Source organism: Robbsia betulipollinis, from assembly GCF_026624755.1.
Lineage (GTDB): Bacteria > Pseudomonadota > Gammaproteobacteria > Burkholderiales > Burkholderiaceae > Robbsia > Robbsia betulipollinis.
In genome coordinates this window covers 55,880-113,550 of sequence record NZ_JAPMXC010000001.1, presented here as the reverse complement: position 1 = coordinate 113,550, position 57,671 = coordinate 55,880, and the positions used below count along the sequence as shown (strand labels likewise).

Below are 57,671 nucleotides of genomic sequence, written 5' to 3'. Positions count from 1 at the left end.
CCTTGCTTGCCCGTTTCCGCGCCGGCGTCTCCCGACGCGACGCCGGCAGCGCTCGCGCACGAGGCCGCGCGGCTCGCCACACTGCGGGACCTGCGCTTGCTCGACACCCCGCAGAGCGAGGCCTTCGATAGAATCACCCGCATGGCGAGCCGTCTGTTCGGCGCGCCGATCGCCGCCATATCGCTGACCGATGGCGACCGGCAGTGGTTCAAGTCGCACCTGGGCACCGCAGGCCGGGAACTGCCCCGGCACCAGGCGCCCTGCGCGACCGTGACCGATACGTCCGATCTGCTGGTCGTCGAGGATTTGCTGACGCACCCCGGCTTCTTCGATAGCCCACTCGCGCTGGCCGGCATCCGTTTTTATGCCGGCGCGCCATTGCGCACGCGCGACGGCTACACGCTGGGCGCGATGTGCGTGCTGGATCACACGCCGCGCACCGCCACCGCCGACGAGATGGCCGCGCTGCACGATTTCGCCGCGCTGGTCATGTCACAGATCGAGTTGCAGCACGACTTCGGGCGCATCGACGTGATGAGCGGACTGCCCAACCGGCATGAGCTGCTCGATATCGTCGCCGACATGCAACGCGCGCCCGACAACGCAGTGCGGGTCATCCTTCTGATCGATGCACTCGACCCGCAGCGCATGCAGGAGATCGTCAACGCACTGGGCAGCGCCTATCTCGACGCCTTCGTGCGGGCGACGAGCCGCATCGTCAAGGACCTGCTTACCGCACGCACCGGCCTGTACCATGTCGGACCCACCTCCTATGCGATCCTGCTGGACGAGGAAGCCGATGGGCCCTGGCGCGATCTCGCCGACCGCTTGTCCCCGGCGCTGACGGGTTCGCTGATGTGCAGTGGCATACCGATCGCGACGAACACCGTGATGGGCGTCTCCTTCTTCAAGTCCTACGATCCGATTTCGCCCGCGGAGGTGTTGCGCATCGCCGTCAGCGCCGCCGACAGCGCCCGGGCAGCCGGTGTCGCGCAGGCGATCTACAACCCGGCCAACGATGCCGCGAACCGGCGCCGCTTCGCGCTGCTTACCGATTTCAGCCTGGCGCTGGCGGACCCGGCGCAATTGCGCCTCGTCTACCAACCCCGGGTGGCGCTGGATACCGGACAGTGCGTCAGCGTGGAGGCACTGCTGCGCTGGGAGCACCCGCTGCTGGGCAATGTCCCGCCTGGGGAATTCATCCCGCTGCTGGAACAGACCAGCCTCGCGCGACCGCTTACCGAGTGGGTCGCGACGAGCGCATTGCGGCAATGGGCCATCTGGCGGAATCGCGGTCTGGTGCTGCGCGTATCGATCAACGTCTCGGCACGGAATCTGGAGGAGCCCGACTTCGCGCAGCGCCTGCTGCGGCAGTGCCAGGAGATGCACATCTCGCCAAACGCGATCGAACTCGAATTCACCGAAGGCGCATTGATCAGCAACGTCGACAACGTGCGCGAGCAATTGTCCGATCTGAAGGCGATAGGATGCGAAATTGCGATCGACGACTTCGGTTCCGGGTATAGCAATTTCGCCTATCTGCAGACGCTGCCGGCCACAACCGTCAAGCTCGACCAGTCGTTCATCCAGGACATGGACGGCGACCCGCGCAAGCAGCAGCTGGCCCGCTCGATGATAGCCATCGCGCACGACCTTGACCTGCGCGTGGTGGCCGAGGGCGTGGAAACCGAACACAGTCTGCACTATCTGCGTGCCTGCGGCTGCGACGAAGTCCAGGGCTATTTCATTTGCCGGCCGATCGAGGCGGCCGCTTTCCCGGGCTGGCTGGCGCGGCACGAGGCGGGCAACCGTCTTGCCCAAAATGGTGTCGCCGGCGCGTTCTGATGCCGCTCCACGGGCCCCGGCGAGACGGCCGGCGAGAATGCGTCACACCTTCTAGCTGTTACCATCTTGATTTGGATCGGGCGCCGGCATGAACATCCGCTTTCTCGAAACGTTCGTGTGGCTCGCGCGGCTGCGCAATTTCCGGCTCACGGCCGAACAGTTGCACACCACCCAGGCCGCCGTATCGAGCCGCATCGCCGCGCTCGAACGCAGTTTCGGCACCCGGCTCTTCGATCGCACGGCCCGCGCGGCGACGCTCACGGCGGCCGGACAGCGCCTGCTCGAATACGCCGAGCGCATCGTGCGGCTCGACGTGCAGATGCGTCACGCGATCCACGACGACGACGGCGGCGGCACGTTGCTACGTCTGGGCGTCATCGAATCGATCGTCCATAGCTGGTTCCCGCGTCTGATGGCCCGGATCCGCGAACGTTATCCGCGGCTCGAACTCGAGGTGACCAGCGATACCACGATCGATCTCGGTCGCCTGCTGCGCGGGGGCGCCGTCGACCTGATCCTGCACACGGAAACGCTCGCGGGCGAAAATCTCGAAAATATCCCGTTGGCGGAATTTCCGATGCGCTGGGTCGCCAGTCCGGCACTCGGCCTGGGCGCGCGGCCGGTCGACCTCCTGCAACTCGCGGAGTGGCCGATCGTCAGCTTCTCACGCCATTCGGCGCCTCACGCCCACCTGCGCGAATTGCTGACGACGAGCGGCGAACACCCCGCGCGCGTCAGCTGCGTGTCATCGGTCGCGGCGATGATCCGTCTGGTCGTCGACGGGTTCGGCGTCGCCGTTCTGCCCCCGGCGATCATCCAGCGCGAACTCGACGAGCAGGCCCTCGAAGTGCTCGACGTCGTCCCCCATTTTCCCTCCCTGCCGCTGGTGGCGTCGGTGCGCGCCGACAGTCATCCGTTCACGGGCAACATCGTCGAACTGGCCGTGCAGGCATCGCACGACTTTGCCACCACGCTCATGCCAGCGGCGGCACCGCGCCGCCCGTCGCGCTGAATAGGGCTGAATCGGGCTGAATCGGGCTGAATCGCACCGACATATGGCACCGATAAGAAAAAGTTGTCACGGTCCTTTTTGTTTCCTGTTGGACGATTCGCCGCGTATTGCCGACACTGACGGCAACACGGAGGAAACATCTTGACCACCACGCGCGCCCACGGGCAACCCTGCATCCGGACCGATCGATCCGCCGCCGCAGCGGAGTTCGACCTATGACGACGCTCGCCCAACCCACCGGGACCGGTGAAACGCCGCGCGTGGGCCGCAGCCGGCTCATGTTCGCCAGCATGATCGGCACCTCGCTCGAATGGTATGACTTCACGGTCTACAACACGCTCGCGGCGCTCGTGTTCAACCGGCTCTTCTTTCCCTCGGTCGATCCGCTCGCCGGTACCCTGCTGGCGTTCTCCACCTATGCGGTGGGCTATGTGTCACGCCCGCTCGGCGGCTTCCTCTTCGGCAATCTCGGCGACCGCATCGGGCGCCGCGCGGTGCTCATGCTCACCCTGCTGCTGATGGGGGCGACCACTACCCTGATGGGACTGCTCCCCACCTACGCCGCGGTCGGCATCCTCAGCCCCGCGCTGCTCGTGCTGCTGCGCTTCATCCAGGGCATCGCGCTGGGCGGCGAATGGGCTGGCGCGGTGCTGCTCTCGGTCGAGCACGGCGACCAGCGCAAGCGCGGTCTGCTGGCGTCCTGGGCCCAGGTCGGCCCCTCCCTGGGCACGCTTATCGGCACCGGGCTGATCGCCGTGATCACCTTCGTCCTGTCGCCCGCCGATTTCCTCGGATGGGGCTGGCGGCTGCCGTTCCTCGCCAGCGTGCTGCTGGTGGCGTTCGGTTTGTGGGTACGGCGCGGCGTGCGGGAAACGCCGAAATTCGAGGAGCTGAGCCGTCAGCACGCCACCGCGAAGGTGCCCGTGGCCGAAGTGTTCTCGCTGCATGGCCGGCGCCTGCTGATCGCGGGCGCCTCGCGCGTCGGCTCCGACGTGCTGTACGCGCTGATGGTGGTCTTCACGCTGACCTACGTCACGACGGTGCTGCACCTGTCGCGGCCGGTCGCGCTGACGGCCGTGCTGATCGGCACCGCCTGCAATGCGCTGAGCGTGCCGTTCTTCGGCGCCCTGTCGGACCGCTTCGGCCGCCGTCCGGTCTACCTCGCCGGCGCCGTGCTCGCCATCGTCTGGTCCTTCGTGTTCTTTCGCCTGCTCGACAGCGCGCAGCCGGCGCTGATCGTGCTGGCGGTCGCCGGCGGCCTGGTGCTGCACGCGGTGATGTACGGGCCGCAGGCCGCCTTCGTCACCGAGCAGTTTCCCACGCGCGTGCGCTACGCCGGTTCGTCGCTCGCCTACACGCTGGCCGGCATCGTCGGCGGCGGCTTCGCGCCGCTCATCATCGTCACCCTTTTCAAACAGACGGGCACGACCCTCTGGGTGTCGCTGTACGTCAGCGGCGCCCTGCTCGTCACGGTTGCCGCCCTGCTGTGCGCGCGCGAGACCGCCCACCGCCCGCTGGAAGAATGACCACCGGAACGCGGGCGGCCCCGCCCGCGACGGCCCGCCCTTTTCACGTCGAACGTCTCCATCATGCCGAAATACGAATTCCTGCTGCATCCGCACCTTCATGACCCGCAGGCTGCGTCCGATCAACCCATGCCCGTGAGTGTGGACATCGCCGAACTGGTGATTGCGGGCTGGGCCGGCCGCGACCCCGTCGCGATCCAGCATCACATCGCGGAACTGGCCGAGCTGGGCGTCGCTCCGCCATCCACCACGCCCTGCTTCTACCGCGTCGGCACCGCGCTGCTGACGCAGGCCGCCAGCGTGCAGATGCTCGGCGACGACTCCGGCGGCGAGGTCGAATGCCTGTTGGTCGCGGTGGCGGAAGGGTTACTGGTGACGCTCGCGTCCGACCACACGGACCGCCGCGTGGAAGCCTATGGCGTCGCCGTCTCCAAACAGGTGTGCGCCAAACCCATGGGCACGGACGCCTGGCACTACGAGGACGTCCGCGCGCACTGGGACCAGCTCGTGCTGCGGGCGTGGTTCGTCACCGCCGCGCCCGCGGATCCGGCAGCGCCTGCACGGCGTCTCTATCAGGAAGGGCCGGTCAGTGCATTGCTGCCGCCGTCCGAGCTGTTCGCACGGTTTGCGGCCGATGGTAAACTGCCCACGGGTACGGCGATGTTCTGCGGCACGCTCGCGGCCATCGGTCCGATCGCCACCATGCGTTCCGGGGACGCGCTGGAACTGGAACTCCACGACCCGGTTCTGCAACGCTCGCTGCGGCACCGGTATGCCGTGGCGACGCTGCCCGTCGTGGCGTGATGCATGGCCTGATCATGACCTTCAGCCCCTGAAGCCGCCGCCCCTTTGCCGTCTCGCCGCGCGCGACCGGACGCACGCCTGCGCGCTGCCCGGCCGCGCCTTCCCGCCATAACGTTCCCATGCCGCGACTTCTCCTCGCGTACCCGCCGATGACGCCCTTCGCTCCGCTGACACCGCTCGCCACGCTGGCCGCCCAACTCGACAGTGGCGCCTGTACGAGCCGCGCCCTGCTCGAAACCTGCCTCGAACGCATCGATGCCGATGCCGCGGCGGGCGGCGCGGCCTTCATCGCGGTGGATCCCGAGGGCGCGCGCGCGAGCGCCGACGCGCAGGACGCGCTGCGTCGCACGGGCGTCGCGCTGTCCCCGCTGGCGGGTCTCCCGATATCGATCAAGGACCTGTTCGACATCCGCGGTCAGGTTACGCGCGCCGGTTCGGTGGCCCTGGCCGATGCCAGGCCCGCCACGCAGGACGCCGCCGCCGTCGCGCGTTTGCGTCAGGCCGGGGCCGTATTGGTCGGGCGCACGAACATGAGCGAATTCGCTTTTTCAGGACTGGGCGTGAATCCGCACTACGGTACCCCGCTATCGCCGTGGCATCCCGACGAGGCACGTCTGGCAGGCGGCTCGTCCTCCGGCGCGGGCGTGTCCGTCGCACGCGGCATGGCCGCCGCCGCGCTGGGCACCGACACCGGCGGCTCGATCCGCATTCCCGCCGCCTTTTGCGGGCTGACCGGCTTCAAGCCCACCGCGCGCCGCGTCCCCGGCGACGGTGCTTTCCCCCTGTCGCCGACGCTCGATTCGTTCGGTCCGCTTGCGCCCCGGGTCGCCTGCTGCGCGTTGCTCGATGCGCTTCTCGCCGGTGCGCCGGGCACCGCCGACGACCTGGTGCCGCCGGAGCGGACCGCTGCCGGACTGCGGCTCGCCGTGTTGCGCAATGTGGTTCAGGACGACCTCGACCCGGATGTCGCGGCGGGTTTCGCGGCGGCGCTGACCCGGCTGTCCGCGCAGGGGGCCACGCTCATCGACATCGACGTTCCGGCGTTCGGCGGCATCGCGACGATGAGCCGGTTCGCGTTGCCGGGTATCGAGGCGTTCGCTGCCCACCGGCACCGTCTGGCAGGCCGGTCGGCCGTGTACGATCCGCGCGTGCTGTCACGCATCCTCAAGGGAGAAAGCGCCAGTGCCGCAGACTATCTCGATCTGCTTGCCGCACGGGCGGCATTGATCGATGCCGCCCGCGTCGCTTTCGCGGGCTTCGATGCGGTGCTGATGCCAAGCGTGGCGGTCGTGCCGCCGCGGCTCGCGGCCGTGGAACGGGACGATGCGGCATTCACGCGGGTCAATGCGCTGGTACTGCGCAATCCCACGCTGGTCAACCTGCTGGATGGCTGCGCGCTGACGATTCCGTGCGGGGGTAAGGAGGGCGAAACATCGGCGGCGCCGGTCGGGCTGGGTGTGTTCGCGCTGGCGAACCGGGACCGGCATCTTCTCGCCATGGGGCGCGGCATCGAGCGGGCCGTGCGCCGCTGAACGGGCGGGCAGCGCGGCACACTGTCGGCCCGTGACGAAGATCGCCGCGGGCTCGCCCCTTGATTATCGCGTGGCTTCGAACAGGAACCAGACGCGCTCTTCGGTCTGGTCGATCCAGTCCTCGATCAGGCTGGCGGTCGCGACGTCTTCCTTGTCGTCGCAAAGGTCATGCAGTTCCCGCATGTATTTCACCAGTGCTTCGTTGTCTTCGCGCAATTCGTGCAGCATCGCTTCCGGTGCGACGAATTCCGCGTCGTTGTCCGGCAGGCGCTTGAGCGACGCGATCTGCCCGACCGAACGCAGCGTCGTGCCGCCGAGCTTGCGGGCGCGCTCCGCGATCGGATCGACCATGGCGAACACGAAGCCGGCCTGATCGTCGAGCAACAGATGGTAGTCGCGGAAATGCGGACCGCTGACGTGCCAGTGGAAATTCTTGGTCTTCACGAACAGCGCGAACACATCGGCCAGCAACTTCGTCAGCCCTTCGGCCACTTCCTTGCGTGCATCGTTGCCGAGATCGGTGGGTGTCGTCAGCTTGCCGGCGCCGGACGCCTTCGTATTTTTAACGGACTTGACTGCGTTCATCAGGCTCTCCAGTGAATGGTTTGTCCGTCAAATTAGCAGAACTCGTGCCAGCGGGCACATGGCGGGAGAAAAACCGCGTTTCCCGAATCAATTGTACGCATCGGGGCGCGTTCGTAATAAACTAGCCCGCTTCTTCCGCAAAGCCGGGGCGCAGCGCCGTGCCCCCGAATCCGTCGATGCGTGTCGCCATTCCCAAGGAACTGATCGCCCCATTGATCGTCGCGTTCGCGATGTTCATGGAATCGATGGATGCCAATGTCATCGCCACGTCGCTGCCCGCCATGGCGCGCGACTTCGGACGCGATCCGGTCGTGATCCAGATCGGCGTCATCAGTTATGTCGTCGGCCTGGGAATCTTCATTCCGATCTGCGGCTGGGTAGCCGACCGCTTCGGCGCACGTCCCGTTTTTCAGAGCGCGATCGGCGTGTTCGTCGCGGGTTCCCTGCTGTGCGCGGCGTCGCTGTCTCTCGAAATGTTCACCGTCGCGCGCTTCGTCCAGGGGATCGGCGGCGCGATGATGGTGCCGGTGGGACGCATCATCATCTTTCGCGCGGTGCCGCGCGCGGACTTCGTGCGGGCGATGAACTATCTGAGCATCCCCGCGTTGCTGGGCCCGGCCGCGGGGCCGGTGCTCGGCGGTTTCATCACCACCTATCTGCACTGGCGCCTGATCTTCGTCATCAACGTACCGTTCGGCGTCCTGGGAATCTGGCTCGCGCGGCGCTTCATCGTCAACTCGCGCGAACCGCATCCGGGGCGCCTGGACTGGCTGGGTTTCGTCCTGTCCGCCGGCGGTGGCGCTTCGTTCCTGCTCGGCCTGTCGCTGCTGGGCGGCGAAATCATCAGCCAGCGCAGCGCATTGGTCACCAGCCTCTGCGGCGCCGCGCTGATCGGCTTCTACATACTGTACGCGAAGCGCGCGACGCGACCGCTGCTCGAATTGCGTTTTCTGCGCATCCCGACGTTTCGCACGAGCGTGGGCGGCGGGTCCCTGTTTCGCATCGGCCTGGGCGCGCTACCCTTCCTCCTGCCGCTGACCCTGCAGGAAGGGCTCGGCATGTCGGCGTTCCGTTCCGGCCTGATCACCTGCGGCTCCGCATTCGGCTCGCTCTTCGTCAAATGGCTCGCGTCCGGCGTCTTGCGGCGTTTCGGCTTTCGCTCGGTACTCACCTACAACGCTGCATTCTCCGCGCTCGCCATCGCCGTATGCGGCTTCTTCGTGCCGGGCACGCCAACCTGGCTGATCTGGGCCGTGGTGCTTTTCAGCGGCTTCTTTCCGTCGCTGCAATTCACCGCGCTGAACGCGCTCGCCTACTCGGATATCGGTTTGCCGGACATCGGCCGCGCCACCAGCCTCGCAAGCGTGGTCCAGCAATTGTCGCTGGGCCTGGGTGTCGCGGTCGGCGGACTGGTCGTGCAGTTGACCCATCACCTTTCGGGGCGCGCCGCGTTTCAATGGACCGACTTCGCACCGGCGTTCGTGATCATCGGCCTGTTCTCGCTGGGCTCGATTCCGGTGACGCGTCGCATGGCGGCCGACGCCGGCGCGGAGATCGCGCGCGGCCGGCGCTGAAAGGTCCGCGCGCTCCCTGCCGTAACGGGCCTTCCCCGCCGGCCGTCGCGCGGCATCCTCACCATGGGCGCAGAATTTCCGGCGCGATGCCATCCAGCGACACGCTCGCATCCGCGGCCTCCCGGCGCAGCGCCGCCTTCGGCATGCCGTACACCACGCAGCTCGCTTCGTCCTGCGCGAGCGTGCGCGCGCCGGCGCGTCGCATCTCCAGCAGACCCGCGGCGCCGTCGTCGCCCATGCCGGTCATGATGACGCCCAGCGCATTGCGCCCGGCACTCTTCGCGACCGACCGGAACAGGACATCGACGGACGGCCGGTGGCGGTTCACCAGCGGCCCCTCGACCACGTCGACATAATATTGCGCGCCGCTGCGCCGCAGCAGCATATGCCGGCCGCCCGGCGCGATCAACGCCCGGCCCGGCGTCACGCGCTCGCCGCCGCGCGCTTCGACCACGTCGATCTGACACAGACCGCTGAGGCGCGTGGCGAAGGCGGCGGTGAATTTCTCCGGCATGTGCTGCACGATGACGATGCCGGGGCATACCCGCGGCAGACGCGTCAGCACCCGCTCGAGCGCCTGGGTGCCGCCGGTGGAGGTGCCGAGCGCGACGACCCGGTCCGTCGTCACGGTCATCGGCCGTCCATCCGCTGGCGCGAGAATCACATCGGCATTGTGCTTGCCGTGCTCTCCCGCGCCGCCACGCGCGGACGTCGCAGACGACGCAAAGCCCGTCAACGTTTCCGCCGCGCCCGATGCCGTGCCCGCTCCCCATGCCGCCCGCGACTCGCCACGCGGCATGAGCGAGGCAGGGCGCGCGGCGGCCAGGACGGTAGCACGCAATTCCGCCGCGGTCTCGGTCAGGAACTGCTTGAGGCCCAGATGCGGCTTCTCGATCACCGCCACCGCGCCCGCGGCCAGCGCCTCCAGGGTGGTGGCGGCGTTGCGTTCGGTGAGGGTCGAGCAGATGATCACCGGCGTCGGTCGCTCCTCCATGATCTTGCGCAGGAACGTCAGCCCGTCCATGCGCGGCATCTCGATATCCAGCACCATGACATCGGGCCAGCTTTTCTTCATGCGCTCCATCGCCACCAGCGGATCGGACGCCGTGACGACCGCCCCCATGTCCGGGTCGGCGCGCAGCAATTCCGACATCACGGTGCGCATCAGCGCCGAATCGTCGATGACCAGCACCGCGGGTTTGTGCGTGCTGTCTCTGCGAGTCAGGGGCGCCATCTCACGCCTTCACGTAAATCGAGGGCGCGACGACCGACAGCGCGGTGGTCACCCCGTTGAGCGTTTCGGACAGACCCACGTACAGATATCCTCCCGGGCGCAGCACATCGACGATCCGCTCCACCACCTGCCGGCGCGTTTCCATCGAAAAATAGATCATCACATTGCGCAGGAAGATCACGTCGAACCTGCCCAGAGACGGCAATGCGGCATTGAGATTGAGCTGATGGAACGCGACCCTCTCGCGCAAACCCGGTTCGATCAGGAAACTGCCCGCGTAGTCTTCGATGCCGCGCAGGCAGAATCTTTTCAGATAGTCCGGCGCGATCTGCCGCGCGCGCTCGTCGGGGTAATGTCCCCGGCGTGCCTTGAGCACCATGCGCGAGCTGATGTCGGTGCCCACCACTTCCCATGCGTTTTTCGGCAGGGTGTCCGCCAGCAGCATCGCGATGCTGTAGGCTTCCTCGCCGCTCGAACTCGCCGCGCTCCACACGCGAAACGGCTGGAGCCGGCGCGGCCCCTCGCGGCCCGCCTCCCGAGCGGACGCGGCAGCGAAATCGCGTGCGACCATGCGCAGCGCATCGAAGTGTTTTTGTTCGCGAAAGAAATAGGTTTCGTTGGTGGTCAGCACGTCGATGGCCTGCTGCACCTCGTCGGCCTCGTCGGGCGATTGCAGGAGCGCCAGATACGCACCGTAACTCTGCACGCCGCAGACCGACAGACGCTTGGACAGACGCCCGCTCACCAACGCTTTCTTAGCATCGTTCATGGTGATGCCGGCCGTTTCCTGGATGAAACGCTGGATCTGGCGGAACTCGTGGTCCGCGAGCACCGGGCCGCCGGACGGCGGAACCGGCGACGTCACGAATGCAATCCCAGGCGCGGCACGGCATCGCCGGCCGCGTCTTCGGTGTTTTCGCTCGCCAGGATGCAATGCGGCTCGAGCAGCATGATCAGTCGCTCGTCCACGCGCCCCATGCCGTGCAGATAGGTGGCGTTGATCTTCGCGCCGAACGCGGGCGGCGGCTCGATATCGGCCCGCGCGATGTTCAGCACGGCGTTGACGGCATCGACGATCAACCCGAAGATCTGCGCGTCGCCCTGTCCGTTGCCCGCCCCCTCGGCGGGCGCCAGTTCGACGATCACCACGCAGGTCCGCTTCGTGACCGGACGCGCGCCCAGCCCGAATCGGCAGCCCAGATCGATGACCGGAATCACCGAGCCGCGCAGATTGATGACGCCGCGCACGCATTCCGACATCATCGGCACCCGGGTCACGCCGCCATAGCCGATGATTTCCTTCACGACCAGAATGCCCAGTCCGAAGACCTCGGTACCCAGCACGAACGTCAGATATTGCGCATGCTCGGCACCCTGCGGCACGTGTGCATCAACCGCTTGCGTGGTCTGCATCATGACGGTATCGGCTCAATATTTCACGAACATGGCTTCGTTCGGCGCGTTGCTGAAATCCAGCCCCGTCTCGGCACGGCGGCGCGGCGTCTTGGCGATGCCATGCGGCATGCCGGTGACCGTTCCGGTACGACGCGCGCCACCCGGCAGCGCGCGGCCCGGCCCGTTGTCGCCGACGTTGAAGAAGCCGATGGTACGCCGCAACTGATCCGCCTGGCTGCTCATCTCCTCCGAGGTGGAGGCCAGTTCCTCGGAGCTCGATGCGTTCTGCTGCGTCGTCTGGCTCAGTTGCCCGATCGCGATATTGATCTGACTGACGCCGGAAGACTGCTCCTCGGACGCGGCCGTGATCTCCTGCACCAGTTCTGACGTCTTGCGGATGTTGGGCACCATCTCGTTGAGCAACTGACCCGCCTTCTCCGCCAGCTCGACGCTGCTGCCGGCGATGCTGCCGATCTCCTGCGCGGCAACCTGACTGCGCTCGGCGAGCTTGCGCACTTCCGCCGCCACCACCGCGAACCCCTTGCCGTGCTCGCCGGCGCGCGCGGCCTCGATCGCCGCGTTCAACGCCAGCAGATTGGTCTGGTACGCGATATCGTCGATGATGCCGATCTTCGCGGCGATCTGCTTCATCGCGGCAACCGTTTCCTTCACCGCCGCGCCCCCTTCGACGGCTTCCTGCGCCGCCTTGCTGGCCATGCCGTCGGTGACGCGGGCGTTCTCGGCGTTCTGCGAGATCGATGCCGTCATTTGCTCGACCGATGCGCCGGTCTCCTCGACGCCCGCGGCCTGTTCGGTCGCCGCCTGCGACAGCGATTGCGCGGTGGCGCTCACCTCTTCCGACGCCGACGCCAACGCCTCGGCGCCGCTGCTCACCTCCGCCACCACCGTCGCCAGCTTCGCCACGGTGTCGTTCGTGTAGGTCTTCAACTCGGCGAACGCGCCTTCATAGTGCTTGTCGATCTTCTGGGTGAGATCGCCCTCGGAGACCGCGGCCATCAGGCGCACGACGTCGGCGACGCTCTCGCCGGTGGTGTGCAGCAAGCGATGCAGACCCTCGGCGAGTTCCGCCTGATAACCCTGCAGCCCGCGCGTATCGATGCGGGCGCTGAAGTCGCCCCGGTTTGCCGCCTCGGTGAGACGCTGCTGACCCTCGGTCACCCGTTTCATCGTCTCCGTCATGTTCTGCACCGCGCTCAGTACCTGTCCCGCTTCGTCCCGCGAACTCTGCCGGCTGTCGATCACCAGTTCGCCCGCCGCCAGACGGTTGACGCGCAGGACCGCCTCGCGCAGCGGTGCCGACACGCTGCGCGTGATCAGCACGCCGACGATCACGCTCAGTACGGCGATCACCAACGCGTCGATGAGAATCCAGTTGCGGGCGGTGACGAAGGTCCCCGCGGCCTGGTTCGCCTCGTGCATGCCGCCGTTCGTGTTGATCTTCACCAGCTCTTCGAGCGACTGCGTCATGTCGGTGCGCGCCTTGGACTCGTCGCCACGCGCGAGGGCCAGCGCGGTGACATCGTCGCCGCGTTTGGCGAAACCCATCACCTGCTCGTGCAGATCCATGTAGCGCGCCATCTTGTGGCCGAACTCCTGATAGGCGTTGCGTTCCGCGCCCTCGGAGATCATCGGTTCGTAGGCATGCTGCGCCGCGGCATAGCTCACCCGCGCACTTTCCATCAGACCGTCGAAGCGGCTCTTGTCGGCGTCCGTCGCAGACAGCAGACGCTGCAGTTCGTTGATGCGGAAGTCATACAGACGCGCGCGCATTTCGCCGATGACGCCGACGGACGGCAACCAGTTGGTCGCGAGCGCGTTCGTGTTGCTGTTCAGGGCGTTCAGCTGGAACAGCGCCACGGCGCCCAGCACCAGGCTCAAAAACACCGTGATGGTGAACGCGAGGGCGAGCTTGCCGCCAATCTTCAAATTCGTGAACCAGTTCATTGCGTCCCTCGTGAGGTAGTCGAATCCGCGATCCGAGCCAGGGTGGTTCGACGGATCGACCGATACGGATTTCTGATGGACCGAACCCGGGGTTCGGCCTGCATAGCATGGGGTTTGGCGGAGCAATTCATTGGTCAGGCATAACTCGACGCCTCCTGTTCGAGCCGCTGCGCGAGCGCGCCGACATCCAGGATCAGGGCCACGCGGCCGCTGCCGAGAATCGCCGAACCACTGATCAGGCGGTTTTTCTCGAACAGCCGGCTCAACGGCTTGATCACGGTCTGGAACTCGCCGAGCAGTCTGTCCACCACCAGCCCGAACCTGCGTCCCGCGTGGCGGATCACGACCACGTTCTCGCGCCGCTGCTGCGCGCCGGTCAGCTCGAACACGTCGCGCAGGCGGGCGAACGGCAGGATGCTGCCGCGCAGATCGAGGTAGTCGCGTTGCTGATCGGGGGCCGGCGCGAATTCGATGCACTCCTCGACCACGCTCAGCGGCAGGACGAAGATCGAATCCGCCACCTCCACCAGGAAACCATCGATGATCGCCAGCGTGAGCGGCAGCGTCACCCGCACGACGGTGCCCAGCCCCTCCTTGCTGTCGAGCGTCACGCTGCCGCGCAACGCCAGCACGTTGCTCTTCACCACATCCATGCCGACGCCGCGGCCGGAGAGATTGGTGACCGCGTCGGCGGTCGAAAAGCCCGGTTCGAATATCAGTTCGAACACCTCGCGATCGCTCAGCGTCTTGCCGGCGTCCACGAGTCCGCGCTCGACTGCCTTCGCGAAGATCTTGTCGCGGTTCAAGCCCGCGCCGTCGTCGACGATCTCGATCACGATATGGCTGGCCTCGTGATACGCGTTGAGTCGGACCGTGCCCTGGTCCGGCTTGCCCTGCGCGCGGCGCCGCGCGACGGACTCGATGCCGTGGTCCATCGCGTTGCGGATGAGATGCATCAACGGATCACCGATCTTCTCGATCACCGCCTTGTCGAGTTCGGTGTCCTCGCCCGCGGTCTCGAGCACGATGTCCTTGCCGAGCGCCGCAGATACGTCATGGACGACGCGCTGGAACTTGCTGAAGGTCGATCCGATCTTCACCATTCGCAATTGCAGCGCGCTGTCGCGTACGTCCTGCACGAGGGTGGCGAGCGTGGACACCGATTCCAGCAATTCGATATTGTCACCGCGCTGGGCAAGCACGCCGATGCTCGCGCCGGCGATCGTCAGTTCGCCGACCAGGTCGATCAACCGGTCGAGCTTGTCGGAATCGACGCGTACCGAGCGGTTTTCCTGCGCCTTGACGTGGCTCACGCGCCGCTGCTTGTCGAGCGCCGCCGCCACCACCTTCGGCTGCACCGCGCCCTGGTCGACCAGCAGGTCGCCGAGCAGCGGCACCTCGTCGCTGGCCGCCGCCGCCGCGGCCTGATGGGCCAGCGCGTTCTCCAGTTCCCGGGCGGTCAGCGTGCCGCAACGCACCAGGATCTCGCCCAGCCGCACGTTTTCGCTTTCGGGACAGTCGCGGATCAGGGCCAGATAGTCGTCCATCCGGCTGTGCGGCGGCAGGATCCGGATATCGCAATCGTCGCGCACGAACTCGAAGACGTTCTCGATGGTCGCCTTGTCGGCGGCACTGCGAAAAACGATCTCGAAGCTCAGATAGCAGGTCTCGGGATCCATCTCCGCCGCCACGGGCAACCGGCCCACCAGCGTCTCGACGGTGACGATCTCGGCGACCGTCTGCAAATAATGGATGAAGGACAGCGGGTCCATGCCGTGACGCAGGACGTCCTCGCCGAAGCGCAGCGAAATGTGCCAGTTCTCGCTGTCGCTGGTGTCGTGCGCCGCAGCGGACGCCCCCGCATCGACACCGTCGCGCGCGGGAAGATCGGCGGCGTCACCGGCACCGGCGCCGGCATGCACGCGGGCATCGACGCGCGCGCCCTCCCGCTCCCCGCCGGGCGTCCCGGCGCCCTCTGCGGCGGACGCGCGATTCGATGGCGCCAGATAGCCGCGCAGCGCCACGGACAACGGGATGCCTTCGGCGACGAGTTCGGCGTCCGGCGCGGCACGCTCGCCCGCCGGGTGCGGATGCGCCGCGGCATGATCGACCAGCCGGCCGACGTGATCGCGGCAACTGAGCAGCAACTCGACCAGGCGCGCGTTCACGGGCACGCGGCCTTCGCGCATTTCGTCCAGCACGCTTTCCAGATCGTGGGTGAAGGCCACGATGCCGTCGAGACCGAACAGGCCGGCCGAGCCCTTGATGGTATGCGCCGCGCGGAAAATCACGCGGATCAGTTCCGCGCACTGATCGCCATGGCCGATCGAGAGCAAGGCGCTTTCCATCTCCTCCAGGAGTTCGGCGCACTCGGCGAAAAAGGTCTGCCACGCTTGATCGAGGTTCATCTCATGACTCGCGGGAGACGGTCAGCAGATTGCGCTCCGACGGCACGCACTCGAAGGCCGAGGAGAGATGCACGAGCGCCAGCGCGTCCTGCACCGCCGCGCTGGGCGCCACGAGGCGCAGGCGTCGGTTGTCCATGCAGGCCGGGCGGTTGAACAGCAGCAGCAGTTGCAGCCCCGCCGCGTCCAGCGCGCTCACGGCGGACAGATCCAGGTCCACGTCGCGATTCGACCCGAGCACCGCCGGCAAATCGCCCGCGGCGTCGCCGTGGAACGTGCGCGCGATCAGTTCCTTCAACTCGCTCGCCCGGTAGATCGTCATTTCGCCATCGATCGACAGGTATACCGGCCATGCTCCGGCCGGCGTCCGCGCCACGGTGCCGGGCCCGGTCCCCGACATCATGGCGCCACCAGCTTCTGCACGGCGCCCAGCAGCCGCTCGGGGACGAAGGGCTTGACCACCCAGGCCTTGGCGCCCGCGGCCTGTCCTTCGAGCTTGCGCGCTTCCTGGGATTCCGTCGTCAACATGATGATCGGTACGAATTTGAAAAGCGGCAATTGCTTGACGGCCTTGACGAAACTGATGCCATCCATGTTCGGCATGTTCACGTCGCTGATGATCAGGTGAACGCGCTTGCCCGCCAGCCGGTTGAGCTTCGCGAGCGCATCCGCGCCGTCGCTGCCTTCCAGCACTTCGTAACCCGCGCCCTTGAGGGCGATGCCGACGACCTGGCGAACCGAGGCCGAGTCGTCGACGATCATGATGGTCTTTCCCATATCCAATCTCAGAAAAAAGTGATTTCACTGTCCTGCGCGGGGGCGCGCTTGACGCTCCCGCCATGGGCCGCATGTTCATCCGACATTGCGTAGCTGCGCTGCAGTTCGGCGAGCAGTTGCGACGCCTCCAGCGGGGCCGGCTCGCCGCTGTCGCGGTAGAGCTGCCGATTCGACGCCAGGAACAGCGGAAAGCGTTCGATATTCGCGCGCGTGTGGCTCATGATCTGGCTGATGCGGTCCTGGAACTGGAGCTGCACGAGCGATGCATCGATCTCCTCCTTGATGCCGATGTTCTCCGCGCGCAGCCGTTCGCTCGCGGCCGCCAGTGTTTCGGTTACCTGACGCAGGTCGGCGAGAACCTGCTCGATCGTCTGCTCGGAGGCGACGATCGCCGTTGCCTCGGCCCGCGCCGCCGCTTCGGCGATCGTGCAGGCCTCGCTGACGCGTTCGCTGATGACGCCGACCTTCTGCGCGATGCGCCGGCCGGTTTCGCTGGACTGCAAAGACAACATCCGGACTTCGTTGGCGACGACGGCGAAGCCGCGGCCGGCGACACCGGCGCGGGCCGCCTCGATTGCCGCGTTCAGCGCCAGCAGGGTCGTCTGCGACGCGATGCCCGCCACCTCCTTCGCCATCTGCTGCAACTCGACGGTGAAGTCGTTCATGCCGCGCACCTTTTCGAGCATTTCGGCCTTGCTGGCGGTGGCCGAATGCAGCGACGAGACCACGCCGCTCAAGGCATTTTCGCTTTGCTGGAAAACGTGGGTCGCATCCGTGCCGCTTCCCGCATGCCCTGCCTGCCCCGTGTGGGCCGATTCCCGCTCGGCTTCGCGCGCCGATTGATCGAGCCGTCCGACGATCGCGGCGAACCGTCCCGACAGCGCCGACACCGCTTCCTCGGATTGCGTGCGGGACATCTCGATCTGTGCGGACCACACGCTCGCCAGCGACTCACCGAACTGCTGACGCTCGTCGAGCATCCGCCCCAGTACCGTGGCGTTGCGGCGCCCATCCGCCGTCAGCGCCAACCATAGCGCCGCGCCTGCTCCCAGCAGGACGACCGCGGCCAGCAGGCTCGCCACCGTGACGCCCCCGCAGACCACCACCGCAACGGCGCCCAGAACACCGACGAACAGCGGCGAAAGGGATAGAAATTGTTTGCCTGAAACATTCACCAGCGCGCTCCCATTGCTTCACGAACGAGGACCTTCAGAAGAAATGCGGCAAGCGCCCGCCGACTTTCGTCTGCCACGCATTCCGCTTTTCACTCTTCGGATTACGGCCACTTACCCGAAAGCTTGATAGCGCTGAATCAATTTAATAAATAGGTTTTACTGGCATTAAGTCCACTCAAACGAGTGTTTTGCATCAGGCAATGGATCACGGCGCGGCGCGTGTGTCGCAGGCCGCGACGGCAGCGCAGGGGTGAAAAAGCGGCGGAAGATGTCAGGCGGAGGACGTTGGGGAATACCTGAGGGGAATGCCTGAGGGGAATGCCTGAGCGGAATGCCTGGGGGAAAACCGGAGGGGAAAGCGGAAGCGATGCGGCGCCGGGTGGCCAGGGCTGGCGCGAGCGGTGAAGGGTGACGGAAAAAACCGTATGCGCGGGTGTCGCGCCAGGCGAGTGCAGGCATGGCCGTCCCGCTGGCTGCCTCGGCCGGCGGAACGACGCGCGCCTTCAGCCGACCTGCTGCGCCGTCGAGGACCCAAAACTGCCCAACGGGTGCTCCAGGGACAGGTTCCACTGGCGATAGACGGGCATCGACGACATCACGCGTTCCATCGCCATCACCTGCTCGCGCAGCGCCTCCTTATCCGACGCTTCTCCGTCCTTGCAGTCGATCACCCCGACGAACTGCGTCACCACGTCGGCCAGGGTCAGCGTAGGCTGCGCCAGCAGATTCTGCAGCAGAACGATCGTGTTCGGATTCATGACCGTACCCGGCACGGCATTGAACAGCAGGCGGACCCGCCACAACACGTGTGTGGGCGGTATGCCATGCATGCAGCGCACGAAGGCGGCGTCGAAACGCTCGCCGTACGCCTGGAACTGCAACGTCATCGCATCGCGGATAAGCGGCGTGGGATCGGCCGCGCAACGCGTGAGGAACGCCGCGAGGTGCGTACGGGATTCGGACGCCAGCATGCGACCGATGCCGGGAAGCAGAATCGCGGTCACGACATGCGCGACGCGAAGTTCCGGACCGAAAGCCTGCTCGGCGGCCTCGAGCAGCGCCAGTCTGTCGCGATGCAGTGGATCGAGCCGACGCCTGAGCATTTCCTCGGCCAGTGCCCGCTTGGTGCCGAAATGGTAGTTGATCGACGCGAGATTGACGAGCGCGCGCTCCGTGACCAACCGCAGGGTCAGCCCCTCGACGCCGATGGTGGCATAGGCGTCCTCGGCTGCGTCGAGCACTTTTCTTCTGGTGGACAAGGAATCGCGCATGCTGCTCCTTCGTGTTGCTGATACACCGGCGTCCGATCCTACATTTCGCTAAATACTTACAATTTTTACTTTAACACACAATTTATTCGATCAACCGTGTAAATCGTGCATTCCGGGCAAACCCCGATTTGGCGGGCATCGAACGCCGGCGCGCCCCGGGAAACCTCCTGTGCCGGGACCCGCTCACTACGCGTTCTGCAAATTCCCGCCGATCACCGGGCCCGGTGCCGTCAGCGCCGGGGCGAGGGCCGGCGCGGCCTCGCGACCGTTCGTCAGCCCTTCCCACGCCACGCTGTCTCCGGTCTGGCGGCGCGCCGCGGCGACGCACAGATCCACCACCTGCTTGAACGATGTCGCGCTGGTGGTCTCGCGCAGGAAACCGTCGGGATCGAGCAGGTTTTGCGGATCGGTGATGCCGACGATCTGTTCGGCCTGCGGCGCGCGCAGACGCAGACGCCGCTGCAGATTCCGCAGATAGGACGGCGACTCCGTGGCATCGAAGGAAACGATGCAGATGATCGGCACGCCGTCGAGATCGATATCGGTGAAATTCGTGCGTGAGAATCGCGCATACGGCGCCAGATCGGCGATCAGGCCGTGCTTGCGCAGCAGCTGCACCGCGATCATCCCGGCCAGCGCATCGAGTTCGCCGCGGCCCGCGATACACAATACCGCCGTGGTATGCCCTTCCTGCTTCGCGTCGAAGTGATTCGGCGGTGGCGAGTGGCGCACATCCTCGTCCTCCTCGGACAAACCGGTGCTGGCAGGGGGCGTCTCGTTTTTCGTCGGGCGCTTGAGCAGATCCGCGGTTTCTTCCAGCCCTTCCACGATGTCGTGCGCGGACTCGGTGATGCGCCGGATCTGTTCGGCGGTGACGACGCCGCGCAGCAGATCGTTGTAGGCGAGGCGCAGGCCGGCCAACGCCACCTCGTCATAATAGGTGCTGAGGGAGCGGGCTTTCAGCAGCGATTCCGCCTGCGCGAGCAATTCGTCCGGGTCATTGACGAGCAGACGCTGATAGAAGTTTTCCGCGGGGGTCAGGGCGGGCCGGTCGCCGAACAGTACGTCGAGGAATTCGAGCCGTTCGACGTGGCGGCCCAGAATCACCAGGCACAGCGTCAGGGGCGTGGACAGCACCAGCCCGATCGGCCCCCAGATCCAGCTCCAGAAAATCGCCGCGACGATCACCGCGAACGGCGACAGACCCGTGCTGCGTCCATACGCCAGCGGCTCCACGATCTGTCCCGCGATCAGGTCGGTAGCGCCGAACAGCACCATGGTCCAGATCAACATCGACCAGCTCGGCCCCACGGCGGCGGCGAAAACGACCGCGACCAGCGCCGCGATCCAGGTGCCGATGTAGGGTACGAAACGCAGCAAGGCGGTCAAGACGCCGAACAAAATGGCGCCCGGCACGCCGATTACCATCAGACCGATCGAAATCACGAGTCCGACGCCGATATTGATGCTCAACTGCGCCAGGAAGTAACGGCTCAGACGCCGCGCCGCTTCGTCCATCGCGGTTGTCGTGCGATGCAGGTCGCGCGAACCCAGCAGCCGGATCAGGCGGTCGCGCAGGTCCTCGCGTTGCAGCAGGATGAAGATCGCGACGACGAGGACGATGCCCGTGGTTTCCACCGGCCCGATGACCAGTGACAACAGTTGCTGCGCCAGTCCGATCGGCGATGGCGGTGGTTCGTGCACCTCCACCTGCACCCGGCCGTCGCCCGACGACGCCAGTCGCGAGCGGCCATCGGCATCGTGCGTGGGGGCGGGCGAGATCCGCTTGAGATCGTTCGACGCCTTGTTCAGGATCGCGTTCGCGCGGCCGACCGTATGGCGTTCGAGATTCTGGATCTTGCGCTCGACCGCGCGCTGATAATGCGGCAGATCGCCCGACAGCTGGACGACCTGCAGACCGATCAGCACGCCGATCGACACGATCACTCCCAGCGTGGCGAACACGGCCACGATGACCGAGGGCACCTGACCGAAGTGCAGCCGTCGCAGCAGCCCGACGAACGGTGCCACGAGGAAACTGAGCAGCACCGCGAGGATGATCGGAATCAGCACGTCGCGCCCGAAGTACAGCGCGCAGACGATGACCACGCCGGTAATGACCGACGTCAGCCCACGCGTGGTGGGCGCGTCGGCGGGCAGGACCTTCGCCGCGGCACGGGCGCGGGGAGGCGGGGACGAGGACATCATGAACTCTTTTTCAGGACCGGAACGCTCGATCCTAGTTCACGCGTGCCCCGGTGTGTGCGAAAAAACGCGGCGCGGCGTGAAATGCCGGATTCGCCGATGGATACGAGGCTATTTCACGACACCTTGCACCCCGCCTTGCGCGCCGCGTCGTACGCCGCTTGGTGCGCAGGCCGATCAGCCGCCCGGCCCGCCATGGCCGTGGTCGTCGCCGCCGTGATGACCGCCATCGCCGCCAGGGTGGCCACCACCTCGCCCGTGATCGCCGCCGCCAGGCCCGCCTTCGTGAAAGCGCTCGCCGCCGGGACCTCCACCGTGCGGCTGGCCTCCGGGATTGCCGGGGCCGCCCGGGCCGCCTGGGCCACCATGAAAGCCACCCCGATCAGGCCCATATCCCGGCTGCGGATGTCCCCCCCAGCCAGGGCCGGGACCGGGACCGCCCTCGAAAGGCGGCGGTCCGCGATGCGCCCACCGGTCCCGATCGTTGAACCAGGGCCGGCCGCGATAAAACTCATCCCAATAGGGCCCGATCGCGAAAGACACGATGGGCACGCCGATCGCCATCCCGTAGTTCGACAGCGGTACGCTGCTGCCCTGATACGGATAGTTGAGACGGCTCGCATGCACCCAGCCGCGCGCGCCGGGCAGCCCGACATCGCACCACGAATAGTTCTGCAGGCAACCCATCACGCTCACCGGCACGCCGGGCTGTACGCGCGCGACCTCCGGATATTGCTGCGAGGGCCCCGCCCGCATGATCGTCGGGCCATTGGTGTAGGCCGGTGCCTGTTGCGCCTGTGCGGCCAGTGGCAGCGTCAGCGCACCGGCAAGGCCGATCGCCAGCCAGCGGGCCGGTACCGGTCCGAACGAGCCGGTGCGTAAAGATGATAAACATTGAAACATCGTGCGTCGCATCATTCCTCCTCTGCTGCGAATGGACGGTCTTTCCAGAAACCGTTCGAAGAAGATTGTGCCTCGACCGGGAAAACTTGAATGTAAGCGTTATGCCGTTCGACGCGACAATTGTGTCGGAACGTTACGCGCGGGGCCGACGCGGGCCGAGGCGCGGGGCCTGGGTCGCTCCAGACATGCCCCTGGCACCCGCATCATGCGAAAAACGCCTTCCTGCGCGACGCGTCGTCGCATTGTCCTCTGCGCAACCCCAGGCACGCGGTAGAATGTTCGTATGCGAGGTGCGGGTCCCGCTGGGGGTCCCTCATGTCGCATCACACTTTGCTTCCAACCATCGGAGAGCCGAAACATATGGCCACTGCAACCAAAGCTGCAAAAAAAGTCCCTGCCGCCAAAAAGGCGCCTGCCGTGAAGAAGACGGCGGCGGTCAAGACCGCCCCGGTTGCCAAGAAAGCCGTTGCGGCGAAGAAGACACCCGCTGCGAAAAAGGCGCCTGCCGCCAAGCGGGTAAGCAGCAAGACCGCTGGTGCCGCGAAAAAGACCGTTGGCCATGGTCCGATCAAGGAAACCTTCACGAAGGTCTCGCTCGCTGCTCACCTGGCGGAAAGCTCGCAAGTCGAACCGAAGGCGGTCAAGGCCGTGCTTGCAGCGCTCGAGGCAGTGGTGCTCGGCGCCGTGCACAAGAAGGGCGCCGGCGAATTCACGCTGCCGGGCTTGCTGAAGCTGAGCGTCCAATCGGTCGCCGCGAAGAAAAAGCGCTTTGGCAAAGACCCTTTCACCGGACAGGACCGCTGGTTCGACGCCAAGCCGGCATCGGTGCGCATCAAGGCGCGCGCGCTGAAGAAGCTGAAGGACGCCGCGGCGTAACGCGGCAATCCCGGGCTCACGGCCCGGGGCAGGCCCAAGCGCCCATCGCATCGGCGGCGCTTCGGCCGCACCCATGGCGGCATTGCGCCGCCTGTCGACTCTCTCCCCCTTGCAGGACCGCGCGCGTTGTCGGTACTTCGTGTCGCCTGGAATTTGTCGCGACAAGCCGCCTTTTCATGCGGCCCGCCCGTTCCCGCGGCCGGTCTACGGCAGCGTGTTGCCGCCCGTTACGCCAAATATCTCACCCGTGATGTAGCTCGATTCCTGGCACGCCAGCATCACGTAGAGCGGTGCGCATTCCGCCGGCTGACCAGCCCGTTTCAGGGGTGTCTCGCTGCCGAATGGCGGAATCATTTCCGGCGGCTGGCCGCCGCTGGGCTGCAACGGCGTCCAGATCGGACCCGGCGCCACCGCGTTGACGCGAATGCCCTTCGACGCGACCTGCTTGGACAGTGCCTTCGTGAACGCCACGATCGCGGCTTTCGTGGGCGCATAGTCGAGCAAGGTCGGCGAGGGCTGGTAGGCCTGGATCGACGCGGTGTTGATGATGGTCGCGCCGGCGGGCAAGTGCGGCAACGCGGCCTTGCACAACCAGAACATCGCATACACATTGGTCCTGAATGTCGCGTCGAATTGTTCGGTCGTAATGTCGGCGATGTCGTGCTGCGCCGTCTGCTTGCCCGCGACATTCACCAGGACGTCCAGGCCGCCCAGCGCTTCTCGCGCGTTCTTGACGAGTTCGATGCAGAAAGCCTCGTCTTTCAGATCGCCCGGCAAGGCGACCGCCTTGCGCCCTTCCGCCTCGATCAGCGCGACGACTTCGCCTGCATCCGCTTCTTCCTCGGGCAGGTAACTCAGCACGATATCCGCGCCCTCGCGCGCGAAAGCGATCGCCGTGGCGCGGCCGATCCCGGAATCGGCACCCGTGATCAGCGCCTTGCGGCCCGCCAGCCTGCCAAAGCCGCGATAGCTTTTTTCGCCGTGATCCGCGGCGGGATGCAGGTCGTGCACGGTGCCGGGCGGGGTTTGCGTCTGGTGCGGGAATTCCGGCTGCGGATATTGGGTCAGCGGGTTCTGCATCGCGTATTGATTCGGTGTGTCGGTGTTGCTCATCGTTCGGCTCCTTCGGCATGGGATCGGAAGACCGCGGGACCTCTTCGAGGAACGAAGGCTGACGCGCGGCGAATCCGTATAGATAACGCCGAACGGGTCCGCAAAAACCGGACCCGCCGAAAGAACCGGGGGCTTTCCCGGCCCTGGCGCGCCTTCGGCATGCCGAACCAAGGGCACTGCCCACCCGGGTGCGCCCGGACGGGAGGGGTATCCCACCGCGCGCGGGTTGCAGGGCATCGTCTTCGCGTCCCATGTCAACCCGCTGCCGTGGCGATCAGTCCCCGCCGTCCGCCGGTTTTTCCACCACGACCCGGCGTGCATCACGCGCGACGACCCGCATGGGCACACCCCGCGCGCGCATGACGTCGTAGGTTCCCGGCGACATCAACGCCAGTGCGTGGCGGCGCGACTGCCACTGCGCGATCCAGCCGTCGATCGCCGGAATCCATCTGGCTGGTTCCGCGTGCACGCCGAACGCGAGTTCGTCGGCGCCGTGCACCATGATCGTCGTGTGCCGCGTGTAAAAGGGCAAGGTGTGATCGAGCCGGTCGACCGCATAGAACGGCGTATCCGCGGGCTGGCGCGCGAGCGCGGCATCGACGGCCGGTGCCAGCAATACCCCGGAACTCTCGCGCCCGAATACCTCGTGTCCGGTGCCGGCGATCGTGCCCAGCAGCAGCCACCCCGCACCGAAGGCGACGATCGACGCCGGCGTATTGCGCCGGTTCAGCCATAGCGCGAGCAGCGTCGACAACGTCGCCACCGCCACCGCCGCCACCGCCCAGGGTTGGAACGCCCGGTACAGCGCGTTCGGCGTGTTGCCGCTGCCCAGGTGCGCGAGCCGTCCCGTCGCGATGCCCAATACCACCGACACCACCAGATAGGCGAGCAGCATGCGGCGCCACTGCGCCGGGCTGCGCGTCGCCAGCGTGCGTCCGAGCAGCAGCGCCAGCGCCGGGGCAATCGGCAGGATGTACGACACCAGTTTCGAATGCGAGACGCTGAAGAAAACGAAGATGAAGATCGCCCACACCGCCAGCAGCGCGACCGGCGCGAAGCCGCCCTTCACGCCTTTCGCACGCGCCACGCCGTCCGCGATGCCGACGCCGCGCCCGCGCACGGTGCCTGCCACGAGCGACAGCCAGGGCAGAAAACCGATCAGCAGGATGGGCACGAAGTAATAGATCGGTCCCGGGCGATGCTGATCGGGTGTGAGATAGCGCTGGAACTGCTGGACGACGAAAAAGAAGTGAAAGAAGTCCGGATTCCGTTCCTGTACAAGAACGAACCACGGCACCGCGACGACGAGAAATACCGGCACGCCGGCCGCGAAATGCAGCCTGCGCCACAGTGCCCAGTCGCGCATGACGACGGTATAGAGAATCAGTGCGGTGCCGGGCAGGATCAGGCCGACGAGCCCCTTGGAGAGCACGGCCAGTGCCATGCCGCCCCAGCACACGCACATCCAGCCGCGTGCCGCTGCGGGCCGCAGACCGGGACGTTGCCCGAGCAGCAGCCCGCACATCGTGACCTCCATCCAGAACGACAGCCCCATGTCCAGCGTGTTGAAGTGGCCCAGCAGATTCCAGTACGGCGAACTCGCCAGGATCACCGCGGTGGCGATGCCCGTCGCGCGATCGAACACGCGCGCGCCGGTATATCCCGCGAGCAGTACGCCGGAGAAACCGGTCAGCGCGGTGTAGAGCCGTGCCTGCCAGTCGCCGATGCCGAAGCAAGCGAACGTCAACGCGTTGGCCCAGGTCTGCAGCGGCGGCTTCTCGAAATACTTGTAGCCGTTGTAGCGCGGCGTGATCCAGTCGCCCGTGACGAACATCTCGCGCGCCATCTCGGCATACCGGCCCTCGTCGCTGGGCACCAGGTGCCGCCAGCCGAGCGGCACGAACCACACCACGGCCAGCGCGAGAATCAGCAGGAACAGCGTTCGGGACGACAACGATACGGGCAGCGGCGCCGACGCACGGCGGGAACGCGAAAAGATGGCTTGCATAAAATCGGTCGTCCGCTTCGACGAAGCGGGGACGAGGTCTCCATGGAACGGTGCGGCGCTACGTGCGCGGCACGTCCGCGCGCTTCGCCATTGTAATGACAAAACCCCCTGGGCACGCGTCGCGCGCGGGCAGCGGCGCACGCCCGCCATAGGGCTGTGCATGGGTTGCATATATGGCTGTGATACCCTTTCCGTCTGCGCCGCAAAGGCGCGTTTGCGCCGCGCACGGGTCTTCCTTGCGGTGCCTCGCGCCGGCCCTTTCCCTTTCTCGCCCGTATTTCCCGTCCTTCCCGATACGATATGTCCTTTCATACCCTGAACCCGCTGCGCGGCACGCACGGCATGGCGGTTGCCCCGCATTCCCTCGCCGCGCAAAGCGCGCTCGCCGTGCTGCGCGACGGCGGCAATGCCGTCGAGGCGATGATCGCCGCCGCCGCGACGATCGCCACCGTCTATCCGCACATGAACAGCATCGGCGGCGACGGTTTCTGGTTGATCTCGCGGCCGGGCGCCGCGCCCGTGGGCATCGAGGCCTGCGGCGCGGCGGCGCTGGGCGCGACGATCGAACGCTACCGGGAACAGGGTCTGACGACCATTCCCGCGCGCGGGCCAATGGCGGCGAACACCGTCGCGGGCACGATCTCGGGCTGGCATGCGGCGCAGCAATGGTCCCGCGACACGCTGGGCGGACGCCTGCCGCTCTCCCGGCTGCTGGCCGACGCGATCGACTATGCCGCGCACGGTGTGCCGGTCACCGCCAGTCAGGCGCGATGCGTCGCGGCGAAACGCACGGAACTCGAACCGGTCGCCGGCTTCGCCGACGCGTTTCTCGACAACGGCGCGGCGCCGTCGACCGGCACGCGCTTCGTCGCGCCGCGCCTGGCCGCCACCTTCGAGCATCTCGCCCGCGCGGGTCTCGACGATTTCTACCGTGGCGACCTGGCCCGGTCGATCGCCGCCGACCTCGCGGCGCTGGGCAGCCCGGTGGCGCTCGCGGACCTGGAACGGCATCAGGCGCGGCAGCGCACGCCACTCGCGCTCGCGCATTCGCTGGGCACCGTCTACAACATGCCGCCGCCCACCCAGGGGTTGGTCTCGCTGCTGATCCTCGGCATCCTCGACCGGATCCTGACGCCCGGAATGGATCCCACGGGCGCGGCCTACGTCCATGCCTGTGTCGAAGCGACCAAGCTGGCGTTCGAGGTGCGCGATGCCCACATCACCGATCCGCTGCACATGACGCTGGACACCGAGGCGACGCTGTCGCCGCACGCGCTCGACGCGATGGCCGCGCGCATATCGATGCAGCGCGCCGCTCCCTGGGGCGCCGGACGCGGACCGGCCGACACCGTCTGGATGGGCGTCATCGACGGCGATGGCGTGGCGGTCAGCTTCATCCAGAGCATCTATCACGAGTTCGGCAGCGGCCTGGTGCTGCCGAACTCCGGCATCAACTGGCAAAACCGCGGGTGCAGTTTTTCGCTCGACCCGGCGGCGCGCAATCCGCTGATGCCGGGCCGCCTGCCCTTTCATACGCTGAACCCGGCGCTCGCCCGTTTTGCCGACGGCCGAACCATGGTCTACGGCAACATGGGCGGCGACGGCCAGCCGCAATCCCAAAGCGCGGTGTTTTCGCGCATTGCGCATTTCGGCTGGAATCCGCAGGCGGCGATCGCCGCGCCCCGCTGGCTGCTGGGCCGTACCTGGGGTCAGAGTTCGGATTCGCTCAAGCTCGAATCGCGTTTCAGCCCGGCCACCGTCGACGCGTTGCGCGCGCTTGGGCACGAGGTCGAGATTCTGGGCGACTTCGACGAAGCGATGGGCCACGCAGGCGCGATCGTGCACCATCCGAACGGTTTGTTCGAAGCCGGCGCGGACCTGCGCAGCGACGGCGCAGCGGCGGGCTGGTAAGCCGGGCGCGGCGCGTCACCGGCGCGCCGCTGCATTGCTTCAGGACCGCGACCGTCAGCGTGAAGACCACCCAGCCGCCCATGGTCGCGGCCGTGGAACGTGTCGCTACGCGAGCCAGGGTCGGACCGAGCGACAGATAGAAGCCGCCCAGCGCCCAGACCGCCACGTCCACCGGTGCGACGCGCCACAGGGTGCCGCGCGCGGCATGCGGCACGACGATGCGCGCGAAGAACGTCGCGAGCGTCACCGTAACCAACCCCAGCGGTCGCAGCGGCACGTCGTTCGCCGACGGGCGCGCGACAGGATTCGGCGTGGCGGTTTTCTGGAAATCCTCGATGATACGCGGCGCGCGCGTTTGTGCGTCGGGGCGCCCCCGGCTGGGCACCCCGGCGGGGCACCTCAGGCAGCGGCCTCGAAACCCGCGAGCGCGCTGACCAGGTTCGGCCCGAGGTCCGCCGAGAGATAGCCGCCCTCCTGCACCAGCACGGTCGGCAGGCCCAGGCGCGCGATGGCCCCGGTGATGCGCGCGAAGCCCGCGGTGCTCACCGCCAGCGCCTGATACGGGTCGCGCTCGTGCGCATCCAGCCCGAGCGCGACCACCAGCGCACCCGGCGCATACGCGCGCACCGCCTCGCAGGCGCGGTCCAGCGCCAGCAGATAGGTGTCGGTGTCGCTGCCCTTCGCAAGCGGCAGGTTCAGGTTGTACCCCAGCCCGGCACCGGCGCCGCGTTCATGCGCATGCCCGGTGAAGAACGGCGTGCAGAAATGCGGATCGCCGTGCAGCGACACGGTCAGTACGTCCGGACGATGCCAGAAGATGCCCTGCGTGCCGTTGCCATGATGCACGTCGATGTCGAGGATCGCCACGCGCGCATGACGCTGGCGCAGATGCTGGGCGGCGATGGCCGCGTTGTTCAGATAGGTGAAACCGTTCGCGCGGTCGGCGTACGCATGGTGCCCCGGCGGCCGGCACAGGGCGTACACCGCCGCTTCGCCGTCGAGCACCTGCTGCGCGGCCTCGGTGGCCGCATGCGCCGACCAGACCGCGGCATGCCAGGTGTCCCGGCCCACCGAACACGCCATGTCGCCCAGGTGATACCCGGCGCGCCCGACCAGACTGTCGGGATAGGTCGCCGGTTGCCCGGGAAACGGGTGAATGTTCGGCATGACCTCGTCGGAAGCGTCGTCCAGCGCCTGCCAGCGCTCCCACACCGTTTCCAGGAACATCAGGTACTCGGGCGTGTGGATCGCCGCGCGTGGCGCCGCGCCGTGATCCGCGGGGGTCAGAATCGGGTGGCCCGCCGCGCGCGCGGCCGCGAGCAACAGCGCGGCGCGTTCGGGACGTTCGTTGCTGCGCTTGAGCCGGCCGCGAACGATGAACCGTTGCGGGTCGTGCCGCAGATGCGTATCGCTGTAAATGACGTTCATGGCGTCATGCTCCCGTGAAATCCGCCGCATCCGGTGCCGCATCGGCTGCCGCATCGGCTGCCGCATCCATCGCCGGATCGCGCAACAGCCGCGGAATCGCGGCGATCAGCTTGCGGGTGTAGGCATGCCGCGGCGCCGCGAGCACCTGCGCGGTGCGCCCGTATTCGACGATCGTGCCGCGCTGCATCACGGCGATGTGGTCGCACATGCCGGCCGCCACGCGCAGGTCGTGCGTGATGAACACCATCGCCAGCTGGAAACGCTCGCGCACCTCGGCGAACAGCGCCAGTACCTGCGCCTGTACGGAGACATCGAGCGCCGATACCGGTTCGTCGGCGACCAGCAGCTCCGGCTCGGTGGCGAGCGCCCGGGCGATGCCGATGCGCTGACGCTGGCCGCCGGAGAATTCGTGCGGAAACCGCGCGGCGGCATCGGCATCGAGCCCCACCAGGTGCAGCAGTTCGGCCGCCTGCGTCAGTGCCTGCGCGCGCGGCATCCCCTGCGCGATCGGCCCGGATGCGACCGCCTCGCCGACGCGCTGACGCGGGTTCAGCGAGGCATACGGATCCTGGAACACCATCTGGATCTTGCCGCGCGCGAGCCGCCGGCTCTGCGCGCCGCGTGACAGATTGCGGCCGTTGAAGAGGATCCGGCCGCTGTCGAAATCGCTCAGACCCACCAGGCAGCGCCCGACGCTCGATTTTCCCGAACCCGATTCGCCCACGATGCCGAGCGTCTCGCCGCGCCGCAGCGCGAACGTCACGTCGCGCGCGGCATGGACGACGCGTGCCTTGCCCGAGAGCAGGCCGCTCCCGGTGCGATAGGTCTTGCATAGGTCCTGCACCTGAAGCACATAGTGCGGATCCGTGCCGGGCGCGCGTTCGGCCACCACGCCATCGGGAATCGACGCGATCAGCCTGCGGGTGTAGGCATGTTCGGGATGCGTCAGCACGCGCCGCGCCGCGCCGGCCTCCACCACCTCTCCGGCCTGCATCACGACGACCTGATCGGCGATGGCCGACACGACGCCGAAATCGTGCGTGATGAACAGCACCGCCGTGCCGCGCCGCGTCTGCAGGTCGCGCAGCAATGCGAGGATCTGCGCCTGCGTGGTGACGTCGAGCGCGGTGGTGGGTTCGTCGGCGATCAACAGGCGCGGTTCGAGCAGCAGCGCGCAGGCGATCATCACGCGCTGGCGTTGCCCGCCGGAGAGGCGAAACGGATAACTGTCGATCAGGCGTTCCGGCTCGGGCAGGCCGACGTCGGCGAGCGCGGCGACGATGCGCCGGCGTTTCTCGTCCGCGCCGAACCCGCTGGCGTGCGCATCGAACACCTCGCCGATCTGCTCGCCGATGCGCATCAGCGGATTGAGCGCGGTCATCGGTTCCTGGAAAATCATGCCGATACGCCGGCCGCGCAGCGTGCGCATGCGCGCCTCGTCGAGTGCCAGCAGATCGACGCCCTCGAACAGGATGCGGCCCGCGACCGGCGCGACCCGCGGCGTGGGCAGCAGCCCCATCACCGCGTTGGCGATCATCGATTTTCCGGATCCCGATTCACCGACGATGCAGAGCGTCTCCCCCGCACGCAGGCACAGCGAGACGCCGCGAACCGCCAGCGCGCGATCGGCCCCGGGCGGCAGGCGGATGTCGAGGCCATCGATTTCCAGGATGGGAGCCGTCTGCGCCCGGGCGCGCGCGGTGCTCGGTGTGGTACTCATTTCGTTCTCCCGTCGGTGCGGGCGTCGAGTCCCTCGTTCAATCCCTCGCCGACCAGGTTCAGCGCCAGCACCGTCAGCACGATCGCCAGCCCGGGAAATACCGCCATCCACCAGGCCTGCAGCAGGACCGTGCGCGCCGAACCCACCATATAGCCCCAGCTCATCAGGTTCGGGTCGCCGAGGCCGAGGAAACTCAGGCTGGATTCGAGCAGGATCGCGGTGGCCACCATCAGCGACCCCATCACGATGATCGGCGAGAGCGCGTTCGGCAGGATCTGCGTGAGGATGATGCGCGGCGTCGACTGCCCCGCCAGCAAGGCCGCCTGCACGAAGTCGCGCTGGCGCAATGTCAGGAATTCGCTGCGGACCAGGCGCGCCACCGGCGGCCAGGACACCAGCGCGATCGACGCGACGATCGACGTCACGCTCGGCTGGAAGATGGCCACCAGGACGATCGCCAGCGCGAAACTCGGCACGGCCTGGAACAGCTCCGTGAAACGCATCAGCGACGCATCCACCCACCCGCCGAAATAGCCGGACACGGCACCCAGCGAGACACCGATGAGCAGGGCCACGGCCGTCGATACCAGACCGATCACCAGCGAGATGCGGGCGCCATAGATGACGCCGGAGAAAATGTCGCGGCCCAGCGTGTCGGTGCCCAGCGGCAGCGCGTGTTCGACGAACGGCGCGAGGAACGGTTGATCGACCATCGCCCAGGGGTCGTTCGGCGCGAACGCGGGCCCGACCACCGCCAGCACCGCGACGATCGCAAGAATCAGCAGGCCGACCACCGCCCCTTTGTTACGGCAAAAACGCCGCCAGAAACGGCTGTGGGTTTTCATCTGGGATCAGAGCTCGATACGCGGATCGACCAATGTATAGACGACATCGGTGAGGAGATTGAACAGTACCGCCATGGCCGCGGTCATCAGAAAGCAGCCCAGCAGCAGGTTGTAGTCGCGTTGCAGCAGCGCGTCGAACATCAGCCGGCCGACGCCGGGCCAGGCGAACACGGTCTCGGTCAGCACCGCCCCGCCGATCAGGCCGCCGGCCTGGATGCCGGCCAGCGTCACCACCGGCAGCAAAGCGTTGCGCAGGATGTGCGCGCGCTGGATCCGGCCGGGACGCACGCCCTTCGCGCGGGCGGTCTTGACGAAGTCCATCTGCGCCACGTCGAGCATCGACGCGCGCGTCATCCGCGCGTAGACCGCCATGTAGAACAGCGCCAGCGTCGATGCCGGCAGCAACAGATGCCGGCCCACGTCGAGCGCGCCCTGCCACGCATTCATGGACACGCCGATCGACACGAACCCGAAGCCCGGCAACCAGCCGAGCTTGACGGAGAACAGCAGCACCGCCATCAGCGCCAGCCAGTACAGGGGCGTCGCATAGAACACCAGCGACACCACGCTGACCGCGCGGTCGACCCACGTCCCCGCGTGCCGGGCGGCAAGCGCGCCGAGCGCCACGCCCAGCAGCAACGACAGGACGAAGGCCGACCCGGTCAGCAGCAGCGTGGCCGGCAGGCGTTCCGCGATGAGATGCGCGACCGACTGCTGCTGCCGGTAGGAATAGCCGAAGTCGAGGCGCAACACGTGCCCGAGATAGCTGAACAACTGGTGCGGCAGCGGCTGATCCAGGCCGAATTGCTGGCGCAACTGCGCGACATAGGCGGGATCGGATGCGCCGGCCTCGCCCGCCATCACCGATACCGGGTCGCCCGGCGCGGCGCGGATCAACAGAAAATTCACGGTCGCGATGACCAGCAGGGCGAGCACGCCCTGCCCGCCTCGCACCAGCAGGAAACGCAAACGCTTCATGGTGTTCTCATGGTGGACCGGCGCGCCGTCAGCTCACCCAGGCGCGGCCGAGGCCGTCGTTGAGGCCGATGCCGGAACTGATCGGATCGTGGATCTTCGTTCGGTACAGGGTCGGGAAGTTGATCTCGTGGAGCCAGGCGACCGGCGCCTCGTCGACCAGAATCTTCTGCACCTGCGCGTAGATCGCCTGGCGCCTGGCCGGGTCGTGCTCGCGCGCGCCGGCGGCGAACAAGGCATCGACCTTGGGATTGCGATAGCCTTCGACGTTATTGAACGGCGAACCCTTCGCGATGTTCTCGCTGGTGTAGTTGCGCGCCACGCCCAGCGCCGGGTCGCCGTACTGATACATATAGGTGAAGGCGATGTCGTAATCCCACTCGTTGCATCGCTGGTTCCAGCCGGCGACATCGGTGGGCACCAGTTCGACCTTGATGCCGGCCTGCGCGAGATTCTGCCGCGTCATTTCGGCCAGCCGCTGCCAGGTCTCGCCATACGGCAGCGGCAACAACCGCAACGTCTGCCCCTTGTAGCCGGCGTCGGCGGCGAGCTGCTTCGCCTTGACGACGTCGCGCGGATAGGGTTTGACGTCGCTGCTGTAATACTTGACCTGGCTGTTCACCGGACCTGTCGCGACCTTCGCGTAACCGAACCACGCCACCTTCGCCATCGCATTGCGGTCGAGCGCGTACAGGACGGCTTGCCGGAAGCGTGCGTCGTCCATCGGCTTGGTGCGGTTGTTCAGCCAGAGCCAGGATTGCGGCGCGAAAAACTCCCAGCCCTTCGTGGTCACCTGCACGCCGGGCAGTTTCGCGAGACGCGCGACATCGAAGAACTCGACCGCCCCGCCCGGCACGATATCGACCTTCCCCGATTCGAACGCCGCGGCACGCGATGCGGCGTCGGGAATGACATGGAAGTAGACGCTGTCGACCAGCGGCAGGCCCGGCTCGTGATAGCGGTCGTTCGCCACCAATTGAATGTACGAGCCCTTGACCCACTCCTTGAATTTCAGCGGGCCGGTGCCGATCGGGTGCGCGTTCGCCGGATTGTTGAGGAAGTCGGTGTTTTCATAGATATGCTTCGGCACCATCGGCATCGTGCCCGTCTCGAACAGGCTGAGGAAAGGCCCGAACGCGTATTTGAGCGTGAACTGGACGGTCAGCGGATCGAGTGCCTTGATGCTGTCGACCGCTTCCAGGCTGGCCCGCAGCCGCGCGTGCGTCTTGCGCAGGAACACGTCGGCGGAAAACACGACATCGTCCGCGGAGAACGGCCGGCCGTCATGCCAGAGGACGTTCGGTTTGAGCTTGAACGTGTAGACGGTGCCGGCCGGGTTCGACGACCACGACGTCGCGAGGCTCGGATGCGGATCGAGTTTTTCGTCGTAACGCAGGAGTCCTTCGTAGATATTGCCCGCTATGAGTTGCGTCGGACCATTCTGGGTGATGCCGATCATCAGTCCGGGCGGTTCCGGCTGGACCACGGCGTTGATCACGCCGCCTTTCCTGCCTGCGGCGAACAGATGCAGCGGGACGCCGGCGATCGTCAGGCCCGCGACAGCGGCGCCTCTCTGGATGAAATCACGGCGTTTCATGAAAGCGACTCTCCTGGCGGCAACGGGACGGGATCCAACATGAGCGTGAATACTGTCGACCATGCCGGGCAATGCGGTCGGGCGATAAACCGCGGCACCGGCGAACGGTATCGCGTATTCGGCGGTGGAGAGGACCGGGAACCCTGCGCGCGTCCCGCGTCGACACGCCGCCGTCGACCGTTTTCCTCAATGCAAGGAGCAGGCCAGTTCATGCGCGTCAGGACGCGGCTTCCCGGAAAAAGCGCGTGGGCAGGCAGGCCGGAAGCGAACAGCGGAAAAGGCAGGCGGGGAAAGAAGGGAATGGCGGGCGCCGGGGCCGGCACGGCATGAAGGTTCTTGGTGCAGCGCGCGCGGGGGCGCACCAAGATGCGACATGCGCGCACGCGGCACGCCGCCAGGCCGCCGCGGGGCAACCGTCGGGCAACCGTCGGACAACCGTCGGACAACGGGGCGTCAGGCGTTGCGCCGGCCCCGTGCAGTCATGCAGTCATGCAGTCATGCAGTCATGCAGTCATGCAGTCATGCAGTCATGCAGAGGTCATCAGGCCAGGGTCAGCGTGACGTCGATATTGCCGCGCGTTGCGTTCGAGTACGGGCAGACCTGATGCGCCTTGTCGACCAGTTCCTGAGCCTGCTCGCGGGGCAGACCCGGCAGCGCGATCTTGAGTTCGACCTCGATGCCGAAGCCGGCCGGAATCTGGCCGATTCCCACGATGCCTTCGATCGCCGTGTCCGCCGGCAGCGCGATCTTGTCGCGGGCCGACACGAATTTCAACGCACCGATGAAGCAGGCCGAGTAGCCGGCGGCGAACAGTTGCTCGGGGTTGCTGCCGTTGCCGCCCGCACCGCCCAGCTCGCGCGGCGTGCTCAGCTGGACGTCGAGCGCATTGTCCGACGACGTCGCACGGCCATCACGGCCACCGGTTGCGCGAGCATGGGCGCTGTACAGCACTTTTTCGATCGACATGGAGCTTTCCTTTGTAGTGACAAAATGATTCCGGCGCAAAACGATCAGTCAAATTCCGGTGACGCGCCATGCACCGCGACTGGCGGACCCGCAACAGGTCCCTATCAAAACGTTACCGCAGTTCGTCCAAACGATCTCGAACGCACGTTTCTATCTACTGAAAGATAGTTACATCGACAAATTTTTTACCGCTTCCGCGTCCGGCCACGCCGCATGCACTTCATGCGCGCATCCACGACGCGAATACTTCGTCGACGCGGGCCGGCGCGCCGAACAGCCGCGCCGCAAGCAGGCTTCCCTGTATGGCGGCCATCAAGGTGCGGGCCGACGTCTCCGGCGTGCCCTTCACCGTCAGGGTGCCATCCGCGCGGCCCCGTGCCAACACCTTCGCCAGCCACGCCTCGTTCGCCTCGAAGAAGGCCCGTACCGCTGCGCGTACGCTTTCCGGCAACGATGCGATGTCGGCGGCCAGCATGCCGCACAGGCAGATGTACTCGCTGCCGTCCCGCCACTGCGTCGTGCCCTGGGCGAACAACCGCAGCTGGACATCGGCGTCGACATCATCGGGAATACACGCCACGGCGTCGCGCACCGCCGTGCCGTACGCCTCGACGGCCGCCAAAGCGAGTTGATCCTTCGACGGGAAATGGTAATGGATGCTCGACGTCTTCACGCCCACCAATCCCGACAGATCCCGATAGCTGAAGCCGTTGTAGCCGCGCGCCATCAGCAGCGTTTGCGCATGCGCCAGCAATTGTTCGCGGACTGTCGACGGGTTCATGTAGCGTATCTTACCTATCTACAGATAGATAAGCAACCCTTTTTCACGCCGTCCCGGCGAACTTGTGCAACAGCTCGCCGATCGCATTCGCGCCCACCGGACGCGCGATCAGATAGCCCTGCGCTTCCTCGCACTGCCACTCGCGCAGCAGGGCCAGCGTGGCTTCGGATTCGACCCCTTCGGCAACCGTGCGGTAGCCCAGTTCGCGCCCAAGATCGAGGATGGAGCGGACGATGGTCTGATGCCGCTCGTTGTCGGCCAGGTCGAGGATCAGCGAGGGATCGATCTTGAGGACGTCGGCGGGGACATCGCGCAAAAACCCGGAATTGCTGAATCCCGAGCCGAAGTCGTCGATCGCCACGAGAATGCCGGCGGCGCGGATCGCGGTGAGCTGTTCGAAGACGGCGTCGCCGCGCACCCAGTCGCCTTCCTTGACCTCGACCTCGAGCATGCCCGGCGCGATCCGGTGACGTTCGCAGGCCTGCGTCAACGCGCCGGTCAGCTCCCCCGTCTCGAAATCGCGCGAAGACAGATTGATCGACAGATGCAGTTCGGGAAACGCACGCTGCCAGATCGCCAGCTGCGCAAGCGATGCGTTGGCGACCCAGTGGGTCAGCGCCTGCATCAACGCCGTGCGTTCGACGATCGGAATGAATTCGCCCGGAAACAGGGTGCCCAGGACCGAGTGTTTCCAGCGCACCAGCGCTTCCACCGACGCGATGCGGCCGGTGCGCATGTTCAGGCGCGGTTGATAGACAAGATAGAACTCGTTGTTCGCGAGCGCGCGCTCGAGCCCGGTCGCGAGGGTGTACGAGCGCTGCGATACGGCGTCCTTCTCCGCGTCGTAGGCCGTCCAGGTACGATTCGATGCCACCGATGCATCGACCGCGGCCTCGGCCTGCCGAAGCGCTTCCGTCACCCCCTCCTCGCGCAGGCGCAGCTTCACCAGACCCGCACGGATCGCCGGACGGATCGGGATGCCGGCGGCAAGCGCGGTACGCCCGATGAATTGCGACAGTTCGGCGATGAACGGTTCGGGGTCGTCGGTTTCGCGGCAGTCCGTGACGAAGCCGAAACGGGTCTCCGCGACGCGGTAGACATCCGACAAGCCTTCGAGGTGTTCCTTCAACCGCTCCGCCATCTGCACCATCAGCGCATCGATCGGACCGCTGCCCAGCGTCTGCGTCAATGCGCGGGCGCTGGCCACGTCGAAGGTATCGACGAACACCAGCAGCCGGTATTCGCCACGGGCGAGCAATGCCGCGTCGTGCAGGTCCGCGACCAGTTGCCGCTCGTTGGGCAGGCCGGTCATCGCGTCGCGGCGGCCGTCCGATTGCCGAAGCGCGATTTCGGTCATCGCCAGACGTCCCAGCGCGGTGAGCTGCTCGCGATCGGCGTCGCGCAGCGTGCGCGGCCGGGTATCCAGGATGCTCAGCGCGCCCACCGTGCGGCCGGTGTCGTCGACCAGCGCGATGCCCGCATAGAAACCCAGCCGGCGGGTGTCCACGCCGGGCGGCAGCAGCACGCGCGCGTTGCCGACCGCGTCGTCAGCGGCGCTGGTCGCGGCGTCATCCGCCAGCGCGGCCAGATCGGGAATCTCGATCAGGCCGCCGCGCCGTATCGTATCGCGGCACAGGGCCTCCGCCGCGGCCGCATCCACGGGCGCGATGCCCAGGCTGGAGCAGAACCAGCACTGGTCCAGATCCACCATCAGGATCAGCGCGCTGGGCACGTTGAAGCAGAAGGCCGCGAGGCGCGTGATTTGATCGAAATTTTCCGAAGTGGCCATCTCTGGGGCCTCCGAACCAAACGATTCCTCGGGTCCTTCTTCTTCAAAAGCCTGTGCGTTGATCATATTCTATTCAGCGTGGCATACCCGGACATTGCGTCGGCGCAATATGGGCGATTCGGACGTCGTCTTCGGACGCGATGTACGGGCGTCATCCCCTGCCGCGCACGGTTTCCCGCGAACCGCGCGCGGCGCGGCGACCGGCATGCCGGTCGCTCCCAACCGGGCGGTTATAACACGGGCGGCAGACTGACGACAGCGTTCCGGCGCCAGATGAAGAAAGGCGATCATTTCACACAACACCCCACGCGAAGAAAACGCAAATTCTCCCGCCTGCCGCGCGTTTTGAGTGAAAATTCCGCCCCCCGCCGCCGCCGCGTCAGGCCTGCCGGACAGGGTGCGCGCAAGGGCGCGCACCCGCGCGCCGGACCCTTTCCCACGGCATGGCTCCGGCGCTTGACGCCACGCGCTTCATGCATACAGCGTCGAGTCGTCGAAGTCCTCGCTGTCGAGGACACGACCGACGAGAATCAGCGCCGTGCGCGGCGAGACATCCGCCGGCACGCGCGCGCAGATATCGGCCAGCGTGCCGCTCACCGTGCGTTCGTCGGGCCAGCTCGCGCGGTAGACGATGGCGATCGGGCAGTCGCTGCCGTAATGCGGCACGAGCGCCGCGACGATCTGCGGCAAATGACGCACGCCGAGGTGGATCGCCATCGTCGCGCCATGCCGCGCGAGGTCCGCGAACTGCTCGCCCTCCGGCATCGCCGTCTTGCTCGCGTAACGCGTCAGGATCACGGTCTGCGAGATGCCGGGCAGGGTCAGTTCCTTGCCCAGCGTCGCCGCGCTGGCGGCCGTCGCGGTGACGCCCGGCACGATCTCGTACCCGATTCCCAGCGCCCGCAGCCGGCGCATCTGCTCGCCGATCGCGCCGTACAGCGAAGGATCGCCGGAATGGACCCGGGCCACATCGTCGCCCGCGGCGTCGGCGCGCGCGAGCAGTTCGATGATCCGGTCGAGATCGAGATCGGCGGTGTCGATCACTTCCCGCGCGGCATGACCGTCGAGCACCGCGGGCGGCACCAGCGAACCGGCGAACAGGATCACCGGGCACTGGCGGATGAGCCGCTGGCCCTTGACCGTGATGAGTTCGGGATCGCCGGGACCGGCGCCGATGAAGTAAATGGTCATGCAGTGTTCCAGGAAGGGTCGGCCAGCGCGCGGAGTACTTCCGCGGCGGAGGCGAAGACACGCGCGGGCTGCGGGTCGTCCGCAGGCGCGGCGTCGGGCAGAGCGCCGACGAGGCGTCCCGGCCGCGCGAGCATGACGACGGGCAGACCGCGCTCGCGGGCCACGTCGAGCTTGGCCTGCGTCGCCGCGCCGCCGCTGAGTTTGCTGACGATCACGTCGATGCGCGCGTCGGTGAAAAACGCGCGCTCGTCGTCGATGGCGAACGGACCGCGCGCGGCGACCAGCGTCGCGCGTCCGGAATGATCCGTCGTCTGCACGACACCCGGCGCGGCGGCCGCGGGATCGAGACAGCGCACGACCCAATGCTGATGCGCGGGAATCGCGTGCAGATGCGCCAGCGGCGCGCGGCCGAGGGTGAACAGCGGGCGCCGGAACGGCACGAGCGCCGCGACGATGCCGTCCCAGTCCTCCACCTCGCGCCAGTCATCCCCGGGCGCGCATCGCCATGGCGGGCGCCGTAGCGTCCAGCAGGGAATGCCGGTCGCATGCGCTGCGGCCAGCGCGTTCGCGCTGATCCGGGCGGCGTACGGGTGGGTTGCGTCGACGAGGGTCGTGACGCCCTGCGCCAGGACGAAACGCGCCAGCCCGTCCGCCCCGCCGAAGCCCCCGACGCGGACCGCGCAGGGCAGCGCCACCGGCGTGACGCCGAGCCCGGCGATGCTGTAGATATCGCCGGCGCCAAGCTGGCGGGCGATCGCCAGGCCCTCGCCGGTGCCCCCCAGGAGCAGCAGACGCCGCGCCATCGGTCAATGCGCCGCGGCGGGCGCGCCGTCGGCCGCAACGGCGGCCTTGCGCGACACCAGCATCGTGATCGGCAACGCCGGCCGCCAGGTTTCGAATCCGCCCAGCGGCGCCGCGTAGGCGAGATCGATCCGGCTCAGGTCGCCGCCATGTCGCGCGCGCCAGGCGAGCAACGCCGTTTCGCCTTGCAGCGTCACCGCGTTCGCCACCAGTCGTCCGCCGGGTTTCAGCGCCGTCCAGCAGGCGTCGAGCACGCCCGGCGCGGTGACGCCGCCGCCGATGAAGACCGCGTCGGGCGCGGGCAGGCCGTCGAGCGCGGCCGGGGCGGCGCCGGCGACGAGCGTCAATGCGGGAACCCCGAGCGCATCGCGGTTTACCGCGATCAATGCCTGGCGCCCGGCGTCGGCTTCGATCGCAATCGCGCGACAGCGCACATCGCTGCGCATCCATTCGATGCCGATCGAGCCGCAGCCCGCGCCGACATCCCACAGACACTCGCCCGGCAGCGGCCCGAGACGCGCCAGCACGATCGCCCGCACATCGCGCTTGGTCAGTTGCCCATCATGCCGGTAGGCCTCGTCGGGCAGGCCGGAGGTCGTCAAGGAGGACGCGAACGCGAGCCCGGCCGCGGCGGCCTGCGGCGCGCTATCCGCCGCGCACGCGACCGCCACCACGTTGAGCGCCGGTTGCGCGCCGGGCGGCCAGTCGCGCGCAGGCGCATCCACGATACGTTGCCGCGGTCCGCCCAGATGCGCGAGAACCGTCATGCGGCTGGCGCCCAGACCGCGCGCGGTGAGCAGCGCCGCGACGGCCGCGGGGGTGTGTCCGTCGGCGCTCAGCACCAGCAGGCGGTTGCCCGGGAACAGCGCGCGCTGCAAGGTGGCCAGCGGCCGGCCGACCAGCGACACCAGCGCGACCTCGTGCACGGCCCAGCGCATCCACGCCGCCGCCAGCGAGAACGACGACGGCGCCGGCAGGATGCGCATCTCGTCGGCCGCGAGCCGCCGCGCGAGCGTCGCGCCGACGCCGTACAGCATCGGGTCGCCGCTCGCCAGCACGCAGGTGGGCACATCCCGCGCCGCGAGCAGCGCGTCCACGGAAAACGGGCGCGGCCAGGCGTGGGCGCGCGCGGCCAGACGCGCCGGCAGCAGCGCGAGGTGACGCTCGCCGCCCACGATGCGTTGCGCGCCGAGCACGCAGCGGCGCGCCTCGCGCCCCAGGCCGGCGAGACCGTCTTCCCCGATTCCCACGATGGTGAGCCAGCAACCCATGCTTCCGGTCCCTCCAGGACCTCTTTTCGCGATACGTTCGTCGGCGCATTGTAATGCCATCGTGCGTCGGCCGACGTGCCGGTGCCGGTCCGAACGCAATGCGAGGCATAATACGGCCCTCGCCCGTCACCCGGCACTCGTTCCCGGAACACCCTTGGACGCACCCCTGTCACCGCCATCGCCCATCCCCGCGCCCCCGTCAGGATGCCCGGGGATGCTGCGCATCGTCGCGGCGCGCGACGGCGGGATCTGCCGCGTCCGGCTGCCGGGCGGCGCGCTGAGCGCCGCGCAGGCACGGGCGATCGCCACCGCCAGCGAGCGCTTCGGCAGCGGCGTGCTGGAACTGACGAACCGGTCGAATCTGCAATTGCGCGGCATCGCCCCCGCGCATTACGCGGCGCTGCCGGCCGCGCTGCGCGCCGCGGGACTGGGCGCGGCCACGCCGGGCGCGGACGAAGTGCGCAACGTCATGCTCAGCCCCGCCGCGGGAATCGACCGCGGCGCCCTGTTCGACACGCGCGCGCTCGGCCGCGCCGTACTGATGCGGCTGGAACAGGCATTCGCCGCGTCCGACGCGGGCGTGCCGTCGCTCTCGCCGAAATTTTCCGTACAGATCGATGGCGGCGAAACGCTGGCGATGGCGGACCATCATCACGATATCTGGCTGAGCGCCCTCGCCCCGGCGGAGACGGCGCAGACTGCGGACCTGGCGCAGACGACGCCCATTTCGGACGAGCCGACCGCCTGGCTGGGCATCGGTCTCGCCGGTTCGCCACCGCTGCGACCGGCCGACGCCGGGGCCCTCGCGGCGGTCAGCGCCGCGCAGGCACCGGCCCTGCTGATCGCGCTGATCGCGCTCTTTCTCGAACGCCGCCGCCCCGGCGAAACCCGGATGCGCCACCTGCTGCTGCGCCACCCCGCCGCGCCGCTCCTCGCCGACGCGCAGGCGCGCGCGGCGGTCACGCTGCGGCGGGGCCCGGCGATCGCCGCGGCGCGCCGCCCCCCGGCCGATGCCACCGCGCGTTTCGGCGCGGTGCCGCAATGCGCCACGCCGGACGATCCGACCGCGGCGCGGCGTCATGTCGGCGCGCAAGCCCCGCTCGGCCGGCTCGACCCCATGCAGTTGCGCGCGCTTGCCGGCCTCGCGGAGCGCCATGGCGACGGCACGCTGCGCCTCACGCCCTGGCAAGGCGTGCTATTGCCGCACGTGGACGGCGCCGCCGAGGCCGTGGCGGCCGTCACCGCCGGACTGCGCGACGCGGGCCTGATCGGCTCGGCCGACGCGCCGCTGGGCGCCCTGCTCGCCTGCGCCGGCGCGCCCGGCTGCGCGAAGGGACATGCCGACACGAAAGCCGACGCGCGGCGTCTGGCGGCCGGCCTGCCGCTGCCGGTCGCAGTCCATCTGAGCGGGTGCGACCGTGGTTGCGCGGCGGGACACACGACGCCCTATACGCTCGTCGCCGTTCCCGGCGAACGCTACGACCTGTACGATGCGCGGGATACCGCCGGGCCGACGCACATGCCGCCCGCCGGCCCGGTGGAGCGCGTTTCCGGGACGACGGTCAGCCCACCCGGCGCCGGCGCTCCCGGCGCTCCCGGCGCTCCTGGCACGCCCGCGCGCGACTTCGGCCGGCGCGTCGCGACCGACCTTACCCTTGACGAAGCCGGGCGACGCATCGCCGCCGCGGCGGTGTCTCCGATTGCCTTCCATTCCACCGCTCATGCTTGATTACATCCGCGACGGCAGCGAAATCTATCGCCGCTCGTTCGCGACGATTCGCGCCGAGGCCCGCCTCGACGGCGTGCCGCCCGACCTGGAAAAACTCGCCGTGCGCGTCATCCACGCCTGCGGCATGGTCGATATCGTCGACGACCTGCGCTTCTCGCCGGGCGCCGGCGTGGCCGGCCGCGCCGCGCTGGCCGCCGGCGCGCCGGTCCTGTGCGACGCGCGCATGGTCGCCGACGGCGTGACCCGCAGCCGGCTGCGCGCGAACAACCGGGTCCTCTGCACGCTGAACGATCCGCGCGTCGTGACGCTCGCCGCGGACCTCGGCAACACCCGCTCCGCGGCCGCGCTCGAACTCTGGCGCGACGATCTCGCCGGCAGTGTCGTCGCCATCGGCAACGCCCCCACCGCGCTCTTTCATCTGCTGCAGATGCTCGACGCCGGCGCCCCGCGTCCGGCGCTGATCCTCGGTTTCCCCGTCGGCTTCATCGGCGCGGCCGAATCCAAGGCCATGCTGGCCGCAGACAGCCGCGGCGTCCCCTTCGTCGCGATCGCGGGCCGCCGCGGCGGCAGCGCGATGGTGGCCGCCGCCGTCAACGCGCTCGCCACGGAGATCGAATAAATGGTGGCCTCCGCGGGACGCCTGCTCGGGCTCGGCGTCGGTCCCGGCGACCCCGAACTGATCACCGTCAAGGCGCTGCGACTGTTGCGCGCCGCGCCGGTGGTCGCCTATTTCGTCGCCCGGGGCAAGACCGGCAACGCGTTCTCGATCATCGAAGCGCACCTCGACGCGGCCCAGCAACGGCTCGCCCTGGTCTATCCGGTGACCACCGAGACACTCGCGCCGCCGTTGTGCTACGAAACGGTCATCGCCGATTTCTACGACGCCGCCGCCGCGCAGGTCGCCGCGCATCTGGACGCGGGCCGCGACGTCGCCGTGATCTGCGAGGGCGACCCGTTCTTCTACGGTTCGTATATGTATCTGCACGACCGGCTCGCCGAGCGCTATGAAGCGGAAGTGGTGCCGGGCGTGTGTTCGATGCTCGGGGGAGCGGCGATGCTGGGCGTGCCGCTGGTGTACCGGAATCAGAGCCTGTCGATTCTCTCGGGCGTGCTGCCCGAGGCGGAACTGGAACGGCGGCTGGCCGACAGCGACGCCGCGGTCATCATGAAACTCGGCCGCAATTTCGAGAAGGTGCGCCGCGTGCTCGACCGGCTCGGCCTGTCGCACCGCGCCCTGTACATCGAGCGGGCGACGATGGCGCGCCAGCGGATCGTGCCCATCGACGCGGTCGATCCGATGTCGTCGCCGTATTTCTCGCTGCTGCTCGTTCCGGGGGAAAAATGGCGCAAATGACGTCTCCTGGCGGCGTGCATCCCATCGGGCCGGGCCAGGCCGGGCCAGGCCCGGAGGCTGCCCCCGTCATCGTCGTGCTGGGTCCCGGCGCACTGGCCACCGCACGGCGCGTGCGCGCCTGCCTGCCCGGTGCGCGCATCCACGGGCTTGCCGGACGCGTCGACGTCGAGACCGGCTTCACGGAACTCGGCCCGCATCTGCGCGCGCTCTATCGCGCGGGCCATCCGATCATCGGTCTGTGCGCGGCCGGCATCCTGATCCGCTGCCTCGCGCAAGCCATCGGCGCACGTCTGGATACGCCCGGTGGCGACGCCGCGGCAAAGACCCGCGAACCGCCGGTGCTCGCGCTGGCCGAGGACGGCAGCGCCGTCGTGCCGCTCCTGGGAGGACTCGCCGGCGTCAACACGCTGGCCCGGCGGATCGCCGCCGCGCTCGACGTCGCCCCCGCCATCACGACCAGCGGCGAGCTGCGCTTCGGCGCCTGCCTGCTCGACCCGCCCGCCGGCTATGCGCTCGCCGACCTGGAGCAGGGCAAGCACTTCGTCTCGGACCTGCTGGCCGGCGAAACGGCGCGCATCGAGGGCAGCGCTCCCTGGCTCGACGAACTTGCCCTGCCGCGCGCGCACGACGCCCGTCTGTCGATCCGGGTGACGACCGCGGCGGCCGATGACGGCAGGCGCGACGTGCTGGTGATCCATCCGCGCGCGGTGGTTGCGGCGGTCGTACCCGACGTGGCCGGTGCCGATGCCGATGTCGATGCCGATGCCGATGCCGATGCCGATGCCGATGCCGACAGGATCGTCGTCTGGGTCCACGCCGCGCTGCGGGCGCAGGGGGTCGCGCCGTCCGCGCTCGCCGCGCTGCTCGCCGACGCCGCGCATATCGGCAACGCGGCGCTCGCCGCCGCGGCGACGCGGCTCGGCGTGCCGTGTCGCTTCGTCGACTGCCCGGCGCGACACGACGTGCCGCGACGTCCCCTGCACCTGCTCGCGGCGGCGGGTCTCGCGCCGAACGGTGCCAGCGCACCGCCCGACACACCCGCCGGCACGCCCACCCACACCCCCGCAGACGCCCGAAACCCATCGGATCGCGCGACACCGGTCGCGGGGGAAGCGGAGCGCGTGGCGCTGCACATCGCCGATGGCCCGATCGCCGCCGAATCCATAGGCCGCCAGCGCGGCACGCTGCGCGTGGTCGGCATCGGTCCCGGCGACAAGGCGCTGCTCGCCCCGGCGGCGCGCGACGCGCTGCGGGACGCGGACGACATCCTCGGCTACACGACCTATGTCGACATGGCCGGCCCCTTCGCGGCGCGCCAGCGCGTGCACGGCACGGACAACCGCGAGGAAATGCAGCGCGCCCGCCATGCGCTGGACCTTGCCGCGAGCGGCCGCGACGTCGTGCTCGTGTCCTCGGGCGACCCCGGCGTCTTCGCGATGGCCGCCGCGGTATTCGAAGCGCTGGAAGCCGACCCGCGCGGCGCATGGTCCGGCGTCGGGCTCGAGATCGTGCCCGGCATCTCGGCGGCCATGGCCGCGGCGGCCCGCGCCGGCGCGCCGCTGGGTCACGACTTCTGCATCCTGTCGCTGTCGGACAATCTGAAACCCTGGCCGGTCATCGAACGCCGCCTGCGCCTCGCCGCCGAGGCGGACCTGGTGATGGCATTCTATAATCCCGTCTCGCGCGCGCGGCCCTGGCAGCTCGACCGCGCGTTCGAGATCGTGCGCGCCGCGCGCGCGCCCGCCACGCCGGTCGTGCTCGGTCGCGACATCGGGCGTCCCGGCGCCACGCTGCGTACCGTGACGCTCGACGCGGTGCACGCCGGGCAGGTCGACATGCGCACCATGGTGATCATCGGTTCGTCCACGACCCGGCGCTTCACGACCGCCGATGGGCGCGAATGGGTCTACACCCCGCGCTGGTACCCCGAACAAGGAGTCTGATTTGGATCGCCGTCGTTTCATCAAAGGTAGCACGCACACATTGGCGGGTTCGCTCGCGAACGCCTGCGCCGGCCCGCTCGGCCTGCCCATGACCGCGCTCCTGGGCACCGGCGTCGCGCGGGCGGCGGACGCCCCCAACGCGTCGACCCCGGCGTCCGCTCCGTCACGCCGCGAAATCGTCCGGGTACTCGCGCAGGGCGCGCCGAATTCGCTGGACCCGCATGGCGACAGTTTCAACCGCGAATCGATCGGCGCGTTCACGAACGTCTACGACCGGCTGCTGCAGTTCGACCGCACGGTGATTCCGGGCCACGCCTACCATTACGATTACCGTCACATGAAGGGCGAACTCGCGACCGCGTTCGAACCGCTCGACAACGGTCGCGCCTGGCGTTTCCATCTGCGGCGCGACGCGCGCTTTCATAGCGGCGCGCTCGTCACCGCCAATGCCGTGAAATGGTCGCTGGACCGCGCGGTCGCCCTGCCGGCGTCGAAACGGCAGCTCGCATCCGGTTCGCTGACGGACCCGGCCCAGTTCGTCGTCGAGGACCCGTTCACGCTGCGCATCGATCTGCCGCGTCCGGACCGCTACGCGTTGCCGAATCTCGCCCTGAGCTACACATCGATCCTCGACGCGGACGTCATTCGCGCGCACGCCGGTGCCGACGATCCCTGGGGCACCGCCTGGCTGCGCAGCAACGCCGCCGGCGGCGGGGCCTATCGCGTCGCAGACTGGCAAAGCGGTCAGCGGGTCGACTATGTGCGCAACGACGCCTGGCGCAGCGGCGCGCTGCCCTTCATGCGCCGCGCGATCGTCCAGGCGGTGCCCGAGGCGGCGAACCGCAGCGCCGCGCTGGCCCGGGGCGACGCCGACATCGCGCTGCAACTCGCCCCCCGCGACTTCGACGCCGCCGGCAAGCTGCCCGGCGTGACGACGCTGTCGATTCCGCTCACCAACACGTTCCGTTTCATCGCCTTCAACACGCAGATCAAACCCTTCGACGACGTGCGCGTTCGCCAGGCGATCGCCTTCGCGCTGCCTTACGAGGATCTGTTCGGCGGCGTGGCGCGCGGGCACGGCACGCGGCTCTTCGGCGCGGCACCCGGCAGCCCGCCCGCGCCGCGCTGGCCGCAGCCCTATCCGTATGCGACCCGCCCGGACCAGGCGCGCGCGTTGCTCAGGGAAGCCGGCCTGCCGAACGGTTTCAAGACCACGCTGACGTACAACGCGACCGATTCGGATATCGCCGAACCGGCCGCGCTCCTGGTACAGCAAGCGCTCAAGGCGGTCGGCATCGACATCACGATCGAGAAAGCGCCGGGCGCCCAATGGGGCGCGCTGCAGACCGAGAAACGCCTGCCTTTCTTCATCGACTGGTCCTCCGCCTGGCTCAATGACCCGGACTATTTCTATCGCATCTTCTTCGAGGGCGACTGGCGCTGGAACTTCGCGTCGTTCAGCGACCCGGCTCTCGTCAGGCTGACCGACGCGGCGCGCTGGGAAACCGATCCCGCGCGCTACGACGCGCTGATGCGGCAGGCAGCCGCGCTGGTGATCCGTGCCGCCCCGCTCCTGCCGCTGTGGTTGCCGTCGTTCGACATCGCGATGCGCAGCGACCTGCGCGGCTTCACCTATTACATCCATGCCCAGGTCGATTTTCGCCCCCTGCAGCGGGCCTGAGCGCGGCAAGGGCCGGCGCGCGTATCCGGCAACGACGCGCGGGCCCGCGCGGATGCCCGCGCCGCCCGTGAAACGGTGCCCGTGAAGCAGCGCCCGACACTGCCCGCAGTGCTGCTGCGCCGCGTGCTGGGCGCGCTGCCGGTGGTCGCCGGCGCGGCGGTCTTCACCTTCTTCCTGGCGCGGCTGCTGCCCGGCGACCCGGTGGCGCATCTCGCCTCGGGCCTCGGCGCGACACCGGAAGGCCTCGCCGCGCTGCGTCATCGCCTGGGCCTCGACCTCAGCCTGCCACGGCAATTCTGGCGTTATCTGCGGGCGCTGCTACAGGGCGACTGGGGCCACTCGTTCATGACCGGAGACGCCGTGCGCGACGACCTGCGCACGCGTTTGCCCGCGAGCCTCGAACTGACCGTCTGCGGTTTCGCGGTCAGCCTGTGCGCCGGGCTGGCGCTGGGCGTGGCCGCGGCGCTGCGCCCCGGCCGCTGGCCGGATCATCTCTGCCGGATGGTGGCCAGCGTCGGCGGCAGCCTGCCGAGCTTCTTCATCGCGCTGCTGCTGATCCACGTCTGCTACTTTCGTCTCGGCTGGGCGCCGGAACCCACCGGGCGCCTCGATCCGCTGCTGCTCGCGCCCCCGGCGCGCACCGGCTTCCTGCTGATCGACGCCGCGCTGGCCGGCGACGCCGTCGCCTGGACCGACGCCGCGCGCCATCTGCTGCTGCCCGCCGGCACGATGGCGCTGTTCGGGGTCGCACCGATCGCGCGGATCGCCCGCTCCGCGCTGCTGGAGGCGCTCGGCGGCGACGCGGTGCGCACCGCGCGCAGCCTCGGCCTGCCGGCGCATGTAGTGCTGCGCGACTACGCGCTGGCACAGGCCGCACCGGCCATCGTCACCACGCTCGGCATGGTGTTCTCCTATCTGCTCGGCGCCAACGTCGCGGTCGAAAAAGTGTTCGCCTGGCCGGGCATCGGCAGTTACGCGCTCGATGCGCTCGCCGCGTCGGACTACGCGCCGCTGCAGGGCTTCATCCTCTGCGTGGCGCTCGTTTTCGTCATCCTCAACCTGCTGGTCGATCTGCTGGTCGCCTGGCTCGACCCGCGCGCGCGGCGGTCCCCGTGAACGGGCCGCACCGTGCCGGGCGGGAAGCCGCACCGTCTCCGCCGGTCCCGCCACGCTCGCCACGTCGTCGGCGGCACCGCTGGCCCGCCTGGGCGGCCATGGCCCTGCTGGGCGCGCTCGCCGTGCTCGGCCCTGTCGTCGTCGCCACGCTCGGTCTGAACCCCGATCGACCGGACATCCTGCACGCGCTCGCCCCGCCCTCCGCCCGCCACTGGTTCGGTACCGACCTGATCGGCCGCGACCTGTTCGCCCGCGTGGTGATCGCCTCGCGCCTGGATCTCGCGATGGCCTTCGCGGCCGTGATCCTGTCCGCGTGCGTCGGCGGCGCGCTCGGCGCGGGCGGCGCCCTGCTCGGCGGCGCGCCGGAGCGGCTGCTGCAACGCACGATCGACGTCGCGATGGCGTTTCCGCTGTTCGTCGTCGCACTGGCCCTGGCCGCCGTCTTCGGCAATTCGGTCGGCAGCGTCGTGCTCGCGACCGCGCTCATCAACCTGCCGTTCTACGTCCGGCTCGCGGGGGCCGAGGTGGGCGTGCGATTGCACGCGCCCTATGTCGGCGCCGCGCGTCTGGCGGGCTGGAGCGACGCGCGCATCCTCGCGCGCGTGCTGCTGCCGAACGTGTTGCCGTCCTTGATCGTGCAGATGAGCGTGAACCTTGGCTGGGCGATGTTGAACGGCGCCGGCCTTTCCTTCGTCGGCCTGGGCATCCGCCCGCCCACCGCGGAATGGGGCGTGCTGGTCGGCGAGGGGGCCCGCTTCATGATGACCGGGCAATGGTGGCTGGCGACGTTCCCGGGTCTGGCGTTGTGTTCGGCAGTCTTCGCGCTGACCCTCGCCGGCGACCGGCTGCGCGACCATTTCGATCCGAGGCGGCGATGAGCGAACCGGTACTGCGTGTCGCGCATCTATCGCTGGCGCGGATCGGGCCGCGGGAGCGCGTGGGGACGCGCGCATGGGGCGGCGTGCGGGAGAGCGTGCGGAGAGCCGTGCTCGGCGCCGTGCGAGGCGGCATGGGCGAGCAGGCGGCGCAAGCGCTCGTCGACGACCTGTCGTTCGACATCGCGCCGGGCGAGTGCCTGGGCTTGATCGGCGCGAGCGGTTCGGGCAAGACCCTCACCGGCCTCGCGATCGCCGGGGTGCTCCCGGACGGCGTCCATCGACGGCGCGGCACCGTCGACATCGCCCCCGGCACGGCCCACGGCGCGGCGGACCGGCGCGCCCCGGGAGCGGCAGGCACGCACCCTGCCGCGATGATCTTCCAGGATCCACGCGCCGCCCTCTCGCCGGTGCGCCGCGTCGGCGCGCAACTCGACGACGTGCTGCGCGCGGCCGGCATGCCGCGCGGCGAACGGCGCGCGGCCGCGCTGGCCCTGCTCGTCGAAGTGGGCCTGGACGCTCCGGCGGATTGCCTCGACCGGTACACGTTCGAACTCTCGGGCGGAATGTGCCAGCGTGTCCTGATCGCCCTGGCGCTCGCACGCCGCCCGCGGCTGCTGATCGCCGACGAGCCCACGACCGGGCTCGACACGCGCACGCAGGCGCGCGTGCTCGACCTCCTCCGGCACGTCGCGACGACCCGCGCGATGAGCACGCTGCTGATCACGCACGACCTGGCCGTCGCGTGTCATGCCTGCACGCGCATCGCCGTGCTGCACGCCGGCCGGATCGTCGAGATCCAGGCCGCCGGCCGGTTTCTGGCCGATGCCGTCCATCCCTGCTCGCGGGCGCTGATCGCCGCGATGCCGCGAACCGCATGCGATGTCGCGGCGCTGGGGACGGGTGCGCCGACCGTCGCACCCGTCGTACCCGTCGTACCCGTCGTACCCGTCGCACCCGTCGTACCCGTCGTACCCGTCGTACCCAACGCATTCACCGCCGCGCCGGCTTCCACGCCCACCGCCATTCCAGTTCTCGCGCGCGTCCCGCAAACCGTCTGCTCCCCGGCCGCCCCGGTGCTCTCGGTGCGCGGCGTCACGACAGGCGCCGGTCGCGGCAAGCCGATACTGGAGGACATCGGTTTCGACATCGCGCCGGGCGAGGCGCTTGGCATCGTGGGAAGATCGGGATGCGGAAAATCCACGCTGGCACACGTGCTCGCCCGCGTCACCGCCATCGACGCCGGCAGCATCGTCTTCGAGGGCATCGACATCGCGGCCGTCAGTCCGCGCCGCGCGGCCGGCGCACGATGGCGCGGCGCGCTGCAACTCGTCTTCCAGGATGTGCGGGCCAGCCTCGACCCGCTGAGCCGCGTGCGCGACGCGATCGCCGCGCCCTGGCGCGGCGCGCGAGCCGGGAGCGGGGCCGACGACGCACTCGGGAGAGGCAGTCGCCCGCCGTCCCTGGACGACGCCATCGCGACGCTCGCCGCCAAGGTGGCCCTGCCGCTCATGCTACTCGATCGACGGCCCCATCAACTGTCGGGCGGCGAAGCGACCCGCGTCGGCCTCGCCCGTGCGCTGGCGAGCCGCCCCCGCCTGCTGATCCTCGACGAGCCCACCGCGTCGCTCGACATGACGACCCAGGCGTCGATCGTGCGCACCATCGACGCGCTGCGCCGCGCGCATGGCATGGCGCTGGTGTTCATCTCGCACGATCTCGAACTCGTGCGGCTGCTCTGCGATCGCGTGCTGGTGATGGACGCCGGGCGGATCGTCGAGGCGGGCGACTGCGCCACCGTCTTTCGCGCGCCGGCGCACCCGGTCACCCAAGGGTTGCTCGATGCGCGGCTGCGCGTGGGCGATGAAGGCCCCGGTTGACGAAGCGGCGCGCCGCGGCCGTATGCGGCTTTACCAGAGCGACTTGCCGCTCGACATGCACTCCGCGCCCCACTGCGCGGCCAGGGCGGCGCATCCGTTCAACGCAATGCGCCGGGTCTCGAAATCGACCAGCACGATGCGCGCAAAACCCTTCGGCGCGGGCGGCCGCTCGGCGGTACGCCCATCGCTCAGTACTACCAGAATATCGTGCATGCAGGCATTGCGCCGTCCGCTTGGCCTGCGCGCGTCGCGCAGGCGCACCAATGTCGCCAGCCCGAGAGCGAGCGGGGTGCCGCCCCCACCGCCGATCGGTTCGAGCCAATGTGCGTTCCAGCCGTTGTCCCACTCCTGCCGACCGTCGTCCGGCCCATGACCCGACGCACGACCCGACGCACGACCCGGCCCATTACCTGGCCCATTACTCGGCCCATTACTCGGCCCATTACCCGGCGCATCCTTGCGCCCCGGACCTGGCGCACGTTCCGGCGCAATTTCCCGATTCCGCCCCCTGTGGTCCGGCAGCGGCCCCGGCCCGAAATGCACCTCCGCCCGCCCTCCACCAAAGCTCACGAGCGCGACGTGCGCACCGGCGTGTCGCAGGGACGGCGACACACCTGTCAGCCAGCCTTTCGCCTGCGCCAACGCGCCGCTGCCCACCATCGACGCCGAGCAGTCGAGCAAAAAGAAACAACGCCGCAGGGCGGGCAGACGCGGTTCACGCCAGCGCAAATGCCGTCGCCCCAGCGGCGCGCGCTTCTTTTCCAGCAAGGTGGACAACCAATCGATCTGGCGCAAGGACGATTCCTGACGGGCGTTCCCGGGCAAGGACCGGCCCTGCGCGGCGTGTTGTCGCGCGGCACCGCGAGGCGGCCGCCGTGCGACGGGCGCCGGCAAGGCGTCCGTCGCACGGCGGCTCAGGCTTTTTTTGCGGGCAGCGGCCTCGTCTGCTTGACGCGCGCGCCGCGCACCGGCGTCGGTGCGACATAGCCCCAGTCCTTGCCGTCGTCGTCATCCGCCACGCCGCGCGACGGGACGTCGCCCGCCCCCCCGCCGCCTGCAATGTCGACGTCATGGGTGTCGTCGGTGTCGTCGCTCGTGCCCCGGTCCGTCGCGCCGGCCCCGCTTTCGGTCCCGCCCTCGGTCCCGCCTTCGGTCATATTGCCGGTGCCATCGTCCGTCCCCGCTTCCACGGCAGACGCCCCGCGCCGATGCCACAGCACGAATTCCGCGACGCGGTCCACGTGCGCGGGCGTCACGGCGTCGGCCTCCTCGAACACCGCGAGCGCCCGCGCCGCCTTGAGCATCACCAGATCGGCACGCATCCCGTCGACGCCTGCCGCGATGCACAGGCGGCTGACGTGGGCGTGCACCGTATCGTCGAAGCCCAGGCGCGCAAGGCCTCGCCGCGCCCGCGCGAGACGCTCCGCCAGCGCGCGCTGCGCATCGGCATGCGCGGCGCAGAATCCCGCCGCGTCGGCGTCGTACGCGAGCCGCGTCCTGACGATCTGCTGACGCAGCAGCGGATCGGTGCAGTTCTCCAGCGCGACCGCGAGACCGAAGCGATCGCTCAATTGCGGACGCAGCGCCCCTTCCTCCGGGTTCATCGTGCCCACCAGCACGAAACGCGCGGCATGGCGGTGCGAAACGCCCTCGCGCTCCACCGTGTTGATGCCGCTCGACGCGACGTCGAGCAGCGGATCCACGAGATGGTCGGCCAGCAGATTCACTTCATCGACATACAGCACGCCGCCATGCGCGCGAGCCAGCAGGCCCGGCGCGAAGCGCACGCTGGCCTCGCGCAACACCGCCTCCAGATCGAGCGTGCCGATCAATTGCGCCTCGCTGGCGCCCAGCGGCACATTCACGAAACGTCCCTCGGGCAGCAGGTCGGCAAGCGCGCGGGCGCTCGTCGACTTCGCCGTGCCGCGTGGCCCACTGATCAGCACGCCGCCGATGCCCGGGTCCACCGCGACGAGTTGCAGCGCCAGTTGCAGGCGCGCCTGCGCGACCAGCGCGGTGAAGGGAAACGCCGGCATCCCCGCGATGCTCGCGCCGTTCACGCGCTCGCCCGTGAAAGATCCCGGCAAAGGCCCCGTTTCGTGCGTCATGAAAGCTGTTCCAAACGTTGTTCGGCGTCGAGCAGATGCGCGCGCACCTGGTCGTGGTAGGCGCCGGGATGTTCCCAAAGACCGCGCTGCATCGCCTCCAGCAACCGCTCGCAGATCGCGTGCAGCGCCTGCGGATTATCGCGTGCGAGAAACGCGCGCGTGGCAGGATCGTTCAGGTAGGCGTCGGTCACCAGCGCGTATTGATGATCGCTCACGACGCGGGCGGTGGCGTCGTATCCGAACAGGCAATCGACGGTGTCGGCCAGTTCCGCCGCGCCCTTGTAGCCATGGCGCTTGACGCCGTCGAGCCACTTCGGGTTGACGGCGCGGGACCGGATCACACGGGAGATTTCCTCGCCCAGCGTGCGGATGCGCGGCGCGTCGGCCTGACTGTGGTCGCCGAGATAGACCACCGGTTGCTGCCCGGACAAATGCCGAACCGCCGCCGTCATGCCCCCCTGGAACTGGTGGTAATCGCTCGAATCGAGCACATCGTGCTCGCGGTTGTCCTGGTTCTGCAGCACCACGTCCAATGCCGTCAGACGCTCGCCGAACACCGCCCCGGCCTCGGCGCCGTCGTGCGTCAGCGAATAGGCATAGCCGCCGGCGGCCTGGTACGCGTCGCTCAGATCGGCGTCGTCCTGCCAGTGGCCGCCCTCGATCACCGATTGCAGCCCGGCGCCATAGCTGCCCGGCCGGGAGCCGAAAACCCGCCAGCCCGCACGCTCCCGGGCGACTTCCGGCGCAACGCCGCGGGCCACCCAGGCGTCGCGCTCGCGCATCACGCGCGCGCGGATCGGGTTCTCGTCCTCGGGTTCGTCGAGTTCGGCCACCGCCTGCACCGCCGCGTCGAAGAGATGCATGACATTGGCGAAGGCATCGCGAAAAAATCCGGAAACCCGCAACGTGACGTCGATCCGCGGCCGGTTGAAGATGGCGATCGGCAGGATCTCGAAATCGCTCACGCGGTGGCTGCCCGCGGCCCAGCGCGGGCGCACGCCGATCAACGCGAAGGCCTGCGCGATATCGTCGCCGCCGGTGCGCATCGTCGCGGTGCCCCAGACAGAGAGGCCGATCGCGCGGGGAAAATCGCCATGCTCCTGCAAGTGCCGCTCGACCAGTTGGTTCGCCGACTTCAGACCGAGCGCCCACGCCGATTGCGTCGGAATCGCCCGGGTATCGACGGAATAGAAGTTGCGCCCGGTGGGCAGTACGTCGGGCCGGCCGCGCGAGGGCGCGCCGCTGGGTCCGGGCGGCACGAAGCAGCCGGCCAGACCCCGTGCCAGCTGATGCATTTCCTGCGGGCCGCAGGCGTCGAGCCGGGGCGCGAGCTGCGAGGCGATGCGCGCCAGTACCCGGCCGGTGAGCGGCATGGTGGCCAGCGCCCGATCGAGCGGATGCGCGGCATCGCCCCGACCCATGGCGTCGCCCGGGATCCCGCCGCCGTCTTCAAGTCCGCCCATGCGTTCCAGCAAGGCCAGCGCCAGCAATTCCAGCCGCTCGCGCGTATCGCCATGATGCCGCCAGGGCGCATCCGTGCATCCCATCAGCAGCGCGGGCCGCGCACCTTGCCATGTCCGCGCGGGGTCGCCCTGCACGGCGTCGAAATCGTCGCCCAGGGCCAGATCCTGCGCCAGCGCGGCGAGCAGCCCCGCGCGCACGCCCTTGCCGTCGCCCACCGGAAAGCGGCTCAGCGCCAGCAGCGTGTCGCGGCGCTGCACGCCCGCGGGCGAGACCCCGAAGGTATGCAGGCCGTCGCGGATCTGCGCCTCCTTCAACTCGCACAGGTAGGCGTCCGCGCGGTTCAACAACGCGTCTTCGGCGTCGGGATCGGTCGGCGGCGCGAGTCCGAGCTCCTGGTGCAGACGATGCGCGACGATGGTCGCGAGAATCGTGCGGCGCAGCAGCCTGGCGCGGCGCGGATCGACCAGCAGCGCGTCGTAATATTCATCGACCTGGCGTTCGAGGTCCTGCAAGGGCCCATAGCTTTCCGCGCGCGTGAGCGGCGGCATCAGGTGGTCGATGATCACCGCCTGCGCGCGCCGTTTCGCCTGACTACCCTCGCCCGGGTCGTTGACGATGAACGGGTACAGATGCGGCATCGGACCCAGCGTCAGGTCCGGCCAGCAGCTCGCGCCCAGCGCCACGCTCTTGCCCGGCAGCCATTCGAGATTGCCGTGCTTGCCGACATGCACCACCGCGTCGACGGCGAAGGTCTGCCGCAGCCACAGATAGAAGGCCAGATAGGCATGCGGCGGCACGAGCTGCGCATCGTGATAGCTCGCGTAGTCTCCCGCCCCGCGGCTGCGCGAGGGCTGGATGCCGACGAACACCCGGCCGAAGCGCCAGCCCGCGATCATGAAGCGGCCATCGCGCACCGTCGGGTCGTCCTCGGGTTCGCCCCATTGCGTCGCGAGCGCTGCCCGCACCGCATCGGGCAATGCCACGAGTGCCTGCCGGTAGTCCGCCATCGACAGGCTCTGGAACGCCGGGCGGGCGTCACGCGTCGTCGGATCGTTGGTGACGCCGCGCGTCAGGTAGGCCATCAGCGCCGCGCCATCCGCCGGCGGCGCGTCGACGCGATACCCCTGCGCGGCCAGCATCGCCAGAATGCCGGCCACCGACGCCGGTGTATCGAGCCCGACGCCATTGCCGATCCGGCCTTCGCCGAGCGGGTAATTGGCCATCACCAGCGCAAGCCGTTTGCGCGCGTTCGGCAACGTGCGCAGGCGGCACCAGCGTTGGCTCAATTCCGCGACGAAGGCGATGCGTTCGTGATCGGCCTGGTAGCGCACCACGTCGACCTGCGTCAGCGGGCAGTGATACGCGAGGCCCTTGAAACTGACGGCGCGCGTGATGATGCGCCCGTCCACTTCCGGCAGCGCGATATGCATGGCGACGTCGCGCGCGCGCAGTCCCTGTTCGTCGCGCATCCAGTCGTCGCGGTTCGCGCCGCTGAGGATGAGTTGCAGCACCGGCGCGTCGCCGGCGAGCGCGTCGGCATCGGCCAGTCCAGGTCTCCGCCCCGACGACGCGTCCCATGACGCATCCGCCGAACGATCCGGCGGCGGACCCAGCGGATCGGCCCGGCCGTCGCGCGCGATGGCGGCCGCGGCGAACGCGGTGGTATTCAGCACCAGCGACACCCGTTGCCGTTCGCACAGCCAGCGCACGCCCGCCACGCTTGCCGGGTCCTTGAGCGAGGTCACCGCGACCGGCAGCGGATTCAGCCCGACCCGTTCGAGCGCCGCGGCGATCGCGTCGAACACGTCCGTATTGCCCGATTGCAGATGGGCGCGGTAGAACAGGATCGCCACCGTGGGGACGCCCGGACGCCAGCGTGCCACCCAAGGGGCGACGGACAGGTGACGGCACCCCGCGCCGTTGCAGCCCTGGCCGTTGCACGCCTTGCCGTTGCACGCCTTGCCGTTGCACGCCTTGCCGTTGCATGCCTTGCCGTTGCATGCCTTGCCGCATCCGCCCTCCTCGCCATCGCCGCAGGGG

At 68.4% G+C, this 57,671-nt stretch carries 44 protein-coding genes (2 of these 44 running past the window's edge); 16 read left to right on the top strand and 28 right to left on the bottom strand.

Annotated elements, in window-relative coordinates; genetic code table 11:
* The 5 genes from OVY01_RS00535 to OVY01_RS00515 form a co-directional block, all read left to right on the top strand.
* Window positions 1–1,845 carry the 3' portion of a putative bifunctional diguanylate cyclase/phosphodiesterase gene (locus OVY01_RS00535; protein WP_267844871.1) on the top strand. Its footprint begins 57 nt before the window's first position, so only the last 1,845 of its 1,902 coding nucleotides appear in the window; the start codon falls outside the window, past its left edge; it ends in the stop codon at window positions 1,843–1,845.
* Between the two features lie 88 nt (window positions 1,846–1,933).
* Window positions 1,934–2,857 (top strand): LysR family transcriptional regulator, encoded by a 924-nt coding sequence (locus OVY01_RS00530; RefSeq protein WP_267844870.1) that lies wholly within the window; start codon window positions 1,934–1,936, stop codon window positions 2,855–2,857.
* Between the two features lie 215 nt (window positions 2,858–3,072).
* Window positions 3,073–4,383 (top strand): MFS transporter, encoded by a 1,311-nt coding sequence (locus tag OVY01_RS00525; RefSeq protein ID WP_267844869.1) that lies wholly within the window; start codon window positions 3,073–3,075, stop codon window positions 4,381–4,383.
* 129 nt (window positions 4,384–4,512) lie between these two features.
* Window positions 4,513–5,187: a DUF2848 domain-containing protein gene (locus tag OVY01_RS00520; protein WP_267847620.1), complete on the top strand. Its 675-nt coding sequence runs from the start codon at window positions 4,513–4,515 to the stop codon at window positions 5,185–5,187.
* Between the two features lie 149 nt (window positions 5,188–5,336).
* The gene (locus tag OVY01_RS00515; RefSeq protein ID WP_267844868.1) at window positions 5,337–6,719 is read left to right on the top strand and encodes an amidase; all 1,383 of its coding nucleotides are present in this window, start codon (window positions 5,337–5,339) and stop codon (window positions 6,717–6,719) included.
* Window positions 6,720–6,782: 63 nt separating this feature from the next.
* Here the strand turns inward: OVY01_RS00515 and OVY01_RS00510 are convergent, their stop codons facing one another.
* Complete coding sequence (locus OVY01_RS00510; RefSeq protein ID WP_267844867.1) at window positions 6,783–7,304, bottom strand: Dps family protein; 522 nt, start codon at window positions 7,302–7,304, stop codon at window positions 6,783–6,785.
* A gap of 176 nt (window positions 7,305–7,480) precedes the next feature.
* Between OVY01_RS00510 and OVY01_RS00505 the strand changes: the two genes are divergently transcribed.
* On the top strand, window positions 7,481–8,878 hold the full coding sequence (locus OVY01_RS00505) for an MFS transporter (RefSeq protein WP_267844866.1): 1,398 nt from the start codon (window positions 7,481–7,483) through the stop codon (window positions 8,876–8,878).
* A 58-nt stretch (window positions 8,879–8,936) separates the two neighbouring features.
* Here the strand turns inward: OVY01_RS00505 and OVY01_RS00500 are convergent, their stop codons facing one another.
* The 11 genes from OVY01_RS00500 to OVY01_RS00450 all read right to left on the bottom strand — a co-directional run bounded on the left by OVY01_RS00500 (window position 8,937) and on the right by OVY01_RS00450 (window position 22,220).
* Entirely contained in the window at window positions 8,937–10,112 is a 1,176-nt protein-coding gene (locus tag OVY01_RS00500; protein ID WP_267844865.1) for a protein-glutamate methylesterase/protein-glutamine glutaminase, read from the bottom strand.
* A gap of 1 nt (window position 10,113) precedes the next feature.
* A complete protein-coding gene (locus OVY01_RS00495) occupies window positions 10,114–10,977 on the bottom strand; it encodes a CheR family methyltransferase (protein WP_267844864.1) in 864 nt (287 codons plus the stop codon).
* Complete coding sequence (locus OVY01_RS00490) at window positions 10,974–11,528, bottom strand: chemotaxis protein CheW (RefSeq protein ID WP_267844863.1); 555 nt, start codon at window positions 11,526–11,528, stop codon at window positions 10,974–10,976. Before OVY01_RS00490 ends, OVY01_RS00495 begins: the two co-directional genes overlap by 4 nt.
* Before the next feature lie 12 nt (window positions 11,529–11,540).
* The gene (locus OVY01_RS00485) at window positions 11,541–13,472 is read right to left on the bottom strand and encodes a HAMP domain-containing methyl-accepting chemotaxis protein (protein ID WP_267844862.1); all 1,932 of its coding nucleotides are present in this window, start codon (window positions 13,470–13,472) and stop codon (window positions 11,541–11,543) included.
* A gap of 134 nt (window positions 13,473–13,606) precedes the next feature.
* Entirely contained in the window at window positions 13,607–15,880 is a 2,274-nt protein-coding gene (locus OVY01_RS00480) for a chemotaxis protein CheA (RefSeq protein ID WP_267844861.1), read from the bottom strand.
* Window position 15,881: 1 nt separating this feature from the next.
* A complete protein-coding gene (locus OVY01_RS00475) occupies window positions 15,882–16,280 on the bottom strand; it encodes an STAS domain-containing protein (protein WP_267844860.1) in 399 nt (132 codons plus the stop codon).
* Window positions 16,277–16,654: a response regulator gene (locus OVY01_RS00470; RefSeq protein ID WP_267844859.1), complete on the bottom strand. Its 378-nt coding sequence runs from the start codon at window positions 16,652–16,654 to the stop codon at window positions 16,277–16,279. The genes OVY01_RS00475 and OVY01_RS00470 overlap by 4 nt, the downstream gene beginning before the upstream one ends.
* 8 nt (window positions 16,655–16,662) lie before the next feature.
* Complete coding sequence (locus OVY01_RS00465) at window positions 16,663–17,829, bottom strand: methyl-accepting chemotaxis protein (protein ID WP_267844858.1); 1,167 nt, start codon at window positions 17,827–17,829, stop codon at window positions 16,663–16,665.
* 503 nt (window positions 17,830–18,332) lie between these two features.
* On the bottom strand, window positions 18,333–19,100 hold the full coding sequence (locus OVY01_RS00460) for a TetR/AcrR family transcriptional regulator (RefSeq protein ID WP_267844857.1): 768 nt from the start codon (window positions 19,098–19,100) through the stop codon (window positions 18,333–18,335).
* A 186-nt stretch (window positions 19,101–19,286) separates the two neighbouring features.
* Window positions 19,287–21,305 (bottom strand): AI-2E family transporter, encoded by a 2,019-nt coding sequence (locus OVY01_RS00455; protein WP_267844856.1) that lies wholly within the window; start codon window positions 21,303–21,305, stop codon window positions 19,287–19,289.
* Between the two features lie 177 nt (window positions 21,306–21,482).
* On the bottom strand, window positions 21,483–22,220 hold the full coding sequence (locus tag OVY01_RS00450) for an SH3 domain-containing protein (protein ID WP_267844855.1): 738 nt from the start codon (window positions 22,218–22,220) through the stop codon (window positions 21,483–21,485).
* A gap of 348 nt (window positions 22,221–22,568) precedes the next feature.
* Between OVY01_RS00450 and OVY01_RS00445 the strand changes: the two genes are divergently transcribed.
* On the top strand, window positions 22,569–23,084 hold the full coding sequence (locus OVY01_RS00445) for an HU family DNA-binding protein (protein ID WP_267847619.1): 516 nt from the start codon (window positions 22,569–22,571) through the stop codon (window positions 23,082–23,084).
* 204 nt (window positions 23,085–23,288) lie between these two features.
* On the opposite strand, the gene OVY01_RS00440 is transcribed toward OVY01_RS00445, so the two are convergent.
* A complete protein-coding gene (locus tag OVY01_RS00440; RefSeq protein WP_267844854.1) occupies window positions 23,289–24,197 on the bottom strand; it encodes an SDR family oxidoreductase in 909 nt (302 codons plus the stop codon).
* Between the two features lie 274 nt (window positions 24,198–24,471).
* A complete protein-coding gene (locus tag OVY01_RS00435; RefSeq protein ID WP_267844853.1) occupies window positions 24,472–26,205 on the bottom strand; it encodes a glycosyltransferase family 39 protein in 1,734 nt (577 codons plus the stop codon).
* A 300-nt stretch (window positions 26,206–26,505) separates the two neighbouring features.
* On the opposite strand from OVY01_RS00435, the gene OVY01_RS00430 reads away from it, so the two are divergent.
* The gene (locus tag OVY01_RS00430) at window positions 26,506–28,116 is read left to right on the top strand and encodes a gamma-glutamyltransferase family protein (protein ID WP_267844852.1); all 1,611 of its coding nucleotides are present in this window, start codon (window positions 26,506–26,508) and stop codon (window positions 28,114–28,116) included.
* Window positions 28,117–28,515: 399 nt separating this feature from the next.
* On the opposite strand, the gene OVY01_RS00425 is transcribed toward OVY01_RS00430, so the two are convergent.
* The 11 genes from OVY01_RS00425 to cbiE form a co-directional block, all read right to left on the bottom strand.
* Complete coding sequence (locus OVY01_RS00425; protein ID WP_267844851.1) at window positions 28,516–29,544, bottom strand: histone deacetylase family protein; 1,029 nt, start codon at window positions 29,542–29,544, stop codon at window positions 28,516–28,518.
* A 4-nt stretch (window positions 29,545–29,548) separates the two neighbouring features.
* Window positions 29,549–31,264, bottom strand: coding sequence for an ABC transporter ATP-binding protein (locus tag OVY01_RS00420; RefSeq protein WP_267844850.1), 1,716 nt, complete (start codon window positions 31,262–31,264; stop codon window positions 29,549–29,551).
* Window positions 31,261–32,109, bottom strand: coding sequence for an ABC transporter permease (locus tag OVY01_RS00415; protein ID WP_267844849.1), 849 nt, complete (start codon window positions 32,107–32,109; stop codon window positions 31,261–31,263). Before OVY01_RS00415 ends, OVY01_RS00420 begins: the two co-directional genes overlap by 4 nt.
* Before the next feature lie 6 nt (window positions 32,110–32,115).
* Complete coding sequence (locus OVY01_RS00410; protein ID WP_267844848.1) at window positions 32,116–33,087, bottom strand: ABC transporter permease; 972 nt, start codon at window positions 33,085–33,087, stop codon at window positions 32,116–32,118.
* A 28-nt stretch (window positions 33,088–33,115) separates the two neighbouring features.
* Window positions 33,116–34,681, bottom strand: a complete 1,566-nt coding sequence (locus tag OVY01_RS00405) for an ABC transporter substrate-binding protein (RefSeq protein ID WP_267844847.1) — start codon at window positions 34,679–34,681, stop codon at window positions 33,116–33,118.
* A 541-nt stretch (window positions 34,682–35,222) separates the two neighbouring features.
* Window positions 35,223–35,648 (bottom strand): organic hydroperoxide resistance protein, encoded by a 426-nt coding sequence (locus OVY01_RS00400; RefSeq protein WP_267844846.1) that lies wholly within the window; start codon window positions 35,646–35,648, stop codon window positions 35,223–35,225.
* Window positions 35,649–35,868: 220 nt separating this feature from the next.
* Window positions 35,869–36,429, bottom strand: a complete 561-nt coding sequence (locus tag OVY01_RS00395; protein ID WP_267844845.1) for a TetR/AcrR family transcriptional regulator — start codon at window positions 36,427–36,429, stop codon at window positions 35,869–35,871.
* Window positions 36,430–36,472: 43 nt separating this feature from the next.
* Complete coding sequence (locus OVY01_RS00390) at window positions 36,473–38,218, bottom strand: GGDEF domain-containing phosphodiesterase (protein WP_267844844.1); 1,746 nt, start codon at window positions 38,216–38,218, stop codon at window positions 36,473–36,475.
* Between the two features lie 471 nt (window positions 38,219–38,689).
* Entirely contained in the window at window positions 38,690–39,409 is a 720-nt protein-coding gene (cobM, locus tag OVY01_RS00385; RefSeq protein WP_267844843.1) for a precorrin-4 C(11)-methyltransferase, read from the bottom strand.
* The gene (locus tag OVY01_RS00380) at window positions 39,406–40,212 is read right to left on the bottom strand and encodes a cobalt-precorrin-6A reductase (protein WP_267844842.1); all 807 of its coding nucleotides are present in this window, start codon (window positions 40,210–40,212) and stop codon (window positions 39,406–39,408) included. The genes cobM and OVY01_RS00380 overlap by 4 nt, the downstream gene beginning before the upstream one ends.
* 3 nt (window positions 40,213–40,215) lie before the next feature.
* On the bottom strand, window positions 40,216–41,481 hold the full coding sequence (gene cbiE / locus OVY01_RS00375; RefSeq protein ID WP_267844841.1) for a precorrin-6y C5,15-methyltransferase (decarboxylating) subunit CbiE: 1,266 nt from the start codon (window positions 41,479–41,481) through the stop codon (window positions 40,216–40,218).
* Window positions 41,482–41,635: 154 nt separating this feature from the next.
* Here cbiE and cobG point away from each other — a divergent pair, with 154 nt between their 5' ends.
* The 8 genes from cobG (at window position 41,636) to OVY01_RS00335 (ending at window position 52,059) form a co-directional block, all read left to right on the top strand.
* Entirely contained in the window at window positions 41,636–43,210 is a 1,575-nt protein-coding gene (gene cobG / locus OVY01_RS00370) for a precorrin-3B synthase (RefSeq protein ID WP_267844840.1), read from the top strand.
* Window positions 43,203–43,829, top strand: a complete 627-nt coding sequence (locus tag OVY01_RS00365) for a precorrin-8X methylmutase (protein ID WP_267844839.1) — start codon at window positions 43,203–43,205, stop codon at window positions 43,827–43,829. The genes cobG and OVY01_RS00365 overlap by 8 nt, the downstream gene beginning before the upstream one ends.
* Entirely contained in the window at window positions 43,830–44,564 is a 735-nt protein-coding gene (locus OVY01_RS00360) for a precorrin-2 C(20)-methyltransferase (RefSeq protein WP_267844838.1), read from the top strand. It abuts the gene before it with no gap.
* Window positions 44,561–46,507, top strand: coding sequence for a precorrin-3B C(17)-methyltransferase (cobJ, locus tag OVY01_RS00355; RefSeq protein WP_267844837.1), 1,947 nt, complete (start codon window positions 44,561–44,563; stop codon window positions 46,505–46,507). Before OVY01_RS00360 ends, cobJ begins: the two co-directional genes overlap by 4 nt.
* A 1-nt stretch (window position 46,508) precedes the next feature.
* Window positions 46,509–48,188 carry an ABC transporter substrate-binding protein gene (locus tag OVY01_RS00350; RefSeq protein WP_267844836.1) on the top strand — a complete coding sequence of 560 codons (1,680 nt, stop codon included), beginning with the start codon at window positions 46,509–46,511 and terminating at the stop codon, window positions 48,186–48,188.
* An 81-nt stretch (window positions 48,189–48,269) separates the two neighbouring features.
* A complete protein-coding gene (locus OVY01_RS00345; protein ID WP_267844835.1) occupies window positions 48,270–49,304 on the top strand; it encodes an ABC transporter permease in 1,035 nt (344 codons plus the stop codon).
* Window positions 49,305–49,402: 98 nt separating this feature from the next.
* Entirely contained in the window at window positions 49,403–50,182 is a 780-nt protein-coding gene (locus tag OVY01_RS00340) for an ABC transporter permease (RefSeq protein ID WP_267844834.1), read from the top strand.
* Window positions 50,179–52,059: an ABC transporter ATP-binding protein gene (locus tag OVY01_RS00335; protein WP_267844833.1), complete on the top strand. Its 1,881-nt coding sequence runs from the start codon at window positions 50,179–50,181 to the stop codon at window positions 52,057–52,059. Before OVY01_RS00340 ends, OVY01_RS00335 begins: the two co-directional genes overlap by 4 nt.
* Window positions 52,060–52,089: 30 nt before the next feature.
* On the opposite strand, the gene OVY01_RS00330 is transcribed toward OVY01_RS00335, so the two are convergent.
* The 3 genes from OVY01_RS00330 to cobN all read right to left on the bottom strand — a co-directional run.
* Window positions 52,090–52,854 (bottom strand): vWA domain-containing protein, encoded by a 765-nt coding sequence (locus OVY01_RS00330; RefSeq protein ID WP_267844832.1) that lies wholly within the window; start codon window positions 52,852–52,854, stop codon window positions 52,090–52,092.
* Window positions 52,855–52,973: 119 nt separating this feature from the next.
* Window positions 52,974–54,095 (bottom strand): magnesium chelatase ATPase subunit I, encoded by a 1,122-nt coding sequence (locus OVY01_RS00325; protein WP_267847618.1) that lies wholly within the window; start codon window positions 54,093–54,095, stop codon window positions 52,974–52,976.
* Window positions 54,096–54,163: 68 nt separating this feature from the next.
* Window positions 54,164–57,671 carry the 3' portion of a cobaltochelatase subunit CobN gene (gene cobN, locus OVY01_RS00320; RefSeq protein WP_267844831.1) on the bottom strand. Its footprint extends 572 nt past the window's final position, so 3,508 of the gene's 4,080 nt are visible here — the last part of the coding sequence; its start codon lies off the right edge, out of view; it ends in the stop codon at window positions 54,164–54,166.

Excerpts from the sequence above, each read along its gene's own strand:
- OVY01_RS00325 (WP_267847618.1), bottom strand. The coding sequence starts at position 54,095 with ATGCCGGCGTTTCCCTTCACCGCGCTGGTCGCGCAGGCGCGCCTGCAA.
- OVY01_RS00400 (WP_267844846.1), bottom strand. The coding sequence starts at position 35,648 with ATGTCGATCGAAAAAGTGCTGTACAGCGCCCATGCTCGCGCAACCGGT.
- OVY01_RS00425 (WP_267844851.1), bottom strand. The coding sequence starts at position 29,544 with ATGAACGTCATTTACAGCGATACGCATCTGCGGCACGACCCGCAACGG.
- OVY01_RS00415 (WP_267844849.1), bottom strand. The coding sequence starts at position 32,109 with ATGAAAACCCACAGCCGTTTCTGGCGGCGTTTTTGCCGTAACAAAGGG.
- OVY01_RS00500 (WP_267844865.1), bottom strand. The coding sequence starts at position 10,112 with ATGGCGCCCCTGACTCGCAGAGACAGCACGCACAAACCCGCGGTGCTG.
- OVY01_RS00360 (WP_267844838.1), top strand. The coding sequence starts at position 43,830 with ATGGTGGCCTCCGCGGGACGCCTGCTCGGGCTCGGCGTCGGTCCCGGC.
- OVY01_RS00475 (WP_267844860.1), bottom strand. The coding sequence starts at position 16,280 with ATGATGTCGGGGACCGGGCCCGGCACCGTGGCGCGGACGCCGGCCGGA.
- OVY01_RS00510 (WP_267844867.1), bottom strand. The coding sequence starts at position 7,304 with ATGAACGCAGTCAAGTCCGTTAAAAATACGAAGGCGTCCGGCGCCGGC.
- OVY01_RS00480 (WP_267844861.1), bottom strand. The coding sequence starts at position 15,880 with ATGAACCTCGATCAAGCGTGGCAGACCTTTTTCGCCGAGTGCGCCGAA.
- cobJ (WP_267844837.1), top strand. The coding sequence starts at position 44,561 with ATGACGTCTCCTGGCGGCGTGCATCCCATCGGGCCGGGCCAGGCCGGG.
- OVY01_RS00390 (WP_267844844.1), bottom strand. The coding sequence starts at position 38,218 with ATGGCCACTTCGGAAAATTTCGATCAAATCACGCGCCTCGCGGCCTTC.
- OVY01_RS00440 (WP_267844854.1), bottom strand. The coding sequence starts at position 24,197 with ATGAGCAACACCGACACACCGAATCAATACGCGATGCAGAACCCGCTG.
- OVY01_RS00490 (WP_267844863.1), bottom strand. The coding sequence starts at position 11,528 with ATGATGCAGACCACGCAAGCGGTTGATGCACACGTGCCGCAGGGTGCC.
- OVY01_RS00470 (WP_267844859.1), bottom strand. The coding sequence starts at position 16,654 with ATGGGAAAGACCATCATGATCGTCGACGACTCGGCCTCGGTTCGCCAG.
- OVY01_RS00410 (WP_267844848.1), bottom strand. The coding sequence starts at position 33,087 with ATGAAGCGTTTGCGTTTCCTGCTGGTGCGAGGCGGGCAGGGCGTGCTC.
- OVY01_RS00335 (WP_267844833.1), top strand. The coding sequence starts at position 50,179 with ATGAGCGAACCGGTACTGCGTGTCGCGCATCTATCGCTGGCGCGGATC.
- OVY01_RS00530 (WP_267844870.1), top strand. The coding sequence starts at position 1,934 with ATGAACATCCGCTTTCTCGAAACGTTCGTGTGGCTCGCGCGGCTGCGC.
- OVY01_RS00520 (WP_267847620.1), top strand. The coding sequence starts at position 4,513 with ATGCCCGTGAGTGTGGACATCGCCGAACTGGTGATTGCGGGCTGGGCC.
- OVY01_RS00380 (WP_267844842.1), bottom strand. The coding sequence starts at position 40,212 with ATGGCGCGGCGTCTGCTGCTCCTGGGGGGCACCGGCGAGGGCCTGGCG.
- OVY01_RS00365 (WP_267844839.1), top strand. The coding sequence starts at position 43,203 with ATGCTTGATTACATCCGCGACGGCAGCGAAATCTATCGCCGCTCGTTC.
- OVY01_RS00455 (WP_267844856.1), bottom strand. The coding sequence starts at position 21,305 with ATGTCCTCGTCCCCGCCTCCCCGCGCCCGTGCCGCGGCGAAGGTCCTG.
- OVY01_RS00405 (WP_267844847.1), bottom strand. The coding sequence starts at position 34,681 with ATGAAACGCCGTGATTTCATCCAGAGAGGCGCCGCTGTCGCGGGCCTG.
- OVY01_RS00460 (WP_267844857.1), bottom strand. The coding sequence starts at position 19,100 with ATGCGCGATTCCTTGTCCACCAGAAGAAAAGTGCTCGACGCAGCCGAG.
- OVY01_RS00420 (WP_267844850.1), bottom strand. The coding sequence starts at position 31,264 with ATGAGTACCACACCGAGCACCGCGCGCGCCCGGGCGCAGACGGCTCCC.
- OVY01_RS00395 (WP_267844845.1), bottom strand. The coding sequence starts at position 36,429 with ATGAACCCGTCGACAGTCCGCGAACAATTGCTGGCGCATGCGCAAACG.
- OVY01_RS00485 (WP_267844862.1), bottom strand. The coding sequence starts at position 13,472 with ATGAACTGGTTCACGAATTTGAAGATTGGCGGCAAGCTCGCCCTCGCG.
- OVY01_RS00525 (WP_267844869.1), top strand. The coding sequence starts at position 3,073 with ATGACGACGCTCGCCCAACCCACCGGGACCGGTGAAACGCCGCGCGTG.
- OVY01_RS00435 (WP_267844853.1), bottom strand. The coding sequence starts at position 26,205 with ATGCAAGCCATCTTTTCGCGTTCCCGCCGTGCGTCGGCGCCGCTGCCC.
- OVY01_RS00450 (WP_267844855.1), bottom strand. The coding sequence starts at position 22,220 with ATGCGACGCACGATGTTTCAATGTTTATCATCTTTACGCACCGGCTCG.
- OVY01_RS00445 (WP_267847619.1), top strand. The coding sequence starts at position 22,569 with ATGGCCACTGCAACCAAAGCTGCAAAAAAAGTCCCTGCCGCCAAAAAG.
- OVY01_RS00340 (WP_267844834.1), top strand. The coding sequence starts at position 49,403 with ATGGCCCTGCTGGGCGCGCTCGCCGTGCTCGGCCCTGTCGTCGTCGCC.
- cbiE (WP_267844841.1), bottom strand. The coding sequence starts at position 41,481 with ATGGGTTGCTGGCTCACCATCGTGGGAATCGGGGAAGACGGTCTCGCC.
- cobM (WP_267844843.1), bottom strand. The coding sequence starts at position 39,409 with ATGACCATTTACTTCATCGGCGCCGGTCCCGGCGATCCCGAACTCATC.
- OVY01_RS00430 (WP_267844852.1), top strand. The coding sequence starts at position 26,506 with ATGTCCTTTCATACCCTGAACCCGCTGCGCGGCACGCACGGCATGGCG.
- OVY01_RS00505 (WP_267844866.1), top strand. The coding sequence starts at position 7,481 with ATGCGTGTCGCCATTCCCAAGGAACTGATCGCCCCATTGATCGTCGCG.
- OVY01_RS00515 (WP_267844868.1), top strand. The coding sequence starts at position 5,337 with ATGACGCCCTTCGCTCCGCTGACACCGCTCGCCACGCTGGCCGCCCAA.